The 56,965-nt window shown below is 64.5% G+C and carries 53 protein-coding genes (2 of these 53 only partly in view); 23 read left to right on the forward strand and 30 right to left on the reverse strand.

Annotated elements, in window-relative coordinates; all coding sequences use genetic code 11:
- The 6 genes from RBJ75_RS14505 to cysG form a co-directional block, all read right to left on the reverse strand.
- Window positions 1-920, reverse strand: partial view of a sulfate ABC transporter substrate-binding protein gene (locus RBJ75_RS14505; protein ID WP_044414583.1) — the 5' portion only. The gene continues 85 nt to the left of window position 1, outside the view; the window shows 920 of its 1,005 coding nt (coding positions 1-920); the start codon lies at window positions 918-920; its stop codon lies off the left edge, out of view.
- A gap of 123 nt (window positions 921-1,043) precedes the next feature.
- A complete protein-coding gene (locus RBJ75_RS14510; RefSeq protein WP_044414575.1) occupies window positions 1,044-1,760 on the reverse strand; it encodes a phosphoadenylyl-sulfate reductase in 717 nt (238 codons plus the stop codon).
- Window positions 1,757-2,272, reverse strand: coding sequence for a DUF934 domain-containing protein (locus RBJ75_RS14515; protein WP_044414574.1), 516 nt, complete (start codon window positions 2,270-2,272; stop codon window positions 1,757-1,759). Before RBJ75_RS14515 ends, RBJ75_RS14510 begins: the two co-directional genes overlap by 4 nt.
- Window positions 2,259-3,914: a nitrite/sulfite reductase gene (locus RBJ75_RS14520; RefSeq protein WP_044414573.1), complete on the reverse strand. Its 1,656-nt coding sequence runs from the start codon at window positions 3,912-3,914 to the stop codon at window positions 2,259-2,261. Before RBJ75_RS14520 ends, RBJ75_RS14515 begins: the two co-directional genes overlap by 14 nt.
- Window positions 3,915-3,936: 22 nt before the next feature.
- Window positions 3,937-4,251: a DUF2849 domain-containing protein gene (locus tag RBJ75_RS14525; RefSeq protein WP_044414572.1), complete on the reverse strand. Its 315-nt coding sequence runs from the start codon at window positions 4,249-4,251 to the stop codon at window positions 3,937-3,939.
- Window positions 4,248-5,681: a siroheme synthase CysG gene (gene cysG, locus RBJ75_RS14530; protein ID WP_044414571.1), complete on the reverse strand. Its 1,434-nt coding sequence runs from the start codon at window positions 5,679-5,681 to the stop codon at window positions 4,248-4,250. The genes RBJ75_RS14525 and cysG overlap by 4 nt, the downstream gene beginning before the upstream one ends.
- Window positions 5,682-5,941: 260 nt before the next feature.
- Between cysG and cysD the strand changes: the two genes are divergently transcribed.
- The 5 genes from cysD (at window position 5,942) to RBJ75_RS14555 (ending at window position 13,984) form a co-directional block, all read left to right on the forward strand.
- Complete coding sequence (gene cysD / locus RBJ75_RS14535; RefSeq protein WP_044414570.1) at window positions 5,942-6,736, forward strand: sulfate adenylyltransferase subunit CysD; 795 nt, start codon at window positions 5,942-5,944, stop codon at window positions 6,734-6,736.
- On the forward strand, window positions 6,736-8,688 hold the full coding sequence (gene cysC / locus RBJ75_RS14540) for an adenylyl-sulfate kinase (RefSeq protein WP_411194466.1): 1,953 nt from the start codon (window positions 6,736-6,738) through the stop codon (window positions 8,686-8,688). Before cysD ends, cysC begins: the two co-directional genes overlap by 1 nt.
- Window positions 8,689-8,936: 248 nt before the next feature.
- Complete coding sequence (locus tag RBJ75_RS14545) at window positions 8,937-10,376, forward strand: DUF1800 family protein (protein ID WP_044408852.1); 1,440 nt, start codon at window positions 8,937-8,939, stop codon at window positions 10,374-10,376.
- A 2-nt stretch (window positions 10,377-10,378) separates the two neighbouring features.
- Window positions 10,379-11,590, forward strand: a complete 1,212-nt coding sequence (locus tag RBJ75_RS14550) for a DUF1501 domain-containing protein (protein ID WP_411194467.1) — start codon at window positions 10,379-10,381, stop codon at window positions 11,588-11,590.
- Window positions 11,591-11,806: 216 nt separating this feature from the next.
- A complete protein-coding gene (locus RBJ75_RS14555; RefSeq protein ID WP_044408848.1) occupies window positions 11,807-13,984 on the forward strand; it encodes a malate synthase G in 2,178 nt (725 codons plus the stop codon).
- Window positions 13,985-14,067: 83 nt separating this feature from the next.
- Here RBJ75_RS14555 and RBJ75_RS14560 read toward each other — a convergent pair whose 3' ends face one another.
- Entirely contained in the window at window positions 14,068-14,979 is a 912-nt protein-coding gene (locus RBJ75_RS14560; RefSeq protein WP_044408846.1) for a LysR family transcriptional regulator, read from the reverse strand.
- A 112-nt stretch (window positions 14,980-15,091) separates the two neighbouring features.
- Here RBJ75_RS14560 and RBJ75_RS14565 point away from each other — a divergent pair, with 112 nt between their 5' ends.
- From RBJ75_RS14565 to RBJ75_RS14575, 3 genes are all read left to right on the forward strand, one after another.
- Complete coding sequence (locus RBJ75_RS14565; RefSeq protein ID WP_044408834.1) at window positions 15,092-16,246, forward strand: HlyD family secretion protein; 1,155 nt, start codon at window positions 15,092-15,094, stop codon at window positions 16,244-16,246.
- Window positions 16,247-16,265: 19 nt separating this feature from the next.
- A complete protein-coding gene (locus RBJ75_RS14570) occupies window positions 16,266-17,873 on the forward strand; it encodes an MDR family MFS transporter (protein WP_044408831.1) in 1,608 nt (535 codons plus the stop codon).
- A gap of 105 nt (window positions 17,874-17,978) precedes the next feature.
- Complete coding sequence (locus tag RBJ75_RS14575; RefSeq protein ID WP_044408828.1) at window positions 17,979-18,179, forward strand: CsbD family protein; 201 nt, start codon at window positions 17,979-17,981, stop codon at window positions 18,177-18,179.
- A gap of 96 nt (window positions 18,180-18,275) precedes the next feature.
- Here RBJ75_RS14575 and RBJ75_RS14580 read toward each other — a convergent pair whose 3' ends face one another.
- The 3 genes from RBJ75_RS14580 to RBJ75_RS14590 form a co-directional block, all read right to left on the reverse strand.
- Window positions 18,276-18,431, reverse strand: a complete 156-nt coding sequence (locus tag RBJ75_RS14580) for a Thivi_2564 family membrane protein (RefSeq protein WP_152647662.1) — start codon at window positions 18,429-18,431, stop codon at window positions 18,276-18,278.
- 117 nt (window positions 18,432-18,548) lie between these two features.
- Window positions 18,549-19,223 carry a DUF2865 domain-containing protein gene (locus RBJ75_RS14585; protein WP_044408825.1) on the reverse strand — a complete coding sequence of 225 codons (675 nt, stop codon included), beginning with the start codon at window positions 19,221-19,223 and terminating at the stop codon, window positions 18,549-18,551.
- Window positions 19,224-19,247: 24 nt separating this feature from the next.
- Window positions 19,248-20,021: a L,D-transpeptidase gene (locus RBJ75_RS14590; protein ID WP_044408822.1), complete on the reverse strand. Its 774-nt coding sequence runs from the start codon at window positions 20,019-20,021 to the stop codon at window positions 19,248-19,250.
- Window positions 20,022-20,269: 248 nt separating this feature from the next.
- On the opposite strand from RBJ75_RS14590, the gene RBJ75_RS14595 reads away from it, so the two are divergent.
- Complete coding sequence (locus RBJ75_RS14595; RefSeq protein ID WP_080900964.1) at window positions 20,270-21,364, forward strand: AI-2E family transporter; 1,095 nt, start codon at window positions 20,270-20,272, stop codon at window positions 21,362-21,364.
- A 351-nt stretch (window positions 21,365-21,715) separates the two neighbouring features.
- Here RBJ75_RS14595 and RBJ75_RS14600 read toward each other — a convergent pair whose 3' ends face one another.
- Together RBJ75_RS14600 and RBJ75_RS14605 are read right to left on the reverse strand one after the other, a co-directional pair.
- Window positions 21,716-22,090, reverse strand: coding sequence for a hypothetical protein (locus tag RBJ75_RS14600; RefSeq protein WP_044414789.1), 375 nt, complete (start codon window positions 22,088-22,090; stop codon window positions 21,716-21,718).
- 327 nt (window positions 22,091-22,417) lie between these two features.
- Window positions 22,418-23,224, reverse strand: a complete 807-nt coding sequence (locus tag RBJ75_RS14605; RefSeq protein WP_044414762.1) for a response regulator — start codon at window positions 23,222-23,224, stop codon at window positions 22,418-22,420.
- Between the two features lie 239 nt (window positions 23,225-23,463).
- On the opposite strand from RBJ75_RS14605, the gene RBJ75_RS14610 reads away from it, so the two are divergent.
- A complete protein-coding gene (locus tag RBJ75_RS14610; protein ID WP_044414764.1) occupies window positions 23,464-23,679 on the forward strand; it encodes a NepR family anti-sigma factor in 216 nt (71 codons plus the stop codon).
- A 3-nt stretch (window positions 23,680-23,682) separates the two neighbouring features.
- Window positions 23,683-24,228, forward strand: a complete 546-nt coding sequence (locus RBJ75_RS14615) for a sigma-70 family RNA polymerase sigma factor (protein WP_044414766.1) — start codon at window positions 23,683-23,685, stop codon at window positions 24,226-24,228.
- A gap of 102 nt (window positions 24,229-24,330) precedes the next feature.
- Here the strand turns inward: RBJ75_RS14615 and RBJ75_RS14620 are convergent, their stop codons facing one another.
- Window positions 24,331-25,986, reverse strand: coding sequence for an HWE histidine kinase domain-containing protein (locus tag RBJ75_RS14620; RefSeq protein ID WP_044414767.1), 1,656 nt, complete (start codon window positions 25,984-25,986; stop codon window positions 24,331-24,333).
- Window positions 25,987-26,226: 240 nt separating this feature from the next.
- The gene (ureG, locus tag RBJ75_RS14625) at window positions 26,227-26,859 is read right to left on the reverse strand and encodes an urease accessory protein UreG (RefSeq protein WP_044414791.1); all 633 of its coding nucleotides are present in this window, start codon (window positions 26,857-26,859) and stop codon (window positions 26,227-26,229) included.
- Between the two features lie 574 nt (window positions 26,860-27,433).
- Here ureG and RBJ75_RS14630 point away from each other — a divergent pair.
- Window positions 27,434-27,838 (forward strand): hypothetical protein, encoded by a 405-nt coding sequence (locus tag RBJ75_RS14630; protein ID WP_044414769.1) that lies wholly within the window; start codon window positions 27,434-27,436, stop codon window positions 27,836-27,838.
- 398 nt (window positions 27,839-28,236) lie between these two features.
- Window positions 28,237-28,566 (forward strand): hypothetical protein, encoded by a 330-nt coding sequence (locus tag RBJ75_RS14635; RefSeq protein WP_044414771.1) that lies wholly within the window; start codon window positions 28,237-28,239, stop codon window positions 28,564-28,566.
- A gap of 74 nt (window positions 28,567-28,640) precedes the next feature.
- Here RBJ75_RS14635 and RBJ75_RS14640 read toward each other — a convergent pair whose 3' ends face one another.
- Entirely contained in the window at window positions 28,641-30,752 is a 2,112-nt protein-coding gene (locus RBJ75_RS14640) for a molybdopterin oxidoreductase family protein (RefSeq protein WP_044414774.1), read from the reverse strand.
- A gap of 162 nt (window positions 30,753-30,914) precedes the next feature.
- On the opposite strand from RBJ75_RS14640, the gene RBJ75_RS14645 reads away from it, so the two are divergent.
- Entirely contained in the window at window positions 30,915-31,232 is a 318-nt protein-coding gene (locus RBJ75_RS14645) for a hypothetical protein (RefSeq protein ID WP_044414775.1), read from the forward strand.
- Window positions 31,233-31,261: 29 nt separating this feature from the next.
- On the opposite strand, the gene RBJ75_RS14650 is transcribed toward RBJ75_RS14645, so the two are convergent.
- Window positions 31,262-32,497: a cyclic nucleotide-gated ion channel gene (locus RBJ75_RS14650; protein ID WP_044414777.1), complete on the reverse strand. Its 1,236-nt coding sequence runs from the start codon at window positions 32,495-32,497 to the stop codon at window positions 31,262-31,264.
- 53 nt (window positions 32,498-32,550) lie between these two features.
- Window positions 32,551-33,267, reverse strand: coding sequence for a transcriptional activatory protein AadR (gene aadR, locus RBJ75_RS14655; protein WP_044414779.1), 717 nt, complete (start codon window positions 33,265-33,267; stop codon window positions 32,551-32,553).
- A gap of 230 nt (window positions 33,268-33,497) precedes the next feature.
- Here aadR and RBJ75_RS14660 point away from each other — a divergent pair, with 230 nt between their 5' ends.
- Window positions 33,498-33,812: a c-type cytochrome gene (locus RBJ75_RS14660; RefSeq protein WP_044414781.1), complete on the forward strand. Its 315-nt coding sequence runs from the start codon at window positions 33,498-33,500 to the stop codon at window positions 33,810-33,812.
- Here RBJ75_RS14660 and RBJ75_RS14665 read toward each other — a convergent pair.
- The 3 genes from RBJ75_RS14665 to RBJ75_RS14675 are packed head-to-tail and all read right to left on the reverse strand — an operon-like array spanning window position 33,775 to window position 36,876.
- A complete protein-coding gene (locus RBJ75_RS14665; protein ID WP_044414783.1) occupies window positions 33,775-34,953 on the reverse strand; it encodes an ABC-type transport auxiliary lipoprotein family protein in 1,179 nt (392 codons plus the stop codon). The genes RBJ75_RS14660 and RBJ75_RS14665 overlap by 38 nt on opposite strands.
- A gap of 4 nt (window positions 34,954-34,957) precedes the next feature.
- On the reverse strand, window positions 34,958-35,737 hold the full coding sequence (locus RBJ75_RS14670; protein ID WP_044414785.1) for an ABC transporter ATP-binding protein: 780 nt from the start codon (window positions 35,735-35,737) through the stop codon (window positions 34,958-34,960).
- Window positions 35,738-35,739: 2 nt separating this feature from the next.
- Complete coding sequence (locus RBJ75_RS14675; protein WP_044414794.1) at window positions 35,740-36,876, reverse strand: ABC transporter permease; 1,137 nt, start codon at window positions 36,874-36,876, stop codon at window positions 35,740-35,742.
- Window positions 36,877-37,046: 170 nt separating this feature from the next.
- Between RBJ75_RS14675 and RBJ75_RS14680 the strand changes: the two genes are divergently transcribed.
- Window positions 37,047-37,457 carry a hypothetical protein gene (locus tag RBJ75_RS14680; RefSeq protein ID WP_044414787.1) on the forward strand — a complete coding sequence of 137 codons (411 nt, stop codon included), beginning with the start codon at window positions 37,047-37,049 and terminating at the stop codon, window positions 37,455-37,457.
- Between the two features lie 2 nt (window positions 37,458-37,459).
- Here RBJ75_RS14680 and RBJ75_RS14685 read toward each other — a convergent pair whose 3' ends face one another.
- Window positions 37,460-40,159 (reverse strand): bifunctional acetate--CoA ligase family protein/GNAT family N-acetyltransferase, encoded by a 2,700-nt coding sequence (locus RBJ75_RS14685; protein WP_276156917.1) that lies wholly within the window; start codon window positions 40,157-40,159, stop codon window positions 37,460-37,462.
- Window positions 40,160-40,314: 155 nt separating this feature from the next.
- The gene (locus tag RBJ75_RS14690) at window positions 40,315-40,743 is read right to left on the reverse strand and encodes an HPP family protein (RefSeq protein ID WP_173427377.1); all 429 of its coding nucleotides are present in this window, start codon (window positions 40,741-40,743) and stop codon (window positions 40,315-40,317) included.
- A 255-nt stretch (window positions 40,744-40,998) separates the two neighbouring features.
- Here RBJ75_RS14690 and RBJ75_RS14695 point away from each other — a divergent pair, with 255 nt between their 5' ends.
- Window positions 40,999-42,585, forward strand: coding sequence for an AAA family ATPase (locus RBJ75_RS14695; RefSeq protein WP_044415133.1), 1,587 nt, complete (start codon window positions 40,999-41,001; stop codon window positions 42,583-42,585).
- Here the strand turns inward: RBJ75_RS14695 and RBJ75_RS14700 are convergent.
- A complete protein-coding gene (locus RBJ75_RS14700; RefSeq protein ID WP_411194468.1) occupies window positions 42,567-44,345 on the reverse strand; it encodes a PHA/PHB synthase family protein in 1,779 nt (592 codons plus the stop codon). The genes RBJ75_RS14695 and RBJ75_RS14700 overlap by 19 nt on opposite strands.
- A gap of 97 nt (window positions 44,346-44,442) precedes the next feature.
- Complete coding sequence (locus tag RBJ75_RS14705) at window positions 44,443-45,273, reverse strand: universal stress protein (RefSeq protein WP_044415147.1); 831 nt, start codon at window positions 45,271-45,273, stop codon at window positions 44,443-44,445.
- A 294-nt stretch (window positions 45,274-45,567) separates the two neighbouring features.
- Between RBJ75_RS14705 and RBJ75_RS14710 the strand changes: the two genes are divergently transcribed.
- The 6 genes from RBJ75_RS14710 (at window position 45,568) to RBJ75_RS14735 (ending at window position 50,893) form a co-directional block, all read left to right on the forward strand.
- On the forward strand, window positions 45,568-46,401 hold the full coding sequence (locus RBJ75_RS14710) for a universal stress protein (protein ID WP_044415135.1): 834 nt from the start codon (window positions 45,568-45,570) through the stop codon (window positions 46,399-46,401).
- A 95-nt stretch (window positions 46,402-46,496) separates the two neighbouring features.
- Window positions 46,497-47,228, forward strand: a complete 732-nt coding sequence (locus RBJ75_RS14715; protein WP_044415137.1) for a CBS domain-containing protein — start codon at window positions 46,497-46,499, stop codon at window positions 47,226-47,228.
- A 155-nt stretch (window positions 47,229-47,383) separates the two neighbouring features.
- Window positions 47,384-48,919, forward strand: a complete 1,536-nt coding sequence (gene fixL, locus RBJ75_RS14720; protein ID WP_044415139.1) for a sensor protein FixL — start codon at window positions 47,384-47,386, stop codon at window positions 48,917-48,919.
- Window positions 48,909-49,523: a response regulator FixJ gene (gene fixJ / locus RBJ75_RS14725; RefSeq protein ID WP_044415141.1), complete on the forward strand. Its 615-nt coding sequence runs from the start codon at window positions 48,909-48,911 to the stop codon at window positions 49,521-49,523. The genes fixL and fixJ overlap by 11 nt, the downstream gene beginning before the upstream one ends.
- An 84-nt stretch (window positions 49,524-49,607) precedes the next feature.
- Window positions 49,608-50,000, forward strand: a complete 393-nt coding sequence (locus RBJ75_RS14730) for a response regulator transcription factor (protein ID WP_276156918.1) — start codon at window positions 49,608-49,610, stop codon at window positions 49,998-50,000.
- Between the two features lie 200 nt (window positions 50,001-50,200).
- A complete protein-coding gene (locus RBJ75_RS14735) occupies window positions 50,201-50,893 on the forward strand; it encodes a helix-turn-helix domain-containing protein (RefSeq protein WP_044415914.1) in 693 nt (230 codons plus the stop codon).
- A 47-nt stretch (window positions 50,894-50,940) separates the two neighbouring features.
- Here RBJ75_RS14735 and RBJ75_RS14740 read toward each other — a convergent pair whose 3' ends face one another.
- The 6 genes in view from RBJ75_RS14740 to nuoI are tightly spaced (at most 2 nt apart) and all read right to left on the reverse strand, a layout consistent with a single transcriptional unit that may run on beyond the window.
- Entirely contained in the window at window positions 50,941-52,305 is a 1,365-nt protein-coding gene (locus RBJ75_RS14740; RefSeq protein ID WP_044415916.1) for an NADH-quinone oxidoreductase subunit N, read from the reverse strand.
- Window positions 52,302-53,747, reverse strand: a complete 1,446-nt coding sequence (locus RBJ75_RS14745; protein WP_276156919.1) for a NuoM family protein — start codon at window positions 53,745-53,747, stop codon at window positions 52,302-52,304. Before RBJ75_RS14745 ends, RBJ75_RS14740 begins: the two co-directional genes overlap by 4 nt.
- A complete protein-coding gene (locus RBJ75_RS14750) occupies window positions 53,738-55,804 on the reverse strand; it encodes an NADH-quinone oxidoreductase subunit L (protein ID WP_044415911.1) in 2,067 nt (688 codons plus the stop codon). The genes RBJ75_RS14745 and RBJ75_RS14750 overlap by 10 nt, the downstream gene beginning before the upstream one ends.
- Window positions 55,805-55,806: 2 nt before the next feature.
- Entirely contained in the window at window positions 55,807-56,115 is a 309-nt protein-coding gene (gene nuoK, locus RBJ75_RS14755) for an NADH-quinone oxidoreductase subunit NuoK (protein ID WP_044415909.1), read from the reverse strand.
- Complete coding sequence (locus tag RBJ75_RS14760) at window positions 56,112-56,615, reverse strand: NADH-quinone oxidoreductase subunit J (RefSeq protein ID WP_044415907.1); 504 nt, start codon at window positions 56,613-56,615, stop codon at window positions 56,112-56,114. Before RBJ75_RS14760 ends, nuoK begins: the two co-directional genes overlap by 4 nt.
- A protein-coding gene (gene nuoI / locus RBJ75_RS14765; RefSeq protein ID WP_276156921.1) for an NADH-quinone oxidoreductase subunit NuoI crosses the window boundary here: on the reverse strand, window positions 56,612-56,965 show its 3' portion. 162 nt of this gene lie beyond the right edge of the window; 354 of the gene's 516 nt are visible here — the last part of the coding sequence; its start codon lies off the right edge, out of view; the stop codon is at window positions 56,612-56,614. Before nuoI ends, RBJ75_RS14760 begins: the two co-directional genes overlap by 4 nt.

Genomic DNA, 56,965 nt, shown 5'->3' on the forward strand with positions numbered 1-56,965 from the left:
ATTGTGAACAGCTCGACCTTGGCAAAGGTATCGGCATATTTAGCGGCAACAGCCGGGTCGCGCGGCCGGTAGAAATTGCGCGCGGCGATTTCCTGCGCCTGCGGCGTGTACCAATATTGCAGATAGGCCTCCGCGGCCTTTCTGGTGCCTTTGGCGTCCACCACTTTGTCGATCACCGCGACCGGCGGCTCGGCCAGGATCGACACCGATGGCGCGACGATCTCGAACTGGCCCTTGCCGAATTCCTTGATCGCCAGAAACGCTTCGTTCTCCCAGGTCAGCAGCACGTCGCCGACGCCGCGCTCGACAAAGGTAACGGTGGCGCCGCGCGCGCCGGTATCGAGGACGGGAACGTTCTTGTAGATGCTGGCGACGAAATCCCGCGCCCGCTCCTGCGATCCGGATTTCTTCAGCGCATAGCCCCAGGCCGCCAGATAGTTCCAGCGCGCGCCGCCCGAGGTCTTCGGATTCGGCGTGATCACGCTGATGCCCGGCTTGACCAGATCGTCCCAGTCCTTGATGCCCCTGGGATTGCCCTTGCGCACCAGGAACACGATGGTCGAGGTATAGGGCGCGGCGTTCTGCGGCAGTCGCTTCTGCCAGTCCTTATCGATCAGGCCCTTGGCGGCGATGGCGTCGATGTCATAGGCCAGCGCCAAAGTGACGACGTCGCCCTGCAAGCCGTCGATCACGCTGCGCGCCTGCGAGCCCGAGCCGCCATGCGACTGCTTGATCTCGACGCTATCGCCAGTCTGCTTTTGATAGGCAGCCGCGAAGGATTTGTTGAATTCTGCATAAAGTTCGCGGGTCGGATCATAGGACACGTTGAGCAGCGACACATCGGCCGCGACGGCGGAGCCGGCCCAGATCAATCCAGCGAACAAGGTACCGATCAGCACGGGAACAAGACGACGGATCATCTCAATCTCCATTGGCCGGACGACATCATCGTCATCGACGGCAAGACCTGATAGTTCCCGGAGAAGCGCTTCGAAGTCAACGAAACGCCATTTCAATGTTCGCGTCGTTGCAACAGCTATGTGCTACGACATCTTCATGGTGTGGATGCCGCATTCCGTCTTGCCCTTGCCGCGCCAGCGACCGGCACGCGACTCTTCATTGCCGTCGGCGCGGCTGGTGCACGGCATGCAGCCGACCGAGAGAAAGCCGGACGCCACCAGCGGATGCGGCGGCAGCTTGGCCAGCGCGTAGATCGCCGCGATCTCCTGCGGCGAGACGTTGGCGAAGGGATTGAATTTCAATCGCGCGCCATCGGCCTCGACCATCGGGATGTCGGCGCGCAAGCCGCCCTGGAATCGCTTGCGGCCATTGATCCAGCCGCCGAACGGCGCCAGCGCCCGCGACAGCGGCTCGACCTTGCGGATCGCGCAACATTTGTCCGGATCGGAGAACCACAGCTCGCGTGAAGGATCGTCGCGGTTCAGATTCTCGTCGAGCGGCTTGATCGAGCGGACGTCGGTGAGGCCGAGCGTCGCGATCAGAGTATCGCGATAGGCCAGCGTTTCGTCGAACAGCCAGCCGGTATCGAGAAAGATCACCGGGATCGCCGGATCGACGTCGGCCATCACTTTCAACAGCGCCGCGGATTCGGTGCCGAAAGACGACACCAGCGCCAGCCTGTCGCGGCCGAGATGGCGCAAGGCCGCTTCGATCACGTCCGCGGGCGAGGCCTCGCGCAAGACGCCGTCGAGCTCGCGTGCGTTGAGCTGCTGCGGCGACGGCTGGGCTAATTCGCTCATGACGTCGCACTCTCGGCCAGACGCAACCGCAAGCGGCGGTCGCGCGCGGTGAGGCGTCCTTCGCCGGTCGGCTGATAGAATGTGGTGTAGCGCTGCGTCGCTTCGGCAAACGCCGCCGCGTCGCTGTCCTTGCTGACCTCGAAGGCATCGAAGCCATTGCGCAGCAGGAAGGTGAACTGATCGCGCAGCACCTGCCCGGTGGCGCGCAGCTCGCCGCGATAGTTGAAGCGCTCGCGCAGCAGCCGGGCCTGGCTGTGGGCGCGGCCGTCGCGGAAGCTTGGAAATACCAGCGCCACCATAGCGAGGCGATCGAGATATGGCACGAGGTCGGCGACGTCGCGGTTGTTGGGCCAGATCACCCCGACCGGGCTGTTGCGCTGGATCAGCGCCTCGGCATTGCCGAGAAACCGGGCGGCGGAGATCAGCACCGCGCCTTCGGGCGGCAGTTCGTCCTCGTCGGCAAGATGCACGAAGGCGTCGCTGACGATCTGTCCGTTGTTAACGAGTGGCATAGACGCGCTCCTTGAAAGGCTCGAGGCCGAGGCGCTTGACGGCATCGACGAATAACTCGTCGGGCCGGGCGCGCAAGGCAAGATAGGCCTCGACAATATCCTCGACCACGTCGGCGACGTCCGCATAGGGCACCGCCGGCCCGATCAATTCGCCGACCACGGCCTGCTCGTCGGCGCGGCCGCCAATGGTGATCTGATAGAATTCCTCGCCATTTTTCTCGACGCCCAAGATCCCGATATGGCCGACATGATGATGGCCGCAGGCATTGATGCAGCCGGAAATATTGACATGGAGCCGGCCGATCATGTTGGCCGTCTCGTGATTGGAAAAACGCCTGGTCAATTCCTGCGCGATCGGGATCGAGCGGGTATTGGCCAGCGAGCAATAATCCAGCCCCGGGCAGGCGATGATGTCGGTGACCAGATTGACGTTCGGGGTGGCGAGGTGGAGTCGGTCGAGCGCCCGCCACAGCACCGGCAGATCGCGCCTGGCGACATGGGGCAGCACCAGGTTCTGCTCATGGCCGACGCGGATTTCGCCGAACGAATATCGCTCGGACAGATCGGCGATGCCGTCCATCTGGTCAGCCGTGGCGTCGCCCGGCGCCCCGCCGATCGGCTTCAGCGACAGCGTGACGATGGCGTAGCCGGGCTGCTTGTGGGGGGCGACCGAATTGGCGTGCCAGGCCGCAAAGCGCGGATCGCTTGCAGCCTGCTTCACCTCGTCCGTATCGTCGGGGAGATTTTCATAGGCCGGATAGCGGAAGCGCGAGCGGATATCGGCGACCGAAGCGTCGTCGAGCGCCAGCGCGCCATCGCGCATCTGCAGCCATTCGGCCTCGACTTCCTGGGCGAATTTCTCGATGCCCAGTTCATGCACCAGGATCTTGATCCGCGCCTTGTAGATATTGTCGCGGCGGCCATACTGATTATAGACCCGCAGGATCGCCTCGACATAGCTCAACAGGTCGCGGCCCGGCACGAACGGCTTGATGGTCTTGCCGATGAACGGGGTGCGGCCGAGGCCGCCGCCGACCAGCACCTCGAAGCCGGTCTCGCCCGCGTCATTGCGATGCAGCCGCAGCCCGATATCGTGCACCTTGATGGCAGCACGATCGTGGTCGGACGCCGTGATGGCGAATTTGAACTTGCGCGGCAGAAACGAGAATTCCGGATGCAGCGTCGAATATTGCCGCAGCAATTCGGCCCAGATCCGCGGGTCCTCGATCTCGCCCGGCGCGACGCCGGCCCATTGATCGGCGGTGATACTGCGGGTGCAATTGCCCGAGGTCTGCATCGCGTGAATATCGACCTCGGCGAGTTCGGCCAAAGCGTCGGGCAGATCGGCGAGCTTGATCCAGTTGAACTGGATGTTCTGCCGCGTGGTGAAATGGCCGTAGCCGCGATCATATTTGCGCGCCACATGCGCGAGCCTGCGCATCTGCGCCGCCGACAGCGTGCCATAGGGGATAGCGACCCGGAACATATAGGCGTGCAACTGCAGATAGACGCCGTTCATCAGCCGGATCATCTTGAACTCGTCTTCCGAGAGTTCTCCGGACAGCCTGCGCTTGACCTGATCGCGAAATTCGGCGACGCGCTCGTTGATCAAGGTGCGGTCGATCTCGTCATAAGCATACATGGAAGAAGCCTTATTGTGAGCTTTACGGCTGCGGCGGCAGCGCGATGGTGACGCCCTGGCGGCGGATCTGTTCGCGCAGATTGCCGGGCACGATCGCGCCGGCCGCGTCGAGCACGACCGGCGCGATATAGGGGCCGATCGCGCCGACATCGTCGGCGGCGGCTTCCGCCAGCAAGGCGCGGGCGCCTGGCGCATCGCGCACGATCGCCGCATCGGCCAGATCGGTCGACCAGTCGCGGGATTCGGTGCGGTAGATCACCACGCCGTCCCAGGTCCGGTTCGCGGTCACCACCGAGGGTCCGGTGATCTTGATTTTTTGTTGCAGTGGAGAAGTCATTCGGCGGCCACCTGATACTGTGCAGCGAGTTGTTGCAGTTGAGCGGCGCGCCACGGCGCGGAATGCGCCACCACGTCGCCGATGATGAGAATTGCCGGGCCGGAGCCGACCTCGTCGACCAAAGCCGGCAATTCGTCCAGCGTGCCGACCGCGGCCTGGGCGTCCGGTCGCGTCGCCCGCGCGAACACGCCGACCGGGGTCTGCGGCGACCGACCCGCCTTGAGCAGGCCGGCTAGCACTGCCGGCGCGGCGCTCATCCCCATATAGACCACCACCGTCATCTTGGCGTCAGTCAGCGTCGACCAGTCGACATTGTCGGCGTCGTTCGCCTTATGAGCGGTAAGAAACGTGATGCGCAGCGCCTCGTGGCGATAGGTCAGCGGCACCTCGAATTGCGCCGCGACGCCAAGCCCGGCGCTGATGCCGGGAACGACCGAATAGGCCACGCCAGCTTGGCGCAGTGCTTCGACCTCCTCGCCGCCGCGGCCGAACACGAAAGGATCGCCGCCCTTCAGCCGCACCGCGCGCTGGCCGGCCTGCGCCGCCTCGATCAGCAGCCGATTGATGGCGTCCTGGCCGATGCCCGGCTGCCCGACGCGACGGCCGACCGGCACGCGTGACGCATCGCGGCGAATGCGGTCGAGAATCTCCGGCGTCACCAGCTCGTCGTAAAACACCACGTCGGCGTCCTGCAGCGCGCGCAACGCCTTGATGGTCAGCAGATCCGGATCGCCCGGCCCGGCGCCGACCAAAGTGACGCTGCCCTCGCCGCCCGGAATCTGCGCGCCCGCATAGGCGGAGGGATCGCTGATCGTCGTCAATTCGCGTTCCGCCTCGGTCACGCGACCGGCCAGCACCAAAGCGCCGATCGGGCCATCGACGATCCGCTCCCAGAACCGGCGGCGCAGCGCAAAGGCCGAAATCCGTCCATTGAAGCTCTTGCGAAACCGCCCGATGAAATGCGCCAGATCGCCAATCCGGGCCGGCAGCAGCGCCTCGATCTGTTCGCGGATGCGCCGCGCCACCACCGGCGACGTCCCGCCGGTGCCGATCGCCACCACGACATCGCCGCGATCGACGATCGCCGGGAAGATGAAACTGGAATGCTGCAGATCGTCCATCACATTGACCGGCAGCCCGACCGCGCGCGCCCGCGCCGCCATCGCCGGCCCGAGATCGCCGGCGCCGGCGCATAGCACCGCCACCACGCCGGTCAGATCGGCGGTCAAAGGATCGCCCTCGCCGTGCTGGATCCGCGCCGCCGCCTCCGGCGACACGCCGCCGAGCTGGTAATCGCCATCGATCGCGTACCAGCTAATGCGCGCGCCGGCCGACAGCAGCAGCCGCAGCTTGGCCCGCACCAGCTCGCCGCCACCGACCAACAGGATCGGCCCGATGCGCAGATCGAGAAACACCGGCAGATATCGCATGGGCTACTCCGCTCCCAGAACTTTGGGTTGACTAGAATTATTTTCTATATATCTCTCTTGCAAGCACTTCAAAGAGAAATTTATTTCTTCTCTGCGATGATGCAACGGTGGAAGTTTTTGCCCTCAAACCGCAAGCGCATGACATGAACCTTCTCAGCACCGATCATCGCGGCCAGCCATTGCACCACGACGACAATGTTTCGGACCGATCCGGGCCGCCGCTCCGGGAGTTTTCCCGGGCGCCATTGTCACCGCCGGGGATGGATCATCTCGACGCGCTGGAAGCACAGAGCATCTACATCTTCCGCGAAGGCTTCGCCCGGCTGAAGAAGCTGGCGCTGCTGTGGTCGCTCGGCAAAGACTCCAATGTGATGATCTGGCTGGCGCGCAAGGCGTTTTTCGGCCGGGTGCCGTTCCCCGCGCTACATGTCGATACCGGCAAGAAATTCGCCGAGATGTATGCGTTCCGCGATCAATACGCCAAAGAGTGGGAGCTCGACCTCAAGGTCGATTATTGCCCGCCGCTCGAGACCATCGATCCGACGTTGCCGCCCGCCGCGCGCTCCGCCGCGCGAAAAACCGAAGGGCTGAAACTGGCGCTGGCCAAATACGGCTTCGACGGCTTGATCGCCGGAATTCGCCGCGACGAGGAAGCCACCCGCGCCAAGGAGCGGGTGTTCTCGCCGCGCGGGCTCGAGGGTGGATGGGACGTCCGCGACCAGCCGCCGGAATTCTGGGACCAGTTCAATGCCTCGCCGCCGCCCGGCGCGCATTTGCGGATTCATCCGATCCTGCATTGGACCGAGGCCGATATCTGGGCCTACACCAAGCGCGAAAACATCCCGATCATTCCTCTGTATCTGGCCAAGGACGGCAAGCGCTATCGCTCGCTCGGCGATTCCGACATCACCAACCCGGTGGCGTCGCAGGCCGCCACGATCGACGACATCCTGATCGAACTCGACAGCACCAAGGTTCCGGAGCGCGCCGGCCGCGCGCTCGACCACGAGACCGAGGACGCCTTCGAGCGGCTGCGCGTCGCCGGCTATCTGTAATGAGCAACGCTGTGAATGCCGCCGAGAGTCTCGCCATGAATATCGCCATCGCGCCTTCTTCCCTCGCTACCCCGAACGGCACCACCCGCCCGCTGGTGCGCATCGTCATCGTCGGCCATGTCGATCACGGCAAGTCGACGCTGGTCGGCCGGCTGCTGCACGAGACCGGTTCGCTGCCCGACGGCAAGCTGGAGATGCTGAAAGAAGTCAGTGCCCGGCGCGGCATGCCATTCGAATGGTCGTTCCTGCTCGACGCGCTGCAGACCGAGCGCGATCAGGGCATCACCATCGACACCACCCAGATCTCGTTCCGCACCGGCTCGCGCGACATCGTGCTGATCGACGCGCCGGGCCACGCCGAATTCCTCCGCAACATGATCACCGGCGCCTCGCAGGCCGACGCCGCGGTGCTGATCATCGACGCGCTGGAAGGTGTGCGCGACCAGACCAGGCGGCACGGCTATCTGCTGCATCTGCTCGGCGTCAAACAGGTCGCCGTGGTGGTCAACAAGATGGACCGGGTCGATTTCAGCGCGGCGCGCTTTGCCGCGATCAGCGACGAGATCTCCGCGCATCTGATCGGGCTCGGCGTCACGCCCAGCGCGGTGATTCCGATTTCGGCCCGCGACGGCGACGGCGTCGCCGAACGCACCGCGAGGATCGCCTGGTACGACGGCCCCACCGTGGTCGAGGCGCTGGACGCGCTGATTCCGGCGCGGCCGCTCGACCAATTGGCGCTGCGGCTGCCGGTGCAGGCGATCTATAAATTCGACGACCGCCGCATCGTCGCCGGACGGATCGAGTCGGGCGCGCTGCAAAGCGGCGACGAGATCGTGATCATGCCGGCCGGCAAGATCGCGACCATCAAATCGGTCGAGAGCTGGCCGGTGACGCCGCTCAATGGCCCGCAGGGCGCCGGCCGCTCGGTCGGTATCACGCTCGATCGCGAATTGTTCATCGAGCGCGGCGACGTCATCGCCCGTGTCGGTGCGGCGCCGCGCGATACCAGGCGGCTGCGCGCGCGAATCTTCTGGCTGCACGATCAGCCGCTGAGCACCGGACAATCGATCCTGCTGCGGCTCGGCACGCGGGAAACCCGCGCCACGGTGGTGGCGATCGAAAAGGCGGTCGATCCCGGAGAACTCGAAAGCGTCGCCGCCAAGGCAATCGCCCGCAATCATGTCGGCGAGATCGACATCGCCTTGGCGCAGCCGGTGGCGGCCGATCCCTATACGGAGAATCCGCGCACCGGGCGCTTGGTGATCGAGGTCAATGGCCGGATTGCCGGCGGCGGGCTGGTGCTCAGCGTCGATGCCGGACAGCGCGCGATCCCGGACGACATCGTGCCCGTTGAATCCGCCTTGCGGCCCGATGAGCGTTCGGCGCGCTACCGCCATCGCGGCGCGGTGCTGTGGCTGACCGGATTGCCGGGCTCCGGCAAATCGACGCTGGCGCTGGCGCTGGAGCGGCGGCTGTTTTCACGCGGCGGCTCGCCGATCCTGCTCGATGGCGACACCATGCGCGCCGGGCTCAATGCCGATCTCGGCTTCTCGCCGCAGCACCGCGCCGAAAATATCCGCCGCCTCGCCGAAATCGCCAGCCATCTGGCGCGCAACGGCCATATCGCCATCGTCGCCGCGGTATCGCCGGCGGCCGAGGACCGCGCCGCGGCACGGCGCATCGCTGAGGACATGTTCCGCGAGATCTATATCGCGACGCCGGCTGAGGTGTGCGAGAGCCGCGACCCCAAGGGCCACTACGCCAAGGCCCGCGCCGGCGCGTTGAAAGGCTTCACCGGGATCGGCAATGATTACCAACCGCCGATCGACAACGAGTTGACGATCGACACATCGAGCCGCACGGTCAGTGAAGCCACCGAGGATATCGAACTGATGCTGGCCAGGACCGGCGTGCTGTTCGACGAATTGGTCGATCTCGCCGCGAACATCTGACCCGGCTGCCGGATCGGGGCGCGGCAGCAACCGCCCCCCGATCCGACGCGGGGCAGCGTCGTTCCATTCGACCAGCTGCGGATCAACGCCGTTGGTTCGCGAGCCACTGACTCCATTCTATCCGGTTGTCACTATCCTAACTGGATCGTGATCGCGGCCTTCACGCCGGGTTCATCGGCGCCAGCGTTACCTCGGTTGCATCGCGCCATGTCGACGCAATTTCGACGGCGCTCAATCGGAGAATGGCCGTGGCCCGTGACTGGCAAGGCGGTCTGACCGCACTCAATCGGTTCGGCTTCGGCGCCCGCGGCGGCTCGTCGGGCGATCTGATCCATGCCGCCTCCGACCCGCGCGGCTTTGTGCTGGCCGAGTTGAACCGCCCCGATGCCGCGCTGCTGGAAGGCCCCGGCCTGCTGTCGACCGAGATTCTGGCGCAGGCTTTGTTTGCCTATCAGGACGAGGTCAAACAGGCGCGGGAGGCCGCCGCCGCGATGCAAGCGTCCATGGCGATGATGGCGCCACCGACCGACGCGCCGAAGCCCGCCGACCACAAGCCCGCCGCGCCGGCGCCGCTCAACGTCGTACAGAAGACCTTTCGCGCCGAAGCGCTGGCGCGGATCCAGCGCGCCAGCATTGCCGAATGCGGCGTGGTCGAGCGGCTGGTGGCGTTCTGGTCGAACCATTTCTGCATCTCGGCCAATAAGGGCGAACCGGCGCGGATCTGGGCCGGCGCGTTCGAACGCGAAGCGATCCGCCCGCATCTGCTGGGCAAATTCGGCGACATGCTGCGCGCGGTCGAACAGCATCCGGCGATGCTGTTCTTTCTCGACAATCAGCAATCGATCGGCCCGGACTCCAAGGCAGGGCAAAGGGGCAAGCGCGGCCTCAACGAAAACCTCGCCCGCGAGACCATGGAGCTGCACACGCTGGGCGTCGGCTCCGGCTACACCCAGGAGGATGTGACCTCGCTGGCGCGGATCATCACCGGCTGGAGCTTTGCCGGCCGCAACGCCAAACTCGGCGCTCCCGGCAGCTTCATCTTCAACGCCAACGCCCATGAGCCCGGGCCACAGCATCTTCTCGGCAAGACCTATGACGCCGGCGGCGTCGCGCAGGGCGAGGCCGCGCTGGCCGATCTGGCCCGGCATCCGGCGACGGCCAAATTCATCGCGCGGAAATTCGCGGCGCATTTCGTCGCCGACGATCCGCCGCCGGCGCTGGTGGCAAAGCTGCAAAGCGTCTTCGTCAAGACCGACGGCGACCTCAAGGCGCTGACGCTGGCGCTGATCGCGGCCGACGACGCCTGGCAGGCGCCGTTGACCAAGATCCGCTCGCCCTATGACTATCTGATCGCCAGCGGTCGCTTGCTGGCGCGGATCCCCGACGACCCCGGCATTTATCTCGGCGGGCTCAACACGTTGGGCCAGCCTTTGTGGACGCCGTCCGGCCCGAACGGTTTTGCCGACAGCAACGCCGCCTGGGCGGCGCCGGAAGGGCTCAAGCTGCGGCTCGATATCGCCGCCCAACTCGCCGCGCGCGTCGGCGACAAGCTCGACGCCCGCGAGTTGCTCGATGGCGTCGCCGGTCCGGCGGCGTCCGAGGACACCAGGCAGGCGATCGCGCGCGCGGAATCGCGGCCGCAGGCGCTGGCGCTGTTGTTGATGTCGCCGGAATTCCAGAGGAGATGACGATGCCCTACTCATCGCTGCAGACCTCGCGCCGTGCGCTGCTGCTCGGCGGCGCCTCATTCGCCGCCTGGGCCTATCTGCCGACATTCGCCCGCGCCGCCGGTGGCCGCGACCCGCGGCTGGTGGTGGTGATCCTGCGCGGCGCGCTCGACGGGCTCGCCACCGTGGCGCCGATCGGCGATCCCGATTACGCCGCCCTGCACGGCGCCATCGCGCTCGCAGCCTCTGGGCCGCATCCGGCGATCGGGCTCGATTCCTTTTTTGCGCTGCATCCGGCGATGCCGGAATTTGCCCGGATGTATCAGGCCAGGCAGGCCGCCATCATCCATGCGGTGGCGACGCCGTATCGCGAGCGCTCGCATTTCGACGGCCAGGATGTGCTGGAAAGCGGCCTCGCCGGTCCCGGCCGGGTGCAATCGGGCTGGCTCAACCGCGCGGTCGAGGCGTTGCCGCGCGGCGAGCCGATCACAAGGGCGCTGGCGATCGGCCCGACCGCGCCCTTGGTTTTACGCGGCGCGGCGCCGACCGTCGGCTGGGCCCCGGCAACGCTGCCACAGGCCGCCGAGGACACCGCGGCGCGGCTGATCGCGCTCTATCAGCAACGCGATACCGCGCTGGCCGCGGCGCTGAGCCAGGGTGTGCAACTCGACAAGATCGCGCATGGCGACGAGATGAAAGCCCGGCCCGGCGGCAATGCAATTCTGGCGATGCGCCAGGTGGCGCGCGGCGCCGCGAAACTGATGGCCGCCGATGACGGCCCGCGGATCGCCGCACTGGCCTTCGACGGTTGGGATACCCATGCCAATGAAGGCGGCCCGGTCGGCCGGCTGGCGCAATTGCTCGGCGGCCTCGACGGCGCGCTGGCGGAATTCGAAACCGGCCTCGGCCCGCGCTGGCGCGATACCGTGATCCTGGTTGCCACCGAATTCGGCCGCACCGCGAAGATCAACGGCACCTCCGGCACCGACCACGGCACCGGCACCGTGGCGCTGCTCGCCGGCGGCGCGGTGAAAGGCGGCCGGGTGATTGCGGATTGGCCAGGCCTCAAGCAAACGCAGCTCTACCAGGCCCGCGATCTCGCACCGACCACCGATCTGCGCGCCGTCATCAAAGGCCTGCTGCACGACCATCTCGGCATTGGCGAGCGCGTGCTGGCCGATCGGGTGTTGCCGGACAGCGCGCTGGTCAAACCGATGCGAGGACTGGTGATCTGAAGGCCGACCCGGCTATCCTGGGTGAGGTGACGCGTGCCGAGCGCGGCATCGGTTCGGCCCTCGCGACGAGGGTACAGCCGCTCGGGCGCAACTCCCCCTTCTCATCGGCCCGGGTTTGACGCTAAAAGGGGCGCCCCGGACGCCAGAAGCGGTGCCGGGTCCATTTGACCCCTGAAAATGGCGCGTTTGACGCCGTTTCTCGCGAGATATCCAAACATGAATCGTATCGACGCCCATGGTCTGAAAATCGCGCCTGTCCTGTTCGACTTTATTGCCAAGGAAGCCGCCCCGAATACCGGCGTAACGCCCGACGCCTTCTGGGCCGGGCTCGCCGCGATCGTCAAAGACCTGGCGCCGAAAAACCAGAAATTGCTGGCGCTGCGCGACACGCTGCAGGGCAAGATCGACGCCTGGCATCTCGCCCATAAGGGCAAGCCGCTCGATCTCGCCGCTTACACCGCGTTTCTCAAGGAGATCGGCTATCTGCTGCCGGAGCCCGCGACGGTGCAGATCGAGACCGCCAATGTCGACCGGGAGATCGGCCAATTGTGCGGACCGCAGCTGGTGGTGCCGCTCAGCAATGCGCGCTACGCGCTGAACGCGGCGAATGCGCGCTGGGGCAGCCTGTATGACGCGCTCTACGGCACCGATGCGATTCCGCACGACGCTTCGGAAGCCGGCAAGGGCTACAACAAGGCGCGCGGCGACAAGGTGATCGCCAAGGCCAAGGCCTTTCTCGATCAGGCCGCGCCGCTTGCCACCGGTAGCCATAGCGACGTCACCGCTTACAGCGTGATCGCCGGACATCTGTCGGTAAAACTCAAAGACGGCAATCTGACCGCGCTGAAGAACCAGACGCAGTTCACCGGCTATCTCGGCGCGGCCACCGCGCCGACCGCGATCCTGCTGGTCAATCACGGCATGCATATCGACATCCGGATCGACCGCAGCCACATCATCGGCAAGGACGATGCCGCCGGCGTTTGCGACATGATCCTGGAATCGGCGGTGTCCACCATCCTCGACATGGAAGACAGCGTCGCAGCGGTCGATGCCGACGACAAGGTCCAGATCTATCGCAATACGATGGGGCTGATGGACGGCACGCTGTCGGCCGATTTCGACAAGGGCGGCAAGACACTGACCCGCACGCTGCATGAGGACCGGGTCTATACCGCGCCGAACGGCGACGAGATCAAGCTGCACGGGCGTAGCCTGTTGCTGATCCGCAATGTCGGCCATCACATGTATACCGACGCGGTGCTGGATTCCGCCGGCGCGGAAATTCCCGAAGGCTTTCTCGACGCCGCCATCTCCGGCCTGATGGCGATCCACGACCTCAAGACCAAGGGCAAGATCCGCAACAGCCGCCACGGCTCGGTCTATATCGTCAAGCCGAAGATGCACGGCCCCGACGAAGTGGCGCTGACCTGCGAATTGTTCGCCCGCATCGAGACCATGCTCGGCCTGCCGGAGAACACCATGAAGGTCGGCATCATGGACGAGGAGCGCCGCACCACGGTCAACCTCAAGGCCTGCATCCTGAAGGCCTCGAAGCGCATCGTGTTCATCAACACCGGCTTCCTCGACCGCACCGGCGACGAGATCCACACTTCCATGGAAGCCGGCCCGATGATCCGCAAGAACGAGATGAAGGCGCAGCCCTGGATCAAGGCCTATGAAGACTGGAACGTCGATGTCGGGCTGATCGAAGGGCTGCCGGGCCATGCCCAGATCGGCAAGGGCATGTGGGCCGCCCCCGACAAGATGGCCGACATGCTGGAGCAGAAGATCGGCCACCCGCAGGCCGGCGCCACCACCGCCTGGGTGCCCTCACCGACCGCGGCGACGCTGCACGCGCTGCATTATCACCAGGTCGACGTCCACAAGCGCCAGCACGAGCTGAAGCAGGGCGGCCCGCGCGCCAAGCTCGACGACATCCTCACCATTCCGGTGTCGCAGTCGAACTGGGCGCCCGACGACGTCAAGCAGGAGATCGACAACAATTGCCAGGGCATTCTGGGCTATGTGGTGCGCTGGATCGACCAGGGCGTCGGCTGCTCCAAGGTGCCGGACATCCACGATGTCGGGCTGATGGAAGACCGCGCCACCTTGCGGATCTCCAGCCAGCATCTGGCGAATTGGCTGCATCACGGCGTTGTCACCCATGATCAGGTGATGGAATCGCTGAGGCGGATGGCGGCGGTGGTCGACAAGCAGAACGAAGGCGATCCGTTGTACCGGCCGATGGCGCCGGACTTCGACGGCGTCGCCTTCGAGGCCGCCTGCGACCTGATCTTCAAGGGCCGCGCGCAGCCCAACGGCTATACTGAATTCATCCTGCATATCCGCCGCCGTGAGGCCAAGGCGGCACATCTGCAGGATCTGCGCTGATCGCAACCAAGCGTCCGCCGCGAACCAAGCCCCTCCCGATCGGGAGGGGCTTTTTCATGTGCGCCGCGGCCGGCGATTCGCGCTCAGGCGTCGTGATCGATCAGCCGCTGCTGCGCGGTGCTGTGCTTGACCAGCATATCGACGAAGGTCTTGAGTTTGGCGGAGGGGTGCCGGCGATGCGGATAGACCGCGTTCATGGTCATCTCCACCGGCCGATATTCCGGCAGCAGCCGAACCAGCCGGCCGGATTCGATAGAGGCCTGCACCAGGAAACCGGCGGCCAGGCAGATGCCGGCGCCGGCCAGCGCAGCGATGTGCAAGGTCTCGCCGCTGTCGGTGAGCAGGCGGCCGCTGACCCGCACCGACGCCGGCGCGCCGTCCCGATCGACGAACCGCCACTCGTCGCCATAGGGATAGATCACATGGCGGAGGCAATCGTGCCCGGCCAGATCGGCCAATTGCCGCGGCATGTCGTGGTCGCGCAGATAGGACGGCGCGCAGCACAGCACGTGGCGCCACGTCGCCAGCTTGCGGACGATGAAGCTCGAATCCGGCGGCAGCGTCATGCGCAGCGCCACGTCGATGCCGTTGTCGATCAGGTCGACCGCGGATTCCCCGAGGCGGAGATCGACCTTGACCTCGGGATAGGCCAACAGAAATTGCGCCACCACCGGCGCGATGAACGGCACCATGTGGGTCGCGGCCTGCACCCGCAGCGTGCCGCGCGGCGTCGACTGCTGGGCCCGCACCACAGCGTCGGCCTGTTCGAGGTCTGCCAGCACCTGGGCAGCGCTGTCGTAATAGGCCCGGCCGATCTCGGTCGGGCTGACCTTGCGGGTGGTGCGATTGAGCAGCCGCACCCCGAGGCTCGCTTCCAGAGCCTGAACGTGATTGCTGACCATGGTGGTCGACATGCCGAGCTTGCGGGCGGCGGCTGAGAAGCCGTTGCTGTCGACGACTTGGACGAAGGCGGTCAGGCTGGTCAAGCGATCCATTGGCAGATTATCCATTTCCGCGGGACAATCCTTTTATCAGAGACGGTATTATCTGTCCCGGCCGGACATCCCAAATGCCCTCCACACCCGTGCCCAAGGTCTGGAGAGCGTCATGTCGACCATATCGATCCCCGAGCCGTCCGTGGTCAGCGCCCGCCTGACCCGGAAGCTGCTGCTCCGCGCGGCGCTGGCCTTGATCCTGCTCGGCATCGTCGGCGCCGTGATCGATGTCGGCTATGGCTACTTCACCGTCGGGCGCTATCTGGAGACCACCGACGACGCCTATGTGAAGGCCGATTCCACGATCGTCGCGCCCAAAGTGTCGGGCTACATCACCGAGGTCGACGTCGCCGACAATCAGCCGGTCAAGGCCGGCCAGACCCTGGCCCGCATCGACGATCGCGATTTCCGGGCCGCGCTCGAACAAAGCCGCGCCGACGTCGCCTCGGCCGAGGCCGCGGTGCAGAACATCGACGCCCAGCTTGCGGCCCAGCAGCCGATCATCGATCAGCAAGCCGCCGAAGTCACCGCCAGCGCGGCCAATCTCGCATTCGCCCGTCAGGAGCACGCCCGCTACGACACTCTGATGCGCAGCGGCTCCGGCACCCTGCAGCACGCGCAACAGACCGACGCGGCGTTGCGGGTCGGCGAAGCTCAGCTCGCCCAAGGCAAAGCAGCGCTGCTGGCGGCACGGCGCAAGCTCGACGTGCTCGGCACGCAGCGCAGCCAGGCGGTCGCCGGGCTGGCGCGGGCCCGCGCCGTCGAGCGCCAGGCCGAGCTCAATTTGTCCTACACCGCGATCGTCGCGCCGGTCGACGGCACCGTCGGCGCGCGCACATTGCGCAACGGCCAATACGTCCAGGCCGGCACCCCGTTGATGGCCGTGGTGCCGCTCGACGCGGTCTATGTCGTCGGCAATTTCAAGGAGACCCAGCTCACCAATGTCCGCACCGGGCAGCCTGTCGAGCTCGTGGTCGACACCTTCCCCGGCATCAAACTGCGCGGTCATGTCGACAGCCTGTCGCCGGCGAGCGGCCTCGAATTCGCGCTACTGCCGCCCGACAACGCCACCGGCAATTTCACCAAGGTGGTGCAGCGCGTGCCGGTGAAGATCGTGCTCGACGACCGTAGCATGGTCGGCCTGCTGCGCCCCGGCATGTCGGCCGAACCGAGCATCGACACCAAGGCGACGGTTCTGGCCGAACGCGGCGGCGCGCAGACCACGACCGCACAGGCCCGGCGCGCATCCGTCAAGTCTGCCAACTAGAAGCGGTCAGAGAACCTTCATGAGCGTATCTCAAACGATCAACGCGCCGGGCCCGACCAGCGCGGCCACCGCGGCGGCCACGCCGACGGTCTCCGCCAAAGCCTGGCTGGCCGTGATCGGCGCGGTGCTCGGCGCGTTTCTCGCCGTGCTCAACATTCAGATCGTCAACGCCTCGCTGGCCGACGTGCAGGGCGCGATCGGCGCCGGCATCGACGACGGCGGCTGGATCTCGACGTCCTACCTGATCGCCGAAATCGTGGTCATCCCGTTGAGCGGCTGGCTCGCCCGGGTGTTTTCGGTTCGCCGCTATCTGCTGACCAACGCGGCGCTGTTTCTGGTGTTCTCGGTCGCCTGCGCGCTGGCGCGGGATCTGCCGCAGATGATCGTGATCCGCGCCTTACAGGGCTTCAGCGGCGGCGTGTTGATCCCGATGGCGTTCACGCTGATCATGATGCTGCTGCCGGCCGGCAAGCAGCCGGTCGGGCTGGCGCTGTTCGCGCTGTCGGCGACGTTCGCGCCGGCGATCGGCCCGACCATTGGCGGCTATCTGACCGAAAACTGGGGCTGGCAATACATCTTCTACGTCAATCTGGTGCCCGGCGTGGTGATGATCGCGATGCTGTTCGTGTCGCTCGAGCCGGAGCCGATGAAGCTGCATCTGCTGCGCGAGGGCGACTGGCCGGGCATCGCCACGATGGCGATCGGACTGGCCGCGCTGCAGACCGTGCTGGAAGAGGGCAACAAGGACGACTGGCTGGCCTCGCCGTTCATCCTGCGGCTGTCGATCGTCGCAGCGGTGGCGTTGGCGCTGTTCGTCGTGATCGAACTGACTTCGCGCAAACCGCTGCTCAATCTGCGGCTCCTGACTCGGCGCAATTTCGGCTTCGGCATGATCGCCAATTTCCTGATGGGCCTCGCGCTGTACGGCTCGGTGTTCATCCTGCCGCAATATCTGTCACGCATTCAGGGCTACAACGCCGAGCAGATCGGCATGGTGCTGGCATGGACCGGCCTGCCGCAGCTCGCGCTGATTCCGCTGGTGCCGGCGCTGATGAAGAAATTCGATGCGCGACTGTTGATCGCGGTCGGCTTCGCGCTGTTCGCCGCGTCGAATTTCATGAACATCTGGATGACGCCGGACTACGCGACCGATCAATTGTTCTGGCCCAACATCATCCGGGCGGTCGGCCAGGCGTTGGCGATGACGCCATTGTCGGTCGTCGCCACCGCCGGCATCGAGAAGGAGAACGCCGGCAGCGCGTCCGGGCTGTTCAACATGATGCGCAACCTCGGCGGCGCGGTCGGCATCGCGATGCTGCAGACATTTCTCACCAAACGCGAGCAATATCACTCCAACGTGCTGATGCAGGCGGTGACACTGTTTGCCCAAGCGACCCGCGACCGGCTGGAGCATCTGACGCAATACTTCCTCGCCCACGGCGCCGGCAGTCCGGCGGACGCGCTGGCCCGCGCCGAAGTCGCGATCGGTCACATCGTACAGAAGCAGGCCTTCATCCTCGCCTTCAGCGACACCTTCTATCTGCTCGGCGTGGCCTTGGTGGGGGCGCTGGTGGCGGGGCTCTTCCTCAAGAAACCAAATCGGGTCAGCACTGGCGGCGCGCACTGAGGCTAGGCGCGAATCCTGATCGCAAGTGACTTCTTGCCGCAGCCGCGCCAGGAACCTTGGCTAGTGAGCTCCGTTGTTTGGGCACCAACAACGGAGGACGATCCGATGGATTGGAATCGCATCGAAGGTAATTGGAAGGAATTCAAGGGCGCCGCCAAGGAGCAGTGGGGCAAGCTCACCGACGACGACCTCGATCAGATCGAGGGCCGCCGCGAGCAGCTCGAAGGCAAGCTGCAGCAGCGCTACGGCTACGCCAAGGATCAAGTCAAAAGCGATGTCGACAGCTGGTTCGGCTCCTTGAAATAACCCCGGCTCACAGAGAAAGCCCCGGCGCATCGCCGGGGCTTTTTTGTGATCGGATGAGCAGGACGACCGGACAGTGACGGACCGATAGGCTCGGCCTTAAAAGACCGCGAGATATTTCAGCAGCGAAATGATGCCGATCACGATCACCACCGCGCGCGCGATCTGCTTGGCGCGGCCGTCGAGCGGCAACAAATTGATCAGATACAAGACCAGAATAACGACAAGAAACGTGATCAGAATACCGACGAGCATGACAAATTCCCCCAACGGCCCAAAGCGATCTGCGCGGCCGCCGTGCTGTCCGCGCAATCAGACAACAGGCCAGACGCCGATCGGTTCCGTCGAAGGAACCAACCTCAAAGAGGATCGTCAGTCGGACGCCATCACCGGAATATGCTGATAGCGCGAGCGGACAGCGGCTGAGGCGCGCGACAATTTCAATTCGCGGTCGTCGCGCGTCGATCCTTGCGCGACCATCAGCCCATCATGCTCGGCGACCAGATCGCCCTTGCGCACGGTCGGGTCGTCCTCGATCTTGATCTTCGCCAATCCGAACTGGTTCTTGCCGTTGCAAGTGCAGCCCGCGACGATTTCGCTGCGATATTTGAACGCGTTGGGCAGTTCAGAATAGCGTTTGCCGCTCTTGGTGACGGCATTGTCGATCGTGCCGCCGCCATAGATGACGTTGGTCTCGCTGGCCGGGCAAAAGCTGTTGCAGGTTTCCGCCTTGCTTTGCCCGCCGGTGGCGGCAAGCGGGAAGTAACGGCCATCGCAGCTTCGCACGCAATAGGCCTGGGTGCCGCCCGAATAGCTCCGGCGCGGCGTCGACACGGCCCGATCCGATCCTGGGCGATCCGGCGATATATCACTTTCCCCGCCATAGGACATCGGCCGCATCGGCGATGGCGCATAGTCGTGTTGCGGCGCCACCAGACCGCCGAACAGGGCGCTGAAAAAATCCTCGGCGTGGGCGGATTGGCTCGCCCCGGCGACCAGCAACACGGCCGCCGCCGCACACCATCCGATCCGGCTTGAGCTAGACATTTTTCATCTCCGGCCTCGATGGACTTAGTAGATTTCCGATCCGGAAAGGTTCATGGCCTGACGTTCGACCTGTCCGGCACGACCTGAGGCCGGCTGCGCCATGGCATGACGCGTCGCCACCGAGCGGCGCGCTTCAAGGTGCGATGCGGATTTCGGCAGCACCACCACCTTGGCGCCGACCTGAACCCGGCTGAACAGATCTTCGACGTCCGCATTGGTCAGACGGATACATCCCGATGACACGAACTTGCCGATCGTCGACGGATCATTGGTGCCGTGAATGCGATATTCGCTATTTCCGAGATACATCGCCCTGGCGCCCAGCGGGTTGCCCGGACCACCAGCCATGAAGCGCGGCAGATAAGGCTGGCGCGCGATCATCTCGGCCGGCGGCCGCCAATCCGGCCATTCGGCCTTGCGGGTGATGGTTTGAACGCCGGACCAGGTGAAGCCCTCGCGGCCAACACCGACGCCGTAACGGATCGCACGGCCCTGGCCCAGCACGTAATACAACGCAGTATGACCGGTATCGATGACGATGGTTCCGGGAGGCTGCGTGGTGTCATAGTCGACAACGGCCCGGCGCAGCCTGTCGTCGAGTTCGCCTGAACCGTCACTGGGCGCAAAGGCCTCGTTCGCGCCATACGCAGCGCTTTGCTGCTGCGTCGGATAGCCCATGCTCTGCGCCGAAGCCTGCGTGGTCGACATAAGCGGGACCACGAAGAAAGCCGCGGCAACCAGGAGCGGGCCATAACTGCGGGACCGCTGCGCGTTCTTTGCGGAAATTGTTACTGCCATGGTCGTGCCCCTAATTCAGCGTCGCGATGTTGTCGCAGGATGAACGCATTGGGTGACCATGCGTTCCATTGGCACTTGCGAGAGCCCCGGGGGCGACTGGCAACGGGTTAACTGACAGACAAAGGTCAGTTAGTTGGCGGGGGCCCTGCTGCTGTCGGCACCTGGAACTAACGGAACATTGCTCGGTTGAGATTGTGCCGAACCGGCCATCGCGCATTCTGCGCCGACCTTGGGTGGATGATTTGCGTATGCTTCCTGTCGAATCAGTCGGCACGCCCGTTCCGGACAGTAATGACGCACGCCCTCCCTTGTTTCGGCGCCTCGATGCGGTCGCCATTAGCCTGATCGGCCTGCTGATCATTGTCATTGCCGCCGCGCTTTATGTTGGAAAGCCGTTCTTCCTGCCGATCGTGACCGCATTCGTGGTCGGCACCATGCTGTCACCGGCAGCATCCTTGCTGGAGCGGCATCGGATCCCGCGGCCGGTTTCCGCGGTCCTGATTGTCACCATCGCGCTGGCGGCCGTGATCTTCATGGTGGGACTGATTTCGGCGCCGCTGATCGAATGGAGCAGCCGGCTTCCGGAACTCGGATCGCTGTTGCGGGACAAGCTTCATATCTTCGACCGGCCGGTGGAGATGTGGCGGCAATTGCAGGTGACGCTGGGCGGCAGCGAGATTCTCCCGGCAGCCTCGATTCAGATGCCGAAGATCGACTGGATGCAGCCGACATTGGCGTTTTTGTCGCCGACCTTTACGGAAATCTTGCTGTTTCTCGCCACCCTTGTGCTGTTCGTCGCAAGCTGGAAAGACCTGCGCCGGGCTCTGGTGATGACCTTTGCGGGGCGCGACGCGCGGCTGCGCACGCTGCGGATTCTGAACGAGATCGAAGGCAGTCTCGGCGGTTATTTGCTGACGGTAACCAGCATCAATCTGGGGTATGGCGCGGTCACCGGCGTGATCTGCGTGGTCGCCGGGATGCCGAACCCGGCCGGGCTCGGGGCGCTGGCCGCCACGCTGAATTTCTTCCCGATCATCGGCCCCTTCGTGATGTTCGTGATCCTGACCGTGGTCGGGATCATCTCGTTTCCGACGCTCGGCGCCGGGCTGGTGGCGCCGCTGGCCTTTGTCGGACTGACCTTTATCGAGGGGCACTTCATAACCCCGACAATCATCGGACGACGCCTGTCGCTGAACGCCTTGGCGGTGTTCATCGCGCTGGCGTTCTGGACCTGGCTGTGGGGACCGATGGGCGGTTTTCTCGCCTCGCCTTTGCTGATCGTGGCGCTGATCCTCAAAGAGCATCTGATGCCCGACGATGCGCCCCAGCTGCCGGGCCGCTGACCGGCACTCGCCACCAACAGCCCGGCTAGAGCCGTTCTGTTTTTATGGAATCAGGCCTGGGCTTCGGAGCGCTCACAACGGGCACTGCCTCATGGTGAGGAGGCGCGAAGCGCCGTCTCGAACCATGCGCCGCAGACCATCCGGCTCCTCATCCTTCGAGACGCCCGGCTTTGCCGGGCTCCTCAGGATGAGGACTCAGTCCCCTTGGGAACGACCAAATCCGCTTCTATCAATCGACGAAGCGCTCTGGTGCCGTTCATCTTGCAAGGGTGGCAAGGGTGGGATTTGTCTGGCTGGCATTGCGCAGCCAGCGGCGGCGCTTATGGGCGGCGGATTTCGCCAGGCAACGCGTCACGTCACGCAGCGGCCGGGTTGCAACAGCCTGGCCACGTCGGTCAACACGCTCACGACCGGTTCGCACGCGACCATCGCCCGGCGGCGTAGGGACGATTTCTGCGGATCGGGGGCGCGGCGCGCCGCCTGAGCTGTGGGAATCCGCAGCAAGATCGATTGGTTCACCAGATTGATTCCGATGGTCTGGCTAGCTTGAATTCGCCTGGTGGTGATTCCGCGATCCGATTTGCCGACACGGTTGATGTCGTGCATTGATGCGGGCGTTTCGAGCCGAGCTTGCGAGAGATCCCCGCCCGAGGCGAGGCGGGCGGCGCCGAGTGTGAGGGTCACGGCTATCGAACAGATTACAATTCCGCGCACGCGCTTGGACATGGTGATCACCGCTGTTGTATCGCCGCGACGTCAATCCAAGACAGAACGAGGGAACCGGCATGGGGTTCGGGCGATAGCAATCAATTAACTGTGTAAAAAATAGCGCCCTGGAGTCGGAACGACTGGGGTCGGCAAGCGTCGTACCGCAAGCCGGTTAGTCCCTCTGCCCCAAATTGACCGGTGATGCGGAGCGCAGCTGTGGTGATGCCAGCTGCGCTCCGTTTTTTTGCGGCGTCGTCAGGCGATGATGAAAAGTGCGCCGCCCGCTCGCAAACGCAAACGGGGCGGCAAAGCCGCCCCGTGACGTATTTCAATGAGATCAGGCGGTCAGGACGCAGCGGCGGTTGTCGGCCGGTTGCGGGAATTGCGCTGAAAGAACAACGCCTGGCTTGCCACCGCCGACACCATCGCCGGCTGGAACGGTTTTGAGATCAGGAACGCCGGCTCCGGTCGTTCGCCGGTCAGGAAGCGTTCCGGGTAAGCCGTGATGAACACCACCGGGACTTCGAACTCGCGCAACAATTCGTTGACGGCGTCGAGGCCGGAGCTGCCATCGGCCAGCTGGATGTCGGCCAGGATCAGGCCGGGCTTCTTGGTCTTCGCCAGCGCAAGCGCGTCCGAATGGGTCCGCGCGACGCCAATGACATTATGACCGAGGTTCTTGACCAGGCTCTCCAGATCCATCGCGATGAAGGTTTCATCCTCGATGATCAGCACGTCGGTGGCGATCTCCGCGGCCATCTCCCGGCCCGCGGCATCGGCCAGCTTGCGGATTTCGGCGACGTCGGTGCGCAGCACGAAGGCGACTTCCTCCTCGGAAAAGCCTTCCAGCGACAGCAGAAGAAAGGCCTGCCGCGGCAGCGGGGTGAGGTTGGCGATCCGGTGCTCGGACGGCATCGGCAACGTCGCGACATGCGGATCGTCGTTGAGCGCCACCGAATTCCAGATCTGGGTGAACAGCCGAAACAAAGCCGCGCGCGGTCCGTGCTGTTCGTCGAGCAGCGACGGGTCCTGCAGCAGGGCTTCCAGCATCGCTCCGACATAGGCGTCGCCGGAGGCTTGGCTGCCGGTCAAAGCGCGGGCATAGCGCCGCAACAACGGCAAATGTTCAGCAACTAGCTGTGATCGTGACATCCCCACTCCATAAAGGTCGCCGAAAAAAGTACCCAATAAGGCCTGGAGCCCTGACGGGCGGACCGAGGCCCTCTGGTATCTCCTAACTTACGTCCCAGTGTGACAAAAGTTCCATCACTCCCGGAACTTTGCGGCCGGATCGGAATTAGACCGACAGTGATGCTGCAAAGGCTTCAAAAATCAAGGAAAATCCCTGAGGTTTGAGGGAACGATCCTTCGGGGAACACATTGGAACCATCATGAAAGATTTCAAGGCTCAGGCCGATAAGAAGTCCACACCCGGAAAGCAGGGTGGCCTCAACGCCGAGATCCAGTCGCGCATCGGGCATCAATTACGCGCGATGTACGATGATGTCGTGCGCCAGGGGGTCCCTGATCGGTTTGCTGAATTGATCAAAAAGCTCGACGACCCGGAAAAAGCCGGGTCCAGCGCAAACCCGGATGGGAGGGATTGAAAGATGCCTCTTACCGATTCACTCCGTGACGATATTCTTGCGTCGGTGCCGAGCCTGCGCGCTTTTGCGATCTCGCTGAGCGGCAATGGCGACCGCGCCGACGATCTGGTGCAGGAGACGCTGCTGCGCGCTCTGGCCAATATCGATTCGTTTCAGCCCGGCTCCAATCTGCCGGCCTGGCTGTTCACCATTCTGCGCAACCTGTTCCGCTCGGACTATCGCAAGCGGCGCCGCGAGGTCGAAGACGCCGACGGCAACTATGCCAAGACCCTCAAATCTCAGCCGGGCCAGAATGCCCATCTGGAGTTCGAGGAGTTTAGGGCCGCGCTGGAGAAACTCCCGCAGGATCAGCGCGAGGCCTTGATCCTGGTCGGTGCCTCGGGCTTCTCCTACGAGGATGCGGCGGCGATTTGCGGCTGCGCGATCGGCACCATCAAGAGCCGCGTTAATCGCGCACGATCCAAGCTGAGCGCGCTGCTCTATGTCGACGGCGCGGACGATTTCGGCCCCGACGACACCATTCGTGCGGTCATCGGCGGCAACGGCTAGCCCATTTCTGAAACGACGGACAGAGGCGGCCTGCGGTGCGGGCCGCTTTGTCGTGGGCGCGTCGCCGCTGTGATGGCTTCGGCGGATCGGCTCGACGCAGTGTTACCCTTGGACGGGCGGAGCGGACAGTCGGTCGGTGCGGTCGCGTTCGACCAGATCGATCACCGTCTCCATCGGAGCGGTCAGTTCATAGACATAGCTGACATCGGTGAAATAGCGCTTCGCCACGCCACCCAACGCTTCCGGGGCCACGCGGTCGAGCAGGATCAGGCCGAAGTCGCTGTCCTCCTTGCGCGTCGCCGCGCTGGTGTTGAATTCCTCCCAGCGAAAATGAAACGTCGCTTCGTCGCCTTCATTGACCACTTCCCAGCGAGCCACGATATGCGGATGCTGGCCGACCAGCGAAAGCCCCTCATCGGAATGCGACGCCAGCTCGAAGAACAGCAATGACAGGCTCTGCGCCGCGCGGGCGCTGACCGAAATATCGGGGCCGGTCACCGCGATCCGCTCGGAATAGGGGATCGCCCTGGCCTCGAACAAGCCCTTGAGCTTGACGCCCTGCCATTGGCTCTCGCTCAGCAACGAGACCACATTGGACATCGCGTGAATCCGACCGATCAACAGGTCGCGGGCCGAGTCGATATCCATGCCGTGGCGCAGGGTGCGGGTGACGATCGACTGGATCACCGCCAGAATGTTCTTCACCCGATGGTTCAGCTCGTCGATCACCGCGGTCAGCCGGCGTTCGAACCCGATCCGCACCTCGATCTCGCGACGCAGCCGCAGATTGTTGTAGGTGACGTATCCGAACAGCCCGCAAATGATTCCGGTCATCGCAATGCCGATCGTCGCCACGATGACCGCAATCTGCTGCGCGCGGGCAAAGGAATTGGCCTTGGCATAATAGGCCAATGACCAGTCGCGACCGCCGAAGGTCACAGTTCGCAACACCGAAGCGGGACGGCCGCCGGGGTTCGCGGCGCGCATCTCCACCTTGCCATCATTATCCGCGAACAGCTCGGAATTGGCGTCGCCCGGATCCCGAAGCGCCACCGAAAACAGCGACATATCGTCGTTGGTCAGCATCAGCGGCGCCAGCTCATAAGAAAATGTGACGAAACCGACCGGCTCGGTGGCGCCGTCCTGCATCACCGGCGCCGACAGCACGACGCCGATCGGACCGCCCGGAAGCTGCAGCGGCAGGGGCGCGGACGCGATCGGTATGCCTTCGGCCATCGCGCGGGCGAGCATCGGCCCCAGGATTGGATGATCGCCCAGCGCCCGGCCCGGAAAGGACATGGTCTGCTTGTTGCGCGGTTCGACGTCCATCACCACGTCGATCGGGTGGTCGATCGAATTCGGCGTCAACGCGACATTCGCGGAATTTCGGATCGTCGGATCGGCAAAGCCGGCGGTGCTCAATTCGGCGTGAGCCGTCTTGATCTCATTGGGCTTCAGCCGCGCAATCCAGGTCGCGACGACGAAATCGGTTTTGAATGCATAGATCGAGTTTCGCAGCGGCCGCAGCATGTCGGCCTTGATCACCGTCGGCTTGCGAAACAATCCAGACGCCACGCGTCCCAGCAATTCGCGCTCGGTCAGCCGCTCCTGCACCAGGCTGGCATGCACATCGATCGCCCGCGCCAGGGCGATCCCCTCCAGCGCTCGCTCCTGTTCGTTCACCCGAACGGCCGCAAAGCCGGACAGCAGAACGCCGACGATCGCGATAAAACCGATGATGAATCCCAGCCTAAGCACGCGATTATTCAGTCATGGGAGGAGAGCATAGGCGGGAGTGAACCAGCTGCGCCGATCCGATCGACCGGACAAGGGGCACCTTTGAACCACGGGCGGATTGATCCTGATACGCAAATGCAACTCGCTGTCCGCAATACTGATAACCTGCGTCGGTATGAGCAAATCAATGCGGATGGGTGGATAAGGTTCCAGTCACTCGAAAATAATAACCGAAGCGTGTTTGGAGCGCGACGCAACCGCTCAAGGCCGCGGCGCCCTGCTCTGCAGACCGCCTTTCGCCTCGATAAATCCGATGATCCGGTCCAGTCCGTCGCTCTTCTTGAGATTGGTCATCACGAACGGCCGCTCGCCGCGCATCCGCGTCGCGTCGGTTCGCATCTTGTCCAGCGAGGCCCCCACATAGGGCGCAAGGTCGATCTTGTTGATGACCAGCAGGTCCGAGCGGGTGATGCCCGGACCGCCTTTGGATGGAATCTTGTCGCCCGCGGCGACGTCGATCACATAGATCGTGAGGTCGGCCAATTCGGGAGAGAAAGTCGCGGCGAGATTGTCGCCGCCGGATTCGATCAGCACCAGGTCGAGATCGGGGAATTTGCTCCGCATATCCGCAACCGCTGCGAGATTCATCGAGGCGTCTTCGCGGATCGCGGTGTGCGGGCAGCCGCCGGTCTCGACGCCCGTAACGCGATCCGGGGTCAGCGATCCCGACCGCACCAGAAATTCGGCGTCCCATTTGGTGTAGATGTCGTTGGTGATCGCGGCGATGTCGTAGCGTTCGCGCATGGTCTTGCACAGCAGGTCCATCAACGCCGTCTTGCCGGAGCCCACCGGACCGCCGATGCCGACACGTAGAGGGCCGTGATCGTCAGGCATCGCCATTCCTCCCCCGCCAAACCGCAACCAGCGGCGTCAACCATCGATTGCGCCGCTCATGACTAAGGACGATGACGCCCGATATTGCAAGCCACTCGGGATACATCCGCGGGCCGACCGGCCGCGAAATGACAAGCGAGAACCTGACCGGCAGACCGACGGAGAGGCAGACCGCCAGCAGCCGGCGCGCGAGGCCTTGATAGCACCGTCTTCCACCCCCCGATCTGGGACCCGACCTCCCCAGACGTCGGCTCAGCTCTCATCTTGGCGGCGGCCGAGGCTCTGTCCGCCCCTTGCGCTGGCGACAGCTGATCGAGTTCGGCCTGACCGCGCAGCCACCTTTTCGACGAATTTGCCGGTTGCATTGTCTCGCGGCACAGCCAATTTCTTAGATACTCAACGAATTAAGACCGATCTTTCTTTGCCATCAGGCCTCTCCCATTGCGGATCTGAGATCTTCGGTCGCGACGGGGAGCAAGTTGTGAGCAACTTTGTCCACCGCTGACGTTGCTGTTGTATTGCAAATGACGCAGGCGGTACCCATGGATCGAATTAGCGGCTGCCGGGAGCGGACATGACACTCTTAAATCAAGAACATGGGAATGCGAGCGCGCATATTTCGACTTCCCCCGATGACCTGATCGGAAAGCAAAAAGACCCGACGCAACCGCCTTCGACCCGGCGCCAATCGGCGATCGAGTCAGCCGACAAGCCGTCGCGCGCCGAAACGCCGCACGCCACGCCGGTCGTCGCAGCTTCAAACGTCGAACATCTCCCGGCCGAAATCTCCGCCATCGAGCAAACCGCGATCGGCCATGGCGGCCTGGGCCACGGCCTGCAATTCGACATCGAAATGGAGCGTGACGAGATCGTCAAGCGCGTCGCCGACTTTAGAAAGCTTCAAATCAAGATCAAGCTGGACCGTGAGCAGTATTGTGATGCGGTTTTGGCGAGAACGCGGGCCGTGCTGGGGCGCTAGGCCAAGCCTCGCGGCACCGAGGGACAGCATGACACCGGCTCATGCTCCGGTTAGTTTGACTACATCGCGGTCGATCGCAGTCTGGCTACGCGCGACTTCACCATACGATCGCGCGAAGAACATCGCAGCCATGCAACCGCGCCGCACGTACCGAATCATCATCAGTGCGATCAATCCGTTGACCTGATTGGGTCGATTTTGTGCATTCCAGGTCACTTCATGCACTACACATGGCGCTTCAGGACAGATTTGGAGCCGTTTTTCACCCAAAACGACTACTAACAGTCCTTAAATTGTTGCTAACCGAGCCCCAACTCGTCTTTTCACTAGCCCAAAATTCCGAATTGTCGATTCCGAATGAGTATAGTAGAAGGACGCTTCAATAAAGGAGCGACTACGTGGCAAAGAAAACCAAAGCTAAGACATCAGCTAAGACCAAGGCGAAGACACCAGCCAAGACCGCAGCCAAGACCGCTGCAAAGTCCAAGGCCAAGACCGCGACGAAGACCGCCGCGAAGTCCAAGGCAAAGACCGCAGCCAAGACCGCTGCGAAGTCGAAGGCGAAGATCACCCGACGCGAATACACCAAGGAAGATGTCAAGGAGTTGCGCGCGCACTCCAAGGCCAAGACCCCCGTGATCAAGATCGCGAAGCTGACCAAGCGGACCGTCGGATCACTGCGTCAGAAGGCCCTCAAGCTTGGTATCGGTCTCGGCCATCAACGCTGAGTTCTGGGCAAATTTCGCTTTTCCGAGCTGAATGACCGCCGTCGGCCGACTTGCCTTACGGCATTTCGACCCGACTAGTCGCGTTGCGCGACAGGCGGGCTTGCTTTCCTCGCCCAGACCTTGTTGTCGTGAAACGCCGCGCCGCCATGCGGCGCGACGGGGTCTGCGCCGGTAAGCACATTGATTCCCCGGCCTCCCGCATGTGCGCCGTTGGGATGAATTGACTCGGCGATCAGGACACCGCGGCGCACTCCGTCGCTCAACCTGGCAATCAGCGTGGTCTCACCGCGCCGATTGCCAAGGGTGACGGCGTCGCCGTCGGCGATCCCGAGATCTGCGGCATCCGCAAGGTGCAACAGCACCGTGGGCGCGCCTTCGCGTGTTCGCGATGACGCCGTTTCATTGAAGCTGCTATTGAGAAAGCTGCGCGCCGGACTGGTCGCCAGCCGGAACGGATGCTGCGCGTCCGCCTCCTCGGTCACCGCCCAGTGGTCCGGTAGCGTCGGCATTTGCTGCCATGGCCCCATCCGCACATTGCGCGGGACCGGAATACTGCCCCAATCGGCGCGAAAGTGAAACTTGCCGTCGGCATGCGCAAAGCCGTCAAGATAATGCGCTGCGCGGAAACCCGGCTGCAGATCGCGCCAGAGCTCGGCCTCGAGTTGGTCGATCGCGCCATGCTTGCTGGTCTTGAGCGTCGCATCGATCATCTGGCGGGGCGTCATCGCGAAGGCTGGATCGTCGATCCCAAGACGTAGCGCCAAGTCCTTTATCACCTCATGGTTGCAACGGCACTCGCCCGGCGGCTCGATCAGCTTGGCCCCGACCGAGATGTGCTGGTGGCCGCCGCCATAATACAAATCGTCATGCTCCAGAAACATCGTCGCCGGCAACACGATGTCGGCCATCCGCGCGGTCTCGGTCATGAACTGCTCGTGCACCGCGACGAACAGGTCCTCGCGGGCGAAGCCGTCGCGGACCAGCGCCTGCTCGGGCGCCACCGACATCGGATTGGTATTCTGGATCAGCATCGCCTGAACCGGCGGCCCGCCGCGCAGCGCCTCGGCATCGCCGGTCAGGATGCGTCCGATCTTCGACTGATCGAGTTCGCGGGTGTGCTGATCGACGCTGTCGAGCCCGTCGATCAGGGTCTTGTCGAAGCCCCAGATCGCGGCGTTATTGAAGAAGGCGCCACCGCCCTCATATTGCCAGGCGCCGGTGACGGCCGGAATGCACAGCGCGGCATGCATCTGGGCGGCGCCGTTGCGGCTGCGGGTGAAGCCATAGCCGAGCCGGAAGAAGCTGCGCTTGGTCTCGCCGACCGCGCGGGCGAAGGCCTCGATCTCCGCGACCGGGACGCCACTGATCGCCGACGCCCATTCGGGTGTTCGGGTCGATAGATGGACTTCGAGATCGGCCGGGCAGTCGGTATAGTGCGCCAGATAATCGCGGTCGGCGTAGCCGTCGCGAAACAACACATGCATGACGCCGCAGGCGAAGGCGCCGTCGGTGCCCGGACGCAGGATGATCTTGATATCGGCCTGCTTCATGGTGTCGTTGTTGTAGATGTCGATGACCGCGATTCGCGCGCCGCGTTCCTTGCGGGCGCGGGCGGCGTGGGTCATCACATTGACCTGGGTCGAGACCGGATTGGTGCCCCAGATCACCACCAGATCGGACTGCGCCATTTCGCGCGGATCGACGCCGGCGACCTTACCGGTCCCCGCCGCGTAGCCGGCATGGGCGATGTTCGAACAGATCGTGCCATAGAACCGGGAGTATTTCTTCACATGCGCCAGCCGATTGGCGCCGCCGCGCATCACCAGACCCATCGTTCCGGCATAGTGATAAGGCCAGACCGCCTCGGCGCCGAACGCTTTTTCCGCGGCGTCGAAGCGGGCGGCGATCTCGTTCAGCGCCTCGTCCCAGGAAATCCGGCTGAACTGACCCGAGCCCTTCGGCCCGCAGCGGCGCAGCGGATACAACAAGCGATCGGGATGATGAATGCGTTCGGCATAGCGCGCCACCTTGGCGCAGACCACTCCCGCGGTGTAGCTTTGCTGTTTGGAGCCCCGCACCCGGCCGATCGTGGTGTCGTCGATGACTTCGACATCCAATGCGCAGGCCGATGGGCAGTCATGCGGACAGGTCGAGTGCCGGATGTCGATCTTGCTGTGCACAGTCATTTTGCTGTCCCGATTGATCCGGAAGCATTAGCATGAGCTTTCGGTGCTGAAAATGGTACCCCGCTGTGGGCGCCATTCCAAAGGCTCAGGCCGCGCCGGGCCGTTTTCCGCAGCCGCCCCTTGGCTGTTGCATCCATCTGGGCAAGCGCACGGGACAGGTCCATGCATCAAGCGACGCGATTTCAGTTCGAGCGCACCGTGAAGGAATTCGCCGAATGGCGCGCGGTCTGCGAACGGCAGCGCTCGCCGGCGGCGGCGTGGTGGTGGGGCCCGGCGCTGGCGGTGCTCGATGAGCAACAGCCGATGCCGCAGCAATATTGCGACGATCTGGAAATGGAGTCCGGCTCAAGCTACGCCGCGGCCGGGCGCAAACTGATCGCCGCGATCGCCGAGCAAACCACACTGCCCTGGCCGAACCTGTTCCCGCGCCAGACCACGCCGCATGCCGATGAGCCGCAGGACATCCTCAGCACCACCTGACGCCGGCCCCTGGTGCGGGCGCCGCCCAGCTACACCGGCTCCCGGGCAACCTCTTCCTGTCCCTCGATATCGGCAATCGCAAGGTCGATGCTGCCGCCGGTCCGGCCCTGGACGATCTTGTTGATCTTGGCGGCGATGCTGGGCTCGCGGTTGATCAGCACCCGCAGATCGGCGGCGTCGAGCACCAGCAATCGCACGCGCGAGACAGCCCGCACCGTCGCCGACCGCTCCACCCGCTTCAGGACCGCGATCTCGCCGAAGAAATGTCCGGAGCCGAGCCGGACCCGGCGGCCCTTTGCTTCCGGCCCTAGTTCGATCTCGACGTCGCCTTCGGCGATGAAATACATCGCGGTGGCGGGTTCGCCGCGGCGGAAGATGACGTCGCCGCGGTCGATCTGGCGGGCCTGCAGCAGCTGCATGATATGGGCGATGTCGCCGGCGGTCAGGTGCGAAAACAACGGCACCCGCGCCACCATGCTCCAGTTGACGATGAAGTCGCGGCGGTGGATCACCTCGGAAAATGCGTTGGCGACGATGCCGACCGGCAGCGCGATCATCACCAGGCCGACGACGATGGTCGCCGACGCGATCATCCGGCCGATGCCGGTGGCCGGCACCACGTCGCCATAGCCGACCGTGGTCAGCGTCACGATGGCCCACCACATCGCGTCCGGAATGGTGCCGAATTTATCGGGCTGGATCTGGGCTTCGGCGATATGCATCGCGGTGGCGGACAACAGCGTCGCGCACAGCAGGATCACCAAACAGGCGCCGAGCGCGCGCCGTTCGCTTTCCAGCACGTCGAGCAGCGAGCGCATCCCGGACGAATAGCGGGCGAATTTCAGCACCCGAAGCATGCGCATGATGATCAGCACACGCAGGTCGTCATAGCCGAGCAGCGCCACCCACAGCGGCATCACCGCGAGGCAGTCGATGATCCCCTGCGGGCTGAAGAGATAGGCCCGGCGGGCGGCGGACGGCTTCAGCTGCCGATAGAGCAGGTTTTCCGGCGCGATCCAGATCCGAACGTAGTATTCGACGCTGAATACGACCAGGCAGAACAGCTCCAGGGCGCGGAACAGCAGGCCGTACTCCGCCCGCAATTGCGGCACGGATTCCAGCACGGTGAGGCCGATGCTGAATACGATCAGAAAGATAATGAAGCGGTTGACGACCAGGCCGACGCGCGTGCTCTGCGCGTGGGATTCGAGAATCTCGTAGCTTTGCTGCCGTGCCCTGGCATGGAGCGGCCGTTCGTCGCGCATCGGAGGGCCTCTGTTCAATCCCGAACGGATGCGCGCGCGACTCGCCGCTCGCCTCAGGCCGCGGCCAGCGCGTCGAAGCGTTTCGGATCGAGCACGCGAACGCCGTCCGGTACGATCACGATCAGTTTTTCCCTCTCCAGCTTGGTGAAGGTGCGGCTGACCGTTTCAATGGTGAGCCCAAGAAAATCCGCGATGTCCTGACGGCCCATCGGCAAGGTAACGGTTTTGGTCACGCCTTCAAGCCGCGCCAGCCGTTCGCGCCAGCCGACCAGGAACGCCGCCACCTTTTCTTCCGCCGAACGGCGGCCCAGCAACAGCATCTGATCCTGGGCAAGGCCCAGTTCGCGCGTCGCGAACTCGTTCATCCGCATCAGCATCTGTGGCCGATTCTCGATGAAGCGCATGAACGGCCCCCTGAAGAACTTGCACACCGTCAGGGCGCCGATCGCATCGGCCGAGAACGAATAGCGATTGGTCGGCGCCATGCCGAGAAAGTCGCCCGGCAGCGCAAAGCCGATGATCTGGCGCCGGCCGTCGGGCAGTAACTTATAAAGGCGCGCAATGCCCTCGGTCAGACTATAGACCGAATCGGCCATCTCGTCCTCGGAGAACAGCGCCTCCTTCGGAGCGAACCGGACATGCTGAGCCATCCGTTCGAATTCGTGATGGTCAAGCTCGTTGAGTTCGCCGCAGATTGCAAGCGAGCGAACCGAGCAATGGGTATCGCAGCGATAACCGTCGCATGAATTCGGAAAAGCGAGGTGCGGCATTCATCACTCCTTACAGATCGTTAGAAGCACGTCTCCAACTGCCGCGCGCATTGCCACTCGGGTTGTGAACGTTGCGCCAGAAACCTTAATATCTTCGCAAATCGTCAAGACAGCTTGACACAGATCAAGTCACTCATTGACATGAATCAACGGCTGTGGACAAGACTCCCGCACGGCCATTAGGTTAGAAACGATCGATTCACGCCGTTTTCCCGAGCAAAGGCGGTTTTATGCGCCGTATACCCGTCCTTTTGGCGATCCAAGTGCTAATGATTAGCTCGGCCGTGGCCGCCTCTTCGGCCCAACTTCGCGGAAAGGCCTATGTCGAGGCCCATTGCGCCCGTTGTCACGCCGTTGGGCGAAGCGGCGACAGCCCGCTGACGGAGGCCCCGCCGTTCCGGACCCTGCACAAGCGCTATCCGATCGAAACCCTGGCCGAAGCCTTCGCCGAAGGCATCTCGACCGGACACAACGACATGCCGGCCTTCGAGCTCGAACCGGATCAGATCAACGACCTTTTGGCGTATCTGAAGGGCCTGGAATAGCCGCTTGCGGCTCGCCGCCGGATTTTGCCGGCGTCGCCAGGACGGCCGCGGTCCATGGCACTAACTCCTTGGCGATATTGTCGAATGCCTCGTTGAACGCGGCCACCGCGGCGACCGGATCGGGCTTCGCCAAGGGTTGTGCCTGCCGGAATAGTCTGGCGGCGATCACATGCCCCTCCTTATTCAGGATTCTGGCCGCCAGGGAGATCACGGCATGCGGACCGGGCTCGCCGTCCACCGCGAAATTCCTGATATCGATCAGCAATTGATCGTCGGCTTGCACGCTATCGAGCGGCCGCGTCGGGGCATGGGCGATGTCATAGTTCTCGAAGCTCTGGATCAGCTTGGCCTGCACCATCTTCGGCACGCTGTCGGCCCATTGCGCACCGGCGAAGCCGGGATAATCCAGCCCCGGTGCCAGCAGTACTTTTTGGGTGTCGTACAACAACACAGTGGTCGGGTCCGGAATCACAAGCTGGCCCCTGATCGTCTTGGTCGGAGGCGGAAAGCCCGATGCTGCCTTCAGGTCGTAGATCACCTTGACCACGACCGGCTCGTTGGCCCCGGTCATCCGCTCGACCCCGCCGATGATGCCGTCGAGCTTGCCGGTATTGCCCGCCAACCAGGCCGAGAACGTCTTCAGATTGCCGACCGTCTCTTTCAGCGCCCCGGCATTCTCGCTCAGCACCGAATCCACTTTGCTCAACGCATCGCGCGCAGCCTGGGTCATGCTTTGCCCGGCACCGGGCTCCGCCACCAAAGTCTTATCGACGGCCGAGCCGGTCAGCGCCGTGCCGCCAACCAGCGAAACCACCGGCACCCCGGTCAGGCCCTGGAAATCCAGCCCGACCTTGGTATCCGGCCGCACCGGCGTATCGGTCGCCACCGCCACGGTGGCATTGACCCGGCGTGGATTATCAGGAGCAAGGCCCAATTGGGTGACCTCGCCGACACGTATCCCGTTGAACAGCACGGCCGCGCCAACCAGCAGCCCCGGCACCGGGTCGTTGAATTGGATGTGATAGACGGTACGCGCGCCGACGCCGCTGGTGTTGTGCAGCCAGAACACGAAGCCGAACACCGCCGCGATGGCCGCGAGGACAAAGGCACCGACGATGACGAAAGGGGCGCGGGTTTCCATAGTGTTAGCTCGCTTTCGGTTGCAGCATCTGGGAGCGCTTGCCGTGGAAATAGGCCTTCACCCAGGGATGCTCGGATTGCAGCAGCTCGCGCATCGGCCCGATCGCGACGATCTTGCCATCGGCGAGCGCCGCGACGCGATCACACACGGTATTCAGGCTGGCCAGATCATGGGTGACCATGAACACAGTCAGGCCCAGCGTGGTTTGCAGCGTCTTGATCAGCTCGTCGAATTCGCCGGCGGCGATCGGATCGAGGCCGGAGGTCGGCTCGTCGAGAAACACGATCGCCGGATCGAGCGCCAATGCCCGCGCCAGCGCCACCCGCTTGGTCATGCCGCCGGACAATTGCGCCGGAAACTTGTCCCAGTCGTCCGGCCCGATCCCGACCATCTCCAGCTTGGCGGTGGCGACTTCATCGAGCAGCGTCTCCGATAGCGATAGCATCTCCCGCAGTGGAAACTGCACGTTCTGCCGCGCCGACAGCGAGGAGAACAAGGCGCCCTGCTGAAACAGGATGCCCCACATCGCCGCGGCGGCGCTGCTAATACCATCGCGTCCGACACCGATCTGCCGGCCCATCACGTCGATATCGCCGCCCTGTTTTGGAATTAGTCCAATTATCGTTCGCATCAACACCGATTTGCCGCCCCCGGAGGCGCCGACCAGGCCGAGGATTTCGCCGCGCCGGACATCGAGTGACAGATGATCAATCACGGTCTGCTGGCCGAATCCAACTACAAGATCGGTGACGCGTATGGCGAACTGCTCGGCGCGAACGTCCATCACTACATTCCGATCGAGGCGAAGAATACGGCGAACAACCCGTCGAGCACGATCACCAGGAAGATCGACTTCACCACCGAGGTCGTGGTCTGGCGGCCGAGCGATTCGGCGCTGCCCTTGACCCGTAAGCCTTCGCTGCAGGCGACGATGCCGATCACCAGCGCCATGAACGGCGCCTTGGTGATGCCGACCTGAAAGCTGGTGACCGATACCGCGTCATGCAGCCGGGCGAGGAAGATCGTCGGCTCCATGCCGCCATAGAACCAGGCGGTCAGGCAGCCGCCATAGAGCGCGGCCATCGAGCCGATAAAGGTCAGGATCGGCAAGGCGATGATCAGCGCCAGGATGCGCGGCAGAATCAGCACCTCGACCGGATCGAGCCCCATCGTGGACAGCGCATCGACTTCCTCGCGCATCTTCATCGAGCCGAGCTCGGCCGTATAGGCGCTGCCGGAACGGCCGGCGACCATGATGGCGACGATCAGCACGCCGATCTCGCGCAGCACCAGAATGCCGACCATGTCGACCACGTAGGATTCGGCGCCGAATTTGCGGAAATGGAAGATGCCCTGCTGGGCGATGATGGCGCCGATCAGGAACATGATCAGCACGATGATCGGGATCGCCTGCCAGCCGACGCGGTAGACCTGATAGACCATCGAGGTCAGCCGCATCGATCGCGGCCGCCGCAGCACGTCGAACAGCGCGACCGCCAATGCGCCGAACATCTGCAGGAAGACCGCGATGTCCTCGGTCGCGCTCCAGGCCGAGCGACCCAGCTGATCGAGCCGGGCCAGAATCGGATTCGGCTTGACGCGGGGTGTCGGTCCACGGCGGTTGAGCTCACGGACCTCGTCGATCAGCCCGGCATAATGCGCGTCGATGCCGACGAACCGAGCGTCATGGCCGGCACGCGCCGCGTCGCGTGAGATTTTTTCGAGCAGCCAGGCACCGATGGTATCGATTTCCTGGACCCCGGCCATGTCGATGGTCAGCGTCTTGGCGGCTCGCAGCTTGGGCGCGACCGCGTCGAACAAAGTTTGCAGCGCCGCCGAATGCACGGCGGTCCATGGGCCGCCAGGATGAAGCTCCAGAACGTCGCCGTCAGCGACCGCGTTCAGCACCGGCTGGGAATTCACGGCAGGCTCCGACCGTTGGTCAATGTCGGCATTCGATGCTCCGATTTGCGTTGGTGGCGGCAGATCGCATGCGAATAGCTTGCTTCGGCCTCGGCGATTGATGCAAATCAAATCTTGGTATTGCACGCTGCGCAAAGCTTGCGCCCGCAACGACGATTGGACAACCGAAAATGACCAAAGGCTCATCGAGCGCCATTTTCAACAGCTCGCTGCCCGCACGTTTCCGCCAGATCCGCCTTGTGCTCGCGCGCGAGCCCGGCCATCCGGAAGGCGATCCCGGCATCGCCTATGTGATCGTCGCGCCGCTCAGTGACGATGACCATATCGACGCGGAGATGTGGAAGAAGCATCGCCAGGCCTGCCGCGTGGCGCGGCTGCGGCCGGACCAGCCCGACAGCCTCGGTCATCTGGTGCATCGCCCCGGCGGCTCCTGGGCGTTTCAATACGACATCGCCGGCAATAATCCGGACGAGACCGGCTATCACTTCGCCGACGAACGTTTCGTCCAGGGCGAATATGTCTCGATCAACGAGGACGGCGCCATGCATACTTTTCGCGTCGTATCGGTGAGCCGGCTGTAAGCTCAACGGGCGTCGAGCGGCAGCGCCACGTTGCAGATCTCCGGCTCGGAGCGGTCGGACTTGACCTCGAAGCCGAGGTTGCGGCACATCTTCAGCATCACGGTGTTTTCCCGCAGCACCTGACCGGCGACGGATTTCAGCCCCTCGGATTTGGCGTATTCGATGATCAGTTGCATCAACGCCCAGCCGAGCCCCCTGCCCTTGAGGTCCGAGCGCAGCAGGATGGCGTATTCGCCGGACTCGTAAATCGAATCGGAATGGATGCGGACCACGCCGAGGGTCTCGTTGGTGGCTTCATCGAAAGCGATAAAAGCCATCGCGCGGGCATAGTCGATCTGGGTCAGCCGCGCGATGAACGGATGGCTGAACTCCTTCATCGCCGCGAAGAAGCGCAGCCGCAGATCTTCCTTGCTGACGTTCTGCAGAAAGGCGCGCAGCGCCGGCTCGTCGTCGGGCCGCATCGGCCGCGCCAGCACGCGCCAGCCGTCCTTGAGCACCAGATGGCGCTGCCATTGCGACGGATAGGGACGCACCGCGAAGGTGGCGTTGCCGGGACCGGCGAACTTCCGCTCGGCCTTGCGCACCACCACCCGCGCGTCGAGCGCGACGACGCCGGTCTCGTCGGCCAGCAGCGGGTTGATGTCGAGTTCGTGAATCTGCGGCAGCTCCGCGGCCATCTGCGACAGCTTGACCAGCGTCAACGCCACCGCGTCGGCCTTCACCGCCGGCACGTCGCGATAGCCGGACAGCAACCGCGACACCCGGGTCCGCCCGATCAGGTCGGCGGCGAGTTTGAGATCGAGCGGCGGCAGCGCCAGCGACTTGTCGTTGATGATCTCGACGCCGGTGCCGCCATGGCCGAATACGATCACCGGGCCGAAGGTAGGATCGTCGGCAATGCCGAGAATCAATTCGCGCGCCTTCGGCCGCAGCAGCATCGGCTGCACGATCACGCCCTCGAGCCGCGCATCGGGGCGCATCTGCTTGGCCCGCGCCAGCACCTGATCGGCGGCCTCGCGCACCGCCTCGACGCTGGTGAGATTGAGCACGACACCGCCGACGTCGGATTTGTGGGTAATGTCGCGCGACAGCACCTTCACCACCAGGGTCACGCCCTGCGCCAAAAACGGCGTCGCCCACGCCACCGCCTGATCGGCATCGGCAGCGGCGAGCGTGGGAATCATCGGGATCTGATAGGCGGCGAACAGCCCGCTGATCTCCAGCGGATCGAGCCAGGTGCGACCTTCGGCGACCGCCTTGTCGACGATCGCGCTCGCCGCGTCGGTGTCGGGCTCGAACTCCTTCGGCAGGCTCGGCGGCACGTCGGTCAGCGCCGCCGCCGCCTCGCGGTATTTCACCAGATGCATCAGGCTGCGGACCGCGTCATCCTCGGTGAGATAGTTCGGGATTCCGGCCGCGTCGAAGGTGCGCGCCACGGCGTCATCGGCGCCGACCCAGACCGCGAACACCGGCTTGAACAGCATCCGCTTGGCGCGATCGGCGGTGACCAGCTGGGTGACCGTGGTGGCGATGTCGCTCGGCGCCGCCATCGCGGTCCGCACATTCATCACCAGGATCGCGTCATTGTCCGGATCGCCGAGCAACGCCGTCAGCGCCGCGGCGTAACGCTCGGCGTCGGCGTCGCCGGTGATGTCGACCGGATTCGATCCGGACCAGGTCGGCGGCATCTCGGAATCCAGCTGCTTATGTGTCTCCGGCGACAACGTCGCCACGACGCCGCCGAGTTCGGTCAGCCGGTCGATCGCCAGGATGCCGATCCCGCCGCCATTGGTCAGCACCGCCAGCCGCTTGCCACGCGGCGGGCTGACCCGGCCGAGCGTCTCGGCGCAGTCGAACAATTCGCGCAGATCGAACACCCGCAGCATGCCGGCGCGGCGGAACGCGGCGTCGTACACCGCATCCGAGCCGGCCAGCGCCCCGGTATGGGTCGCGGCAGCCTTCGCGCCTTGCGCCATCCGCCCGGACTTCACCACCACGACCGGCTTGATTCGCGCCGCGGCGCGCGCCGCCGACATGAACTTGCGGGCGTCCTTGACCGATTCGATGTAGAGCAGGATCGCACGGGTCTGCAGATCGCCGGCGAAGTAATCGAGCATGTCGGCGATGTCGACGTCGAGCTGGTCGCCGATCGACACGATCCCGGAAAACCCGATCGCCTTCTCGGCGGCCCAGTCCACCATGCCGGCGGCGATCGCCCCGGATTGCGAAATCAGCGCCAGGTGCCCGGCGCGCGGCATGTGGGCGGCGAAGCTGGCGTTGAGATGCGAGCCGGGCACCATGATGCCGAGGCAGTTCGGACCGATCAACCGCATCCCGTGATCGCGCGCGGCATCCAGAGCCGCTTGCGAATAGGAGCCCTCGCCGCGTCCCAGCTCGGCGCCAATCAGGATGGCGCCGGCAACACCGAGCGCGGCGGCCTCGGCGATGATGTGCGGCACCGCACGCCCGGGCGCGGTGATCACCAGCAGATCCGGCACGAAGGAGAGGTCGGCCAGACGATCGACCGACGCCACACCGTCGATCTCCTCATAGCGCTGGTTGACCACGCCGATCGCGCCGCCGAATTGCGCCTTGCGCAGATTATCCAGCACGGCGCGCCCCAGCGAACCCGGACGCGGGCTGGCGCCGACCACCGCCACCGCGCGCGGCGCAAGCAGATTGCTCAATCGATAGGTCGACATCTCACCTCGGCACCGTACGGCGGACGGCCGGTGTCGGCCGCCGCACCTGGGAGTCTGAACGAGCCCTGTGTAAGATAAAAGCGCTGACGAATCCAACGCCCGGCCGCGGCCGCGTCATTCGGACGCCGCCAGCGCCCACCGGTTGCCGGTCGCTATTATTTCGCTCTGATGATACTGGCCAGGGCCCGCATCACGTCCTCGCGCGAAATGATGCCGGCGAGCTTGCGGGCGCCGTCAAGCACGGGAATACTTCTGGTCTGATGCTCGACCATCAACTGCAGCACGCGCGTCAGCCTGGTATCGGCGTGGACATAGATGAAATCCGGCGTCATCACGTCGCCGACGGTGCGATTCATCAGATCGTCATAGTGCGGCAGCATCTGCGACGGATTGAACGCGAAGCACTTCAGGAAATCATATTTCGTGACCAGGCCGACGGCACGTGAATCCTCCTCGACCGGATAGGCATTGTAGTCATCGCTTTCGAAAAGATTCTCGAGTTCGCGCATCGTGAGGTCGCGCGAGACCGTCTTGACCGAGCGGGTCATATGACCGGCAACGGTTGCTTCCAGAAATTTATACAAGTCTGTGTCCATTCGATTGCGGTGTCGTCCGGCCGGATTGCAACTCAATGCATTGCAATACACCTCGGTAGCGCGCCAATGCACCGGACAACTTGACCGCACCTTTTCCCAATTGATTTGATCAAGGTCAAACTGGAACTGGTTTTGGAGAGCGGGTTGTATTTACGCCAGCAATGCCCACGTCCATCCGCAGGGTTGGTCGGCGTAAAGTCGGCGTATTTTCGACCATCAAAAGCCACACGAGTACCTTGATCGATGTCGGATTCGCCGCAGGACTCGGATACGCCGCAGGACATTGCGATATCGCAGCAGGACGTGTTCGCGTTCCTGTCAAGTCCGGCGGCCCATGGCGGACAGCCCGCGCAGCAAATCGACACCCATGGCGCCGCGGTCTTTCTTGCCGGCGACCGCGCTTTGAAGGTCAAGCGCGCGGTCAAGTTCGCATTTTTGGATTACTCAACGCTGGGTCGCCGCAAGGCGGCCTGCGAGCAGGAACTCATCGTCAATCGGCGGTTTGCGCCGCAGATCTATCGTCGCCTTGTGGCGATCACGCGCGCGCCCGATGGAGCGTTGCGGATCGGCGGCGATGGTGAGGTCGTCGAATGGGCGATCGAGATGGCGCGTTTTGACGAACAGCGCACCGTTGACCACCTCGCCGCCGCCGGACCCCTGGATGGCGCTCTGGTCGCCAAGATCGCCGACGTGATCGCGGCCTCGCACGCCGCCGCGCCGCAAGCCCCGGCGGCGCCTTGGACGCAATCGATTCCGGACCTGATCGGCGCCAACACCAAGGCCTTCGACGCCGCGGACGGCTTCGACGCCGCGCAGACGGCGACGCTCGACCGGCTCAGCAGGGCCGCCTATGACCGGATCCGGCCGATGCTGGAACGGCGCGGGCAGAACGGCTTTGTCCGGCACTGCCATGGTGACCTGCATCTGGCCAATATCGTGCAGATCGGGCACGAGCCCGTATTATTCGACGCGATCGAATTCGATCCGAAGATCGCCTCGGTCGATGTGCTGTACGACCTCGCCTTCCCGCTGATGGATCTGATCCACTATCAGCGCTGCGACGCCGCCGCGATCCTGCTCAACCGGTATCTGGCCGGGAGCGCCAGCGCGAATCTCGATGCGCTGGCGGCGCTGCCGCTGCTGATGTCGATGCGCGCCGCGATCCGTGCCAATGTGATGCTGTCGCGGCCGGCGCGCGATGCCAAGGCCCGGCAGGCGATCCGGCGCGACGCCGATCGGTATTTCGCCCTGGCCTTGCAGCTGATTGCACCGCCGCCGCCACGGCTGATCGCGGTCGGCGGCCTGTCGGGCACCGGCAAATCGGTGCTGGCGCGCGCGCTCGCTGGATCGGTCGCGCCGCTGCCCGGCGCAGTGCTGCTGCGCTCGGACGTGATCCGCAAGCAGCATTTCGGCGTCGCCGAAACCGAACGGCTACCGGTCGACGCCTATCAGCCGCAGGTCACCGCCGATATCTATCGCGCGCTCGCCGCGACCGCGCAACGGGTGCTGGCGCAGGGCCATTCGGTGATCGTCGACGCGGTGTTCGCGCAAGCGGCGGAGCGCACGGCGATCGCGGGCGTCGCGGCGGCGATGCAGGTGCCGTTTGCCGGGCTGTTTCTGGTGGCCGATCTGGCCACACGGATCGCGCGGGTCGACGCGCGCACGGCCGACGCCTCCGACGCCACGGCGGACATCGTCCGGCGCCAGCAGGATTACGATCCGGGACCGATCGATTGGACCCGGATCGACGCGGGCGGCACGCCGCAGCAAACGCTGCAAGCCGCTATCGCGGCGCTAGACATCGATCCCGATCAGGACTGCAACACATAGCTGCCGGGCGCGTCCGGCAATTCGTCAGGGTTGGTGCCAGGACCGCCCATTGGCGGCGGATCGCGCTGTTCCCCCGACCGCGCCGCCAGCCAACCGACCCATTCGCTCCACCACGAGCCTTCGGCATGGGCGGCGCGCTTGAGCCAGTCGTCGGGACCGATATAGGGTCCATCGGCGCGTTTGGTCAGCACCTGGAAGCCACGCGCGCGCTCGCCCGGTGGCGCGACGATACCGGCATTGTGGCCGCCGCCGGTCAGCACATAGGTGATCTCGGCATCGGCCAGCAGATGGATCTTGTGGGTCGAGCGCCACGGCGCGACGTGGTCGCGCTCGGTGCCGACCACGAATAGCGGAGTGTGGATATCCGAAAGCGCGATCGGCTTGCCGTCGACCAGATAGTGGCCTTCGGCCAGGTCGTCATTGAGGAACAGCTTGCGCAGATATTCGGAATGCATCCGGTACGGCATCCTGGTGGCATCGGCATTCCACGCCATCAGGTCGCTCGGCGCGGCACGTTCCCCCATCAGATAATCCCGCACAATGCGCGACCAGATCAGATCGTTGGAGCGCAGGATCTGGAACGCGCCGGCCATCTGCGTGGTATCGAGCACGCCGCGCTTCCACATCATGTCTTCCAGAAAGGCCACCTGGCTCTCATTGATGAACAGCGTCAATTCGCCGGCCTCGGTGAAATCGGTCTGCGCCGCCAGCAACGTAATCGAGCGCAACGAATCGTCGCCGTCGCGCGACATCGCCGCCGCCGCGATCGACAGCAGCGTGCCGCCGAGGCAATAGCCGACGGCATGAACCCGGCTGCCCGGGACGATCCTCGCCACGCTCGCCAGCGCGGCCTGGATGCCGAGCGTCCGATAATCCTCGAGCGAAATATTGCGATCCTTCGCCACCGGATTGCGCCAGGAGATCATAAAGACGGTGAAGCCGTTCTCAGTCAGGAACTTGACCATCGAATTGTGCGGCGACAGATCGAGGATGTAATATTTCATGATCCAGGCCGGCACGATCAGGATCGGCTCCGGATAGACCTGTCCGGTCGCCGGAGCATATTGGATCAGCTCGATCAGCTCGTTGCGGAACACCACTTTGCCGGGCGTCACCGCAACAGTTTTGCCGACCACGAAATCGCCCGACGGCCTGGCCTTGCCCTTGGTCAGCGCCTGCTGATAATCGCTCCACCAATTGCGGATCCCCTGAACGAAATTCGCGCCGCCAGTCGTGACGGTCTTGCGGATCACCTCGGGATTGGTCAGCGCGAAATTCGACGGCGCAAAAATATCTAGCAGCTGCCGGCCGGAGAATTCGACGATCTTCTCGTTCTGTCGCGACACGCCGCGAACGCCGGTGGTGGCGTCGTGCCAGCACTGCTGGGTCAGCAAGAACCCCTGGGCCAGCAGATTGAATGGCTGCAGCGACCAATCCTGGGCGTCGAAGCGCCGATCCCCCCGCTGCGGCGCAATCGCCGACCAGGCGGAGGCGGGATGCACCGCGGCTTCCGCCAATTGCGCCGCCCCGCGCAATGCCTCCTGCGCGATGTCCAGGCTTCGCGCCGGCGCGCTGATCAGGTGCGCCATCCAATCCGCATAGGCCAGCGTGAGCGCCGTCGGCGACAACCCGCCGGTCAGCGGCGCCAGCATCGCATGCAACGCCCGATCGCTGTCGTCGGGCCCGACCGGCTCGATAGACGCAGGATCGTCTTGCGGCCGGATAGAAGGCGACCGCGATGCCGCGGGATTGACCATCATCGTTGCTCACTCCAACCTGTCGCGGCCGTCCGGGTGAACCGCGGTATTTTCGCTTGCGATCGACTCCTCATATAAGGCCATAGATATGGCGATGCGACTACCGAGACAACAGTACGGCGCGGCTGCCCTGCTCGACCAGATGCCTGGTGACGCCGCCCAGAATCCATTCGCGAAACCGCGAATGGCCATAGGCGCCAGCGACGATGACGCCGGCTTCGGTGCTGCCGGCGATTTCGCTCAACTGCGTAGCGGCATGCCCGCAGGCTTCCGGGACCAGACCGGATGCGACGATGTGATGACGCGATAGCCAGTCGACGACGTCAGCGACGCTGGCCTGCGCCGCATCGCGCTCATCGGCCGCCTCGGCGATCGCGGCGACGCTGACGTGGCTGGCATGCCGCAGCAATGGCAATGCGTCGACAATCGCGCGGCGGGCTTCTGGATTGTCCTTCCAGGCCACCAGAACGCGCGACAGGTCGACCCGGCCGGGGCCTTCGGGAACGATCAGCAGCGGTCGGCCGAGTTGCATCACCAGATCGGCAGGATCGGCTTGCGCGAACGGATCGCAAAGCGGATCGCGCACCCCGCCGCCGCTGATCACCAGATCCGCGGCGCGCGCCTGCTGGACGATGTACTTGGCCGGCATCTCCACCGCGGCGCGCCATTCCAGCTCGCGGCAATGCCCACCCATCGACTGGCGGAATTCGGCCTCCAGCTCGACAATGCGTCGCCGGATCTTGGCGTTGCCCTCGTCGAGCAGCTTCTGAGCGGCCTCCCCGGACGTAAAGTAAAGCGGCGCGCTGAATTCCGATGCTGCCGCGCCGATTACGCGGGACTGATACCGCTCGGCGATTTCGCAGGCCAGCGCCAAGCGGACGGTATTGGCCTGATCGAACGCCAGGCTCACCATAACAGACGCATACGTCATCGATTCCTCCACCACTCCTCCACCACGCTTTTTTGGCGCCGCAGGATGCGGTCGGCTCGCAGCCGTCCTACCCCAGGCGCGATGCGCTTCTAGGCTTGCGCGGGCCAAGGCCTGTGAGATCAAGACCAATGCGGCCAAGGCTAGTGCGGCCAAGGCGCGCATATCAAGGCTCGCATATGAAGGATCATTCTGCGCCGAATGCGAGGACGCATGATGAGATAGATCAAAGTGACGGCGTGTTGCGGTGCTATGCTCAGATAAAATAAGCCAAACCGGCGAATGCGGGAGCCTGCAATGCTAAGTGATATCGTCGTTCATATTCCGGCCGATCGCGCTGCGGATGGCATCGTCGCCTGCGCGGTGTCCGTCGCCAAGGCATTCAACGCGCATCTGGACGGCATCGTCTGTACCTACCAGCCGATCAACCCGGCGATCGTGGCCGGCGCGTCGGCCGCCTACTACGCCGCAGCCAGCCAGTACAATACCGACAACGACGAAGCCGCCGCGCGACTCAATCAGTACGAGATCGCGGCCCGGACCGCGGGGATTTCGCACGGCGCCAGAAGCGTCTGCGATAGTCCGGTGATGGCCAATGAAGCGCTGGCGGAGATCTCCCGGCTTTACGATCTCAGCGTGGTCCCACAACCGGATCGCAGCAAGCCCGGCCATCACGACCCGCTTGCCGAATCCGTGCTGTTCAATTCCGGCCGGCCAATGCTGATGGTGCCTTATATCCATACCGGACCGCTCAAACTTGATCGCGTGCTGATTTGCTGGGACGGCGGTCGACCGGCCGCCCGCGCGGTCCACGACGCCATGCCGTTCCTGCACAAGGCGCAAACCATCGACGTGGTTGCCGTCAACGAGGACGAGGAAGAGATCGGCGAAGCGTCATCCGAGGCCCTGATCGCCCATCTGCTGCGCCATGATCTGAACGCCACAGCACATCGCTATACCGCGGAGCCATCCAACATCTACAATTCGATCCTGTCGATGGCCGCCGACAATGGCACCGACCTGCTGGTCATGGGAGGTTACGGTCATTCGCGGCTGCGCGAATTCATCCTTGGCGGCGTCACCCGCGGGATCTTCAAGTCGCTGACGATCCCGGCGCTGATTTCGCATTGAGCGCAACGAACGCAGACGGTTGTTGACTTACCTCAACCTCCTGGCGCATCGCTGCAATAGCTTCGTAGCTAAACAAGATTGAATGGGAGATCCACATGCGCGCGCATCAAATCATGACCCGGCAGGTGGTGACGATCGGTACCGCGGCATCGATCGTCGATGCAGCCAATGCCATGCTGGACAATCACGTCAGTGGGCTTCCGGTGATCGACGACGCGGGCAAGCTGGTCGGCATCGTGTCGGAAGGCGACTTTATCCGGCGCGCCGAAATCGGCACCCAGCGCAAGCGCGGCCGCTGGCTGCGCCTGCTGCTCGGCCCCGGCCGCTCCGCCGCCGATTTCGTGCATGAGCACGGCCGCAAGGTCGGCGAGATCATGACCGGACATCCCTACACCGTGACCGAAGATACGCCGCTCGAGACGATCGTGGAGATGATGGAGAAGAACCATGTCAAACGTCTGCCGGTAATGCGCGGCGACGACATCGTCGGCATCGTCACCCGCAAGAACCTGCTGCGCGCGGTCGCCGATCTGGCGCGCGAAGTGCCGGATCCGACCGCGGATGACGACAACATCCGCGACCGCGTCATCGCCGCGATCGACAGCAACGACTGGCGACCGTTCGGGCTCAGCGTGCTGGTGCGCAATGGCGTGGTCCAGCTCAACGGCGTCATCACCGAGGAACGCTCGCGCCACGCCGCAATTGTCGCCGCCGAGAACGTCTGCGGGGTCAAGGAGGTGCACGACCACCTGTGCTGGGTCGACACGATGTCCGGGTTCTATCTGAATTCGCCGGAAGACGATCCGGCGCACCACAAGGCCGGCTGAACTCCCCGCTCGGCCGCGGCGGCCCTGCCCCCGTCCCCTTCGGGCCGGGCCGACCACCCATCCGCAATCAACATCTCGGATTGGCTGCGCCGGTCATGTTGCGGTTGCGAATGTCGTTGTGATATGAACGACATAATCAACAGAAAAGGCGGAGCGTGAGCGTAACAGTCCAATCTTCCTCCGATCACCCGACGCATGAAGAGCGCCTCAAACGGGGCGTCGACCAAGCGGGCGTCGGGAGCTGGGAGCTGGATCTGGCGACCCACCAAATCGTCTGGTCCGCGTCGGCAAGCAGTCTGCTTGGCCTTTCCGGCGAGCCCTCGATCAGCTACGAGCTTTTTCTGGAGCAGATCGACCCCGACGACCGCGATCGCATCGCGCGGGCGGTCGAACAGGCGATGAAGTCGGAATCGAGTATCGACGTGGAATTCCGGACCGGTGACGCGTCCGGGCCGAGCCGATGGCTGCGCGCACGCGGCGGCGTTGTCCGGCTCGAGCCCGCGACGCCCGGCTATCTGTGCGGCATCCTATTCAATATCGACGAGGAAAAGCGACTGGAGTCGGAACTGCGGATGCAGCAGGGCCAGCTCCGCTCGATTCTCGACACCGTGCCGGACGCGATGATCCTGATCGACGGCCACGGCATCATGCGTTTCTTCTCCAATGCCGCCGAGCGAATGTTTGGCTTCTCCGAAAGCGAAGCGATCGGCCGCAACGTCAGCGAACTGATGCCGCCGATCGATGCGGCGCGCCACGATGCCCATCTCGACCGCTATCGCGCCACCGGGGAGCGGCACATCATCGGCATCGGGCGGATCGTCACCGGCCAACGCAGCGACGGCAAGACCTTCCCGATGCACCTGTCGATCGGCGAGATGCAGTCGGGCGGCAAACAGTATTTCACCGGCTTCATTCGCGACCTCACCGAATATCAGCAGACCCAGGCCCGGTTGCACGATCTGCAATCAGAACTGGTGCACGTCTCTCGGCTGACCGCGATGGGCGAAATGGCCTCCGCGCTAGCCCATGAACTCAACCAGCCGCTGTCGGCGATCAGCAATTATATGAAGGGCTCGCGCCGGTTGCTGGCCGGAAGCAAGGGCCCCAATACGTCGAAGATCGAAACCGCGATGGATCGTGCCGCCGAACAGGCGCTACGGGCCGGCCAGATCATCCGTCGGCTGCGCGATTTCGTCTCGCGGGGCGAATCCGAAAAGCGGGTCGAAAGCCTGGCCAAACTGATCGAGGAAGCCGGCGCGCTGGGGTTGACCGGCGCGCGCGAGCAAGGCGTATTGCTGCGCTTCAACCTGGATCCTGCCAACGACCTGGTGTTGGTCGATCGGGTGCAGATCCAGCAGGTTCTGGTCAATCTGTTCCGCAACGCGCTCGAGGCCATGGCCCTGACGCCGAAAAAAGAGCTATCCGTGTCTAATTTCCGGGTGGCGGACGACATGATCGAGGTGGTAGCGGCTGACACCGGGAGCGGAATTCAGGACGACGTCAGATCGAGCCTGTTCCAGACCTTTTTCACCACCAAGGAAACTGGTATGGGGGTGGGGCTATCGATCAGCCGCTCCATTATCGAGGCCCATGGCGGCCGAATGTGGGCGGAATCCAATAACGAAGGCGGCGCAACGTTCCGATTCACGTTGCCGCTGGCCTCAAGCGCGGACTTAACCGATGCCTCGTAAGGGAAATGTCTACGTCATCGACGACGACGCGGCGATGCGGGATTCCCTGGACTTTCTACTCGATTCCGAAGGCTTCAGCGTCCAGGCATTCGAATCCGCCCAGGCGTTTCTCGACGCGCTGCCGACCGATCCCGGCTGTATCCTCTCCGATGTCCGGATGCCCGGCATCGACGGCATGGCTCTGCTGAAGCGGCTGAAGGAGCTTGGCTGCAAGCTTCCGGTGCTGATCATGACAGGCCATGGCGACGTGCCGCTCGCCGTCGAAGCGATGAAACTCGGCGCGATGGACTTCATCGAAAAGCCGTTCGAGGACGAGCGGCTGATCGGCATGATCGAAGCCGCGCTTCGGCATGCGGCAAGCGGCGCCAAGACCGAGGCGGTGGCCCAGGATATCGCGGCGCGCGTCGAATCGCTCAGTCCGCGCGAACGCCAGGTGATGGACGGCCTGATCGCCGGCCTGTCCAACAAGGTGATCGCGCGGGAGTTCGATATCAGCCCGCGCACGATCGAGGTCTACCGCGCCAATGTGATGACCAAGATGCAGGCATCGAGCCTGTCCGAGCTGGTCCGCCTGGCGATGCGCGCCGGTGCGATCAAAGATTGAGCTGGATCAAGCTGTTTTTCCCAGCAGTTTATAAAGTTAGGCATCCGCAACTCGCAGCCTCGCTAGGCGCAAGAGAACTCCGTGATGTCCGTTCCGCCAGCCAAATCCTTGGTCTATGTGGTCGATGACGACCATGGCGTCCTCGGATCGCTGCGTTTTCTTCTGGAAACCGACGGTTTCGAGGTGCGAACCTTTCGTAGCGGACTGGCGCTGCTTGATGCGGTGGCCGAGCAGCCGGTCGACTGCATCGTGGTTGACTACAAGATGCCGGGCATGAACGGGATCGATCTGGCGAACCGCCTGCGTGAGCGTAACATCAAGGCGCCGGTGGTGATGATCACCGGCTATCCCGATCAAAGCATCATGAACCGTGCCGCGGCGGCCGGCGTCCGCCATGTGGTGCTCAAGCCACACCTCGAAGACAGCCTCGTGATCCACATCCGCGGGGCGATGCGGGAGAGCAGCGCCTCGGCGTAGCCATGGGATTCGGCGCCTGACAGGCCAATTTCGGACGAATTCGGGGCCAATTTGCCGGCTTGGCAGGGGCGGACGACGCTGGCGCATGCCCGCCTCCGTAAAACCACTTAGGTAAACCTACTTAAGATAAGAGGCGAAATACCTCCCCCCGCGATTCTTGCGTAGAAGACTGCCATCCAATTGTAATGTGGAGATGGCAGATGCTGAACCAGTCGCTCAGGACCCAGGCCCCAGCCGCCGTCAAGGCGCCGAGCACCGGCAGTACAGCAGCCGACGAGTTCTACGTTGTGACCGGCCATGCCGGTCTCGTCGCCACCGAATTCTCCTACAAGAAGGAAGAAGAGATCTACGGCGAGGACGAGCCATCGGAATATGTCTATCAGGTGGTTTCCGGAGCGGTGCGCAGCTACAAGCTGCTGTCCGACGGCCGCCGCCAGATCGGCACCTTCTATCTTCCGGGCGACGTGTTCGGGCTGGAATCGGGCGCCACGCATCGTCTGACCGCCGAAGCCATCGTCGACACCACCGTCCGCCTGTTGAAACGCCGCAGCCTCGAACAGGCCGCCGCCACCGACGTCAATGTCGCCCGCAGCCTGTGGGCGATGACCGCCGGCGAGTTGCGCCATGCCGAGGACCACATGCTGCTGCTCGGCCGCAAGAATGCGATGGAGCGCGTCGCCAACTTCCTGCTCGAGATGGACCGCCGGCTCGCGGTCGCCGGATTGATGGCGCTGCCGATGTGCCGCCGCGATATCGGCGACTATCTCGGCCTGACGCTGGAAACGGTGTCGCGGGCGCTGTCGCAGCTGCAAGCTCAGGGCGTTCTCGGATTTTCCGGCGCCCGCCAGATCGAGCTGCGCAACCGCCAGCACCTGCGCAACATGGACGCCTGACGGCATCGCGCCGCTCCAATCCGACCATCGCAATGCGCAACGCCCGCCTATCGCAACGATAGCGCGGGCGTTACGATGTCGATCACGAGCCCGGGCGCCACGCCGAACAGCACGATTAGCGCCGCGCACAGCATCAGCAGGGCGCGATCGCCTAGCGGCAGCGGGTCGGCTTCCACGGCGCCAACGCCGATGAACGGCGCCGTGAAGAACCGCGCATAATAGTAGAAGCCGAGCCCCGATCCCGCCGCCACGACGCCGAGCAGGGTCCAGCCGCCGGTCTCGACCAACACCCTGAACAGATACAGCTTGGCGATGAATCCGCCCGCCGCCGGCAACCCGGCCAGCGACAGCAGCGCCAGCGACAGCGCGGCCGCTTCCAGCGGACGGCGGCGCACCAGGCCATGCAGATCCGGCAACGTCGGCGCCTTGCCGAGCAGCGCCGAGGCGCAGAGCGCGCCGATCAGCGCCGGCGCGTAGATGGCCAGATAGAACAGCACCGCCTCGTCGGCGCGCGGCGACGCCGCGGCCAGCAGCACGGCGATGTAGCCGGAATGCGCGATGGTCGAATAGCCCAGCATCCGCGGCAGCGCCGGCTGCCGCAGCGCCAGCAGATTGCCGACCAGGATCGAGGCCGCGCCGAGCGCGGCGAGGCCGCTGCTCCATAGCGGCTCGGGCAGCTGCGCCGTTGCGTTCAATCGCAAAATCGCGACCGCAACCGCCCCTTTCGACACCACGCCCGCCAATGCGGCGGCGCCGGCAGGCGCGCCCTCGAAGGCGTCGGGCGTCCACATGTGAAACGGCGCCAGCGAGAATTTGAACGCCAGCCCCGCCAGCAGCAACGCGGTGCCGAGCGCGAATAGCGCGCCGTGACCGCTCCATCCGGCAAAGGCCAGCGCGCCGGTCTCGGCATAGATCAGCGCCACGCCAAGCAGCAGCGCCGCCGTCGCCAACCCGCTCATCACCAGGAATTTGTAGCTGGCCTCGAGCCCCGGCCGCGACAGCAGGAACGCGAACAGCGCGATCAGCGACAGGCTGATGATCTCGATCCCCAGAAACAGCGTCGCGGCATGGCCCGCTGCGGCCAGCGTCGCGGCGCCGAGCGCCGCCAGCACCAAGAGCGACGGCGCCTCCTTGGCGCTGCCGCCGCGCAGGAACACCAAGGCGGCGAGCGACGACAGGCTCGCATAGACGATGCCGAACCGCGCCGGCCCGTCATCCATATACAGCGTGCCGATCGGCGCCGGCGACGCCCCGGCGCGCAGCAGCACCAGCCCCGCCGCCAGCGCCAGGCTAAGCGCCGCGGCGGCGCGCACCAGTTCGGCCCGCGCCAGCGGCGCCAGCATCATCGCCGCGACGGCGCCGATGGCGAGCGCTCCGATCGGCGAGAGTGCGGCGAGTTGGGCTGCGTTCATGGCAGCTGCGGCGCCAGCGCGGCCCGGATCGCCGGCTCGAGCAGGCCAATCAGGCTTTGCGGATACAGTCCGACGGTCAGAGTGCCGGCGGCGAGCACCAGCACCGCGCCGTATTCCCGCAAGGTGAGATCGTGAACCGCCGCATCCAGCCGGGCCTCGCCGAACACCAGCCCCTTGAGCAAGCGGGTGGCGTAGATCACCGAGACCACCAGCGTCGACAGCGCCGCCAGCGCGAAGATCCAGGTGACCTGGAACAGGCCGACCACCACAAGCGCCTCGCCGGCGAAATTCGCGGTGCCGGGCAGCGCCAGCAGGGCCGCGCAGAACAGCGAGAAGGCGGCGGCGAAGCGCGGCGCGTATTGCTGCAGCCCGCCGAGCTGGCGCAGGTCGCGGCTGTGGGTGCGCTCATACAGCGCGCCGATCAGCAGGAACAGCGCCGAGGCCGAGAACGAATGCGCGATCATCTCGACCGCGGCGCCAGCCAGCGCGTAGTGCACGCCGGCCGAGATGCCCATCAGGATGATGCACATATGGGCGATCGACGTATAGGCGACCAGCCGCTTGGCGTCGTTCTGGCCGCAAGCGACCAGGCCGCCATACAGCGCGCCGACCGCGCCGAGCGCGATGCCATAGGGCGCCACGGCGGTCAGGCCGTCCGGAAACAGCATCGGGCCGAACCGGAACAGGCCATAGGCGCCGGTCTTCAGCAGCACGCCGGCGAGCAGGATCGAGCCCGCGGTCGGCGCCAGCGTATGCGCCTCCGGCAGCCAGGCGTGGAATGGCGGCACCGACAGCTTGACCATGAAGGCCAGCGAAAAGCCGAGCAGCATCCAGACCTGGACCGGCGTCGAGAACTTCATCTGGGCCAGTTCGAAGGCGTTGAAGGTCATGTGGTCGGCCAAAGCCGCCAAGGCAAAGGCCGAGGCGAGCAGGCCGAAGCCGGCGACCGCGTTGAAGATCAGGAATTTGAGCGCCGCGCCTTCCTTGTCGCCGTGGCCCCAGATCGCGATCAGGGTGAAACTCGGGATCAGCATCGCCTCCCAGAAGAAGGCGAAGATCAGCAGATCGAACGAGATGAAGACGCCGACGGTGGCCCCGACGGTCCAGCACAGGCAGGCGTGAAACAGTCCCGAATCGCTGCGGATCTCCTGCCACGAGGCGGTCACGCAGATGATCCCGAGAACCGCCGCAATGCCGACCAGCGCCGCCGACAGGCCGTCGATCGCCAGATTGATCGAGATGCCGAAGGACGGCACCCAGGGATAGTCGAACCGCGCGTACCAGCGCGCATCGGGCGCGCCGACGACGATCGCGACCAGCACGACCAGCATCAACGCGAAGGTAGCGATCGTGACCCAGCGCTCGGCCTCATGGCGGCCCGCAACGACAAATGCAATCACGCCGCCGATCACCGGCAGCAGCAGGAGCGCGATCAGCGCCATGATGTCCCCCAGGCAAACAACAAAAGCCCCGCACAGCCGAGCGCAATGCCCAGCGAATGGTCGCGCAGCCGGCCGGTCTGAATCCGACGCGCCTCGGCCCAGACCGCACCCAGCGCGCCGGCAAAGCGCATCCACGCCTGATCGATCCGGTCAGGATTGAACCGTGCCACAAAATCCCGGACAAAAAACCGCGCGAACCGCGTCAGCAGCCGGCCGACCGGATCGCCGCCGACGAAGCGGACCAATGCCGCATCGTCATCCCTGTCATCCGGCGCGCGCTCGGCCCGGCCAACGGTCTGGCCGAGCGGATCGTCGGACACTAATCCGACCGAGTCATTGATCGATGTCAGACCAGCCGGTTGGCGGACCCGGCGCGGATCTTCCGTCTCGCCCGCCTCGGCAGCGCCGAGAACCTTGGTGATACGGCGGAAATTGCGCACCAGTACGAGATAGTAGATGGCATCGACCCGGAATGCGCGCAGATGCCGCAGTCGGGTGGCAAATTGCTCGAAGGCTTGCGGATCGCGCACCGCCTGCCAGGCCAGCGCCGCGCCGAGAATCGGCGCCGCGGCGCCGAGCAGCGTCGCCAGCACCGGCAATTCGTGCGGCGCGCCGCCGGCAAAACCGATCAGCGCATCGACCGCAAAACCGCCGGCCACCGCGACGAAGGCCAAAGTGAACAAAGGCAGCAGCGTTGCCAGCCCGCCCCATGGCGGTGCCACGACATCGCTGGTTTCGCTGGACGCCACCAGCACCGCGCGAAACGCGTAGGTTGCGGTCAGCACCGCGGCGAGCGCGGCCAGCACCCATAGTGGCGCGCCCCACGCTCCGCTGGTCAGCACCGCGGCCAGCACCGCTTCCTTGGAGTACCAGCCGGCGGTGACCAGCGGCAAGCCGGCGAGCGAGGCCGCGCCGATCGCAAAGCTCCAAAACGCCAGCGGCTGGCGGTTGCGCGAGCCGCGCAGCGCCGCGATCGCGGTGGAGCCGCCGGCGGCGTGGCTCAACACCCCGGCGCTGAGAAACAGCAGCGATTTGAACGCGGCGTGAATCGCGAAATGCGCCAGCGCCACCGCCGGCGCGCCGACGCCGAGCGCCAGCACCATGAAGCCGATCTGGCTCATGGTCGAGAACGCCAGCATCTTCTTGACGTCGCGCTGGATCACCGCGGCGAGCGCGCCAAGCGCCGCGGTGGCGATGCCGAGCGTGACGATGCCGGCGGCGATCTGGGGCGTCGCGGCGAACAGCGGCGCCAGCCGCACCAAAAGGATCACGCCGGCCGCCACCATGGTGGCCGAATGCAGCAGCGCCGAGACCGGCGTCGGCCCCGCCATCGCGCTGGGCAGCCAGGTGTGAAACGGAATCTGCGCCGATTTGCCGAGCGCGCCGAGCGCGATCAGCCCGGCGATCGCCGCCAGCGGCCAGGCGTCGATCTGCGGGACCGCCGCCAGCATGCCGTCGAACCGGGTGGTGCCGGCGGCGAGGAACAGCAGCATCAACCCGCCGAGCAGAAAGGCATCGGCGACGCGCGTGGTCACCAGCGCCTTTTGCCCCGCGGCGATCGCCTTGGGCAATTTGCAGTAATAGGCAATCAGCATGAAGCTGCACAGGCCGATGATCTCCCAGCCGAGGAACAGCAGCAGCACGTCGGCGGCCAGCACCACCGCCAGCATCCCGGCGAGAAACAGATTCATCTGCGCGAAGTAGCGCCGCAGATCGGCGACGGGTTCGGCCGCCATATAGGCGCTGGAATACAGCAGCACCAAAGAGCCGACCACCGCCACCGTGATGCCGGCGACCACGCTCAACGGATCCAGCGACATCGCGATCTGCGCCACCACCGCGCCGGCATCGATCGACAGAATCGGAACGATCGTCGGCGCGTCGCAGCCGCCGCCGACGCAGGACGCCACCACCGGCGCCAGCAGCAGCGCCGGCAAGCCGCCGGCGACGACGCCGATCATCATGATCGCCGCGCGCGACAGGGTGACCGGCACGAAGGCCAGGATCAGAAAGCCGAGTAGCGCCGGCACCGGCACGAGGGGGAGCATGGAGGCCATGGTCATCCCTTCAGCCGGTTGATGGCGTCGCTGTCGTCGCTGCCGGCGACGCGGCGGATGCGCAGGAATAGCGCGAGCCCGACCGCGACCTCGGCGGCGGCCAGGGTCAGCACCAGGATGAACATGCCCTGCCCTTGTGGATCGGCGTGATAGGCGCCGGCGGCGACGAAGCCGAGCGCCGGGCCGCTCAGCGCCACTTCCAGCGCCACCAGCTGAAACAGGATGCCGCGCCGCGCCAGCACGCCGAACAGCCCGATCGCGAACAGGCCGGCGGCCACGATCATCATCCCGGAGAGCGCCGTGCTGGTCATCGGCGGCCTCCCGGCGCGCGGTCGTTGCGGCCGATATGGCGCACGCCGATCAGGCCGGCGAGCAGCAGGAACGACGCCAGTTCGATCGCCAGCGCCCAGGGGCCGAACAACAGCCGGCCGACCGCTTGCGCCGACACCGGCGCCGCAGCAGCCGGCGCGACCTCGCCAAGCCCGAACAGGAAAGGCGCGATCACCAGCACCGCCATCAGCGCCGGCAGCGGCCAGGCGCGGTTCAGAGCGGCGCGCTCGCGCGCCATCGCCTCGGGCGCGGTCGGCAGCGTCATCACCACGAATACGAACAGCACCACGATGGCGCCCGCATAGATCATGATGAGCAGCACCGCCGCAAACGCCGCGCCCAGCGCGAAGAACGACACCGACAATGCCAGCAGCGCCACCACGAGATGGAGCAGCGCGTGCACGGCGTTCGCCCGCGTCACTGACAATGCGGCGGCGATCAGCGCGAACGCGCCGGCATAGATGGCGAGCAGCGGGCTCATGGTAGCAGCCCTTTCAGATCGACCGGCGGCGTCTCGTGCTCGGCCTCGCCCTTGTCCTTGCCGGCGATCGCCTTGCCGGCAACCGACCAATAGCGATAGCCGCGCACCTTGCCTTCGCCGGCGATCAGCAGATCGTGCTTCTCATAGACCAGCGCGTCGCGGCGCCATTCGCCGAGCTCGAAATCCGGCGTCAGCTGAATCGCCGATGTCGGGCAGGCATCCTCGCACAGCCCGCAGAAGATGCAGCGGGCGAAATTGATGCGGAAATAGTCCGGATACCAGCGGCCATCCTCGGCCACCGCCTTGGCTAGATCGATGCAGCCGACCGGGCAGACCACCGCGCACAGGCT

This window comes from Rhodopseudomonas sp. BAL398 (genome assembly GCF_033001325.1).
In the GTDB taxonomy this organism is placed as follows: domain Bacteria; phylum Pseudomonadota; class Alphaproteobacteria; order Rhizobiales; family Xanthobacteraceae; genus JARJEH01.

What these genes read in the sequence shown, in the direction of transcription:
- RBJ75_RS14510 (WP_044414575.1), bottom strand. Translation starts at nt 1,760, where the DNA reads ATGAGCGAATTAGCCCAGCCGTCGCCGCAGCAGCTCAACGCACGCGAG.
- RBJ75_RS14515 (WP_044414574.1), bottom strand. Translation starts at nt 2,272, where the DNA reads ATGCCACTCGTTAACAACGGACAGATCGTCAGCGACGCCTTCGTGCAT.
- RBJ75_RS14520 (WP_044414573.1), bottom strand. Translation starts at nt 3,914, where the DNA reads ATGTATGCTTATGACGAGATCGACCGCACCTTGATCAACGAGCGCGTC.
- RBJ75_RS14525 (WP_044414572.1), bottom strand. Translation starts at nt 4,251, where the DNA reads ATGACTTCTCCACTGCAACAAAAAATCAAGATCACCGGACCCTCGGTG.
- cysG (WP_044414571.1), bottom strand. Translation starts at nt 5,681, where the DNA reads ATGCGATATCTGCCGGTGTTTCTCGATCTGCGCATCGGGCCGATCCTG.
- cysD (WP_044414570.1), top strand. Translation starts at nt 5,942, where the DNA reads ATGGATCATCTCGACGCGCTGGAAGCACAGAGCATCTACATCTTCCGC.
- cysC (WP_411194466.1), top strand. Translation starts at nt 6,736, where the DNA reads ATGAGCAACGCTGTGAATGCCGCCGAGAGTCTCGCCATGAATATCGCC.
- RBJ75_RS14550 (WP_411194467.1), top strand. Translation starts at nt 10,379, where the DNA reads ATGCCCTACTCATCGCTGCAGACCTCGCGCCGTGCGCTGCTGCTCGGC.
- RBJ75_RS14555 (WP_044408848.1), top strand. Translation starts at nt 11,807, where the DNA reads ATGAATCGTATCGACGCCCATGGTCTGAAAATCGCGCCTGTCCTGTTC.
- RBJ75_RS14560 (WP_044408846.1), bottom strand. Translation starts at nt 14,979, where the DNA reads ATGGATCGCTTGACCAGCCTGACCGCCTTCGTCCAAGTCGTCGACAGC.
- RBJ75_RS14565 (WP_044408834.1), top strand. Translation starts at nt 15,092, where the DNA reads ATGTCGACCATATCGATCCCCGAGCCGTCCGTGGTCAGCGCCCGCCTG.
- RBJ75_RS14570 (WP_044408831.1), top strand. Translation starts at nt 16,266, where the DNA reads ATGAGCGTATCTCAAACGATCAACGCGCCGGGCCCGACCAGCGCGGCC.
- RBJ75_RS14575 (WP_044408828.1), top strand. Translation starts at nt 17,979, where the DNA reads ATGGATTGGAATCGCATCGAAGGTAATTGGAAGGAATTCAAGGGCGCC.
- RBJ75_RS14580 (WP_152647662.1), bottom strand. Translation starts at nt 18,431, where the DNA reads ATGCTCGTCGGTATTCTGATCACGTTTCTTGTCGTTATTCTGGTCTTG.
- RBJ75_RS14585 (WP_044408825.1), bottom strand. Translation starts at nt 19,223, where the DNA reads ATGTCTAGCTCAAGCCGGATCGGATGGTGTGCGGCGGCGGCCGTGTTG.
- RBJ75_RS14590 (WP_044408822.1), bottom strand. Translation starts at nt 20,021, where the DNA reads ATGGCAGTAACAATTTCCGCAAAGAACGCGCAGCGGTCCCGCAGTTAT.
- RBJ75_RS14595 (WP_080900964.1), top strand. Translation starts at nt 20,270, where the DNA reads ATGCTTCCTGTCGAATCAGTCGGCACGCCCGTTCCGGACAGTAATGAC.
- RBJ75_RS14600 (WP_044414789.1), bottom strand. Translation starts at nt 22,090, where the DNA reads ATGTCCAAGCGCGTGCGCGGAATTGTAATCTGTTCGATAGCCGTGACC.
- RBJ75_RS14605 (WP_044414762.1), bottom strand. Translation starts at nt 23,224, where the DNA reads ATGTCACGATCACAGCTAGTTGCTGAACATTTGCCGTTGTTGCGGCGC.
- RBJ75_RS14610 (WP_044414764.1), top strand. Translation starts at nt 23,464, where the DNA reads ATGAAAGATTTCAAGGCTCAGGCCGATAAGAAGTCCACACCCGGAAAG.
- RBJ75_RS14615 (WP_044414766.1), top strand. Translation starts at nt 23,683, where the DNA reads ATGCCTCTTACCGATTCACTCCGTGACGATATTCTTGCGTCGGTGCCG.
- ureG (WP_044414791.1), bottom strand. Translation starts at nt 26,859, where the DNA reads ATGCCTGACGATCACGGCCCTCTACGTGTCGGCATCGGCGGTCCGGTG.
- RBJ75_RS14630 (WP_044414769.1), top strand. Translation starts at nt 27,434, where the DNA reads ATGACACTCTTAAATCAAGAACATGGGAATGCGAGCGCGCATATTTCG.
- RBJ75_RS14640 (WP_044414774.1), bottom strand. Translation starts at nt 30,752, where the DNA reads ATGACTGTGCACAGCAAGATCGACATCCGGCACTCGACCTGTCCGCAT.
- RBJ75_RS14645 (WP_044414775.1), top strand. Translation starts at nt 30,915, where the DNA reads ATGCATCAAGCGACGCGATTTCAGTTCGAGCGCACCGTGAAGGAATTC.
- RBJ75_RS14650 (WP_044414777.1), bottom strand. Translation starts at nt 32,497, where the DNA reads ATGCGCGACGAACGGCCGCTCCATGCCAGGGCACGGCAGCAAAGCTAC.
- aadR (WP_044414779.1), bottom strand. Translation starts at nt 33,267, where the DNA reads ATGCCGCACCTCGCTTTTCCGAATTCATGCGACGGTTATCGCTGCGAT.
- RBJ75_RS14660 (WP_044414781.1), top strand. Translation starts at nt 33,498, where the DNA reads ATGCGCCGTATACCCGTCCTTTTGGCGATCCAAGTGCTAATGATTAGC.
- RBJ75_RS14665 (WP_044414783.1), bottom strand. Translation starts at nt 34,953, where the DNA reads ATGGAAACCCGCGCCCCTTTCGTCATCGTCGGTGCCTTTGTCCTCGCG.
- RBJ75_RS14670 (WP_044414785.1), bottom strand. Translation starts at nt 35,737, where the DNA reads ATGGACGTTCGCGCCGAGCAGTTCGCCATACGCGTCACCGATCTTGTA.
- RBJ75_RS14680 (WP_044414787.1), top strand. Translation starts at nt 37,047, where the DNA reads ATGACCAAAGGCTCATCGAGCGCCATTTTCAACAGCTCGCTGCCCGCA.
- RBJ75_RS14685 (WP_276156917.1), bottom strand. Translation starts at nt 40,159, where the DNA reads ATGTCGACCTATCGATTGAGCAATCTGCTTGCGCCGCGCGCGGTGGCG.
- RBJ75_RS14695 (WP_044415133.1), top strand. Translation starts at nt 40,999, where the DNA reads ATGTCGGATTCGCCGCAGGACTCGGATACGCCGCAGGACATTGCGATA.
- RBJ75_RS14700 (WP_411194468.1), bottom strand. Translation starts at nt 44,345, where the DNA reads ATGATGGTCAATCCCGCGGCATCGCGGTCGCCTTCTATCCGGCCGCAA.
- RBJ75_RS14705 (WP_044415147.1), bottom strand. Translation starts at nt 45,273, where the DNA reads ATGACGTATGCGTCTGTTATGGTGAGCCTGGCGTTCGATCAGGCCAAT.
- RBJ75_RS14710 (WP_044415135.1), top strand. Translation starts at nt 45,568, where the DNA reads ATGCTAAGTGATATCGTCGTTCATATTCCGGCCGATCGCGCTGCGGAT.
- RBJ75_RS14715 (WP_044415137.1), top strand. Translation starts at nt 46,497, where the DNA reads ATGCGCGCGCATCAAATCATGACCCGGCAGGTGGTGACGATCGGTACC.
- fixJ (WP_044415141.1), top strand. Translation starts at nt 48,909, where the DNA reads ATGCCTCGTAAGGGAAATGTCTACGTCATCGACGACGACGCGGCGATG.
- RBJ75_RS14730 (WP_276156918.1), top strand. Translation starts at nt 49,608, where the DNA reads ATGTCCGTTCCGCCAGCCAAATCCTTGGTCTATGTGGTCGATGACGAC.
- RBJ75_RS14735 (WP_044415914.1), top strand. Translation starts at nt 50,201, where the DNA reads ATGCTGAACCAGTCGCTCAGGACCCAGGCCCCAGCCGCCGTCAAGGCG.
- RBJ75_RS14740 (WP_044415916.1), bottom strand. Translation starts at nt 52,305, where the DNA reads ATGAACGCAGCCCAACTCGCCGCACTCTCGCCGATCGGAGCGCTCGCC.
- RBJ75_RS14745 (WP_276156919.1), bottom strand. Translation starts at nt 53,747, where the DNA reads ATGGCGCTGATCGCGCTCCTGCTGCTGCCGGTGATCGGCGGCGTGATT.
- RBJ75_RS14750 (WP_044415911.1), bottom strand. Translation starts at nt 55,804, where the DNA reads ATGGCCTCCATGCTCCCCCTCGTGCCGGTGCCGGCGCTACTCGGCTTT.
- nuoK (WP_044415909.1), bottom strand. Translation starts at nt 56,115, where the DNA reads ATGACCAGCACGGCGCTCTCCGGGATGATGATCGTGGCCGCCGGCCTG.
- RBJ75_RS14760 (WP_044415907.1), bottom strand. Translation starts at nt 56,615, where the DNA reads ATGAGCCCGCTGCTCGCCATCTATGCCGGCGCGTTCGCGCTGATCGCC.